The 57,096-nt window shown below is 68.8% G+C and carries 56 protein-coding genes and 1 riboswitch (1 of these 57 only partly in view); of the genes, 30 read left to right on the top strand and 26 right to left on the bottom strand.

The genetic code is table 11. The features are described 5' to 3' along the window. A partial coding sequence (locus tag RJ1_RS28460) for a biotin/lipoyl-containing protein (RefSeq protein WP_305793899.1) occupies window positions 1-670 on the bottom strand: 670 nt, incomplete at its 3' end. A 329-nt stretch (window positions 671-999) separates the two neighbouring features. On the opposite strand from RJ1_RS28460, the gene RJ1_RS28465 reads away from it, so the two are divergent. Continuing rightward, window positions 1,000-1,338 carry an oxidoreductase gene (locus RJ1_RS28465; protein WP_073365872.1) on the top strand — a complete coding sequence of 113 codons (339 nt, stop codon included), beginning with the start codon at window positions 1,000-1,002 and terminating at the stop codon, window positions 1,336-1,338. Window positions 1,339-1,406: 68 nt separating this feature from the next. Here RJ1_RS28465 and RJ1_RS28470 read toward each other — a convergent pair whose 3' ends face one another. Beyond that, entirely contained in the window at window positions 1,407-2,924 is a 1,518-nt protein-coding gene (locus RJ1_RS28470; RefSeq protein ID WP_073365873.1) for a leucyl aminopeptidase, read from the bottom strand. A 122-nt stretch (window positions 2,925-3,046) separates the two neighbouring features. Here RJ1_RS28470 and gcvT point away from each other — a divergent pair, with 122 nt between their 5' ends. After that, entirely contained in the window at window positions 3,047-4,147 is a 1,101-nt protein-coding gene (gcvT, locus tag RJ1_RS28475; RefSeq protein WP_073365874.1) for a glycine cleavage system aminomethyltransferase GcvT, read from the top strand. A gap of 63 nt (window positions 4,148-4,210) precedes the next feature. After that, entirely contained in the window at window positions 4,211-5,314 is a 1,104-nt protein-coding gene (locus RJ1_RS28480) for a branched-chain amino acid aminotransferase (RefSeq protein ID WP_073365875.1), read from the top strand. 19 nt (window positions 5,315-5,333) lie between these two features. Here the strand turns inward: RJ1_RS28480 and RJ1_RS28485 are convergent, their stop codons facing one another. Genes RJ1_RS28485 through cobU form a run of 3 tightly spaced genes read right to left on the bottom strand, consistent with a single transcriptional unit; the run spans window position 5,334 to window position 7,839 of the window. Beyond that, entirely contained in the window at window positions 5,334-6,074 is a 741-nt protein-coding gene (locus RJ1_RS28485) for an adenosylcobinamide-GDP ribazoletransferase (protein ID WP_073365876.1), read from the bottom strand. A gap of 2 nt (window positions 6,075-6,076) precedes the next feature. Further along, window positions 6,077-7,195 carry a nicotinate-nucleotide--dimethylbenzimidazole phosphoribosyltransferase gene (gene cobT, locus RJ1_RS28490; protein WP_073365877.1) on the bottom strand — a complete coding sequence of 373 codons (1,119 nt, stop codon included), beginning with the start codon at window positions 7,193-7,195 and terminating at the stop codon, window positions 6,077-6,079. Further along, complete coding sequence (gene cobU / locus RJ1_RS28495; RefSeq protein WP_073365878.1) at window positions 7,192-7,839, bottom strand: bifunctional adenosylcobinamide kinase/adenosylcobinamide-phosphate guanylyltransferase; 648 nt, start codon at window positions 7,837-7,839, stop codon at window positions 7,192-7,194. The genes cobT and cobU overlap by 4 nt, the downstream gene beginning before the upstream one ends. Before the next feature lie 100 nt (window positions 7,840-7,939). On the opposite strand from cobU, the gene RJ1_RS28500 reads away from it, so the two are divergent. Further along, window positions 7,940-8,155 (top strand): hypothetical protein, encoded by a 216-nt coding sequence (locus tag RJ1_RS28500; protein ID WP_073365879.1) that lies wholly within the window; start codon window positions 7,940-7,942, stop codon window positions 8,153-8,155. A gap of 3 nt (window positions 8,156-8,158) precedes the next feature. On the opposite strand, the gene RJ1_RS28505 is transcribed toward RJ1_RS28500, so the two are convergent. Further along, entirely contained in the window at window positions 8,159-8,815 is a 657-nt protein-coding gene (locus RJ1_RS28505; RefSeq protein ID WP_073365880.1) for a DUF3043 domain-containing protein, read from the bottom strand. Between the two features lie 88 nt (window positions 8,816-8,903). Between RJ1_RS28505 and RJ1_RS28510 the strand changes: the two genes are divergently transcribed. The 3 genes from RJ1_RS28510 (at window position 8,904) to RJ1_RS28520 (ending at window position 11,619) form a co-directional block, all read left to right on the top strand. Further along, window positions 8,904-9,980: a glycerate kinase family protein gene (locus RJ1_RS28510; RefSeq protein ID WP_073365881.1), complete on the top strand. Its 1,077-nt coding sequence runs from the start codon at window positions 8,904-8,906 to the stop codon at window positions 9,978-9,980. 135 nt (window positions 9,981-10,115) lie between these two features. After that, window positions 10,116-10,466: a HesB/IscA family protein gene (locus RJ1_RS28515; RefSeq protein WP_073365882.1), complete on the top strand. Its 351-nt coding sequence runs from the start codon at window positions 10,116-10,118 to the stop codon at window positions 10,464-10,466. Window positions 10,467-10,644: 178 nt separating this feature from the next. Then, window positions 10,645-11,619: a carbohydrate kinase family protein gene (locus tag RJ1_RS28520; RefSeq protein WP_073365883.1), complete on the top strand. Its 975-nt coding sequence runs from the start codon at window positions 10,645-10,647 to the stop codon at window positions 11,617-11,619. Between the two features lie 71 nt (window positions 11,620-11,690). On the opposite strand, the gene asnB is transcribed toward RJ1_RS28520, so the two are convergent. Continuing rightward, window positions 11,691-13,616 (bottom strand): asparagine synthase (glutamine-hydrolyzing), encoded by a 1,926-nt coding sequence (gene asnB / locus RJ1_RS28525; protein ID WP_073365884.1) that lies wholly within the window; start codon window positions 13,614-13,616, stop codon window positions 11,691-11,693. 273 nt (window positions 13,617-13,889) lie between these two features. Here asnB and ctaC point away from each other — a divergent pair, with 273 nt between their 5' ends. Then, a complete protein-coding gene (ctaC, locus tag RJ1_RS28530; RefSeq protein ID WP_073365885.1) occupies window positions 13,890-14,957 on the top strand; it encodes an aa3-type cytochrome oxidase subunit II in 1,068 nt (355 codons plus the stop codon). A gap of 41 nt (window positions 14,958-14,998) precedes the next feature. After that, window positions 14,999-15,415, top strand: coding sequence for a cytochrome c oxidase subunit 4 (locus RJ1_RS28535; RefSeq protein ID WP_012688105.1), 417 nt, complete (start codon window positions 14,999-15,001; stop codon window positions 15,413-15,415). Between the two features lie 74 nt (window positions 15,416-15,489). On the opposite strand, the gene RJ1_RS28540 is transcribed toward RJ1_RS28535, so the two are convergent. After that, window positions 15,490-16,092, bottom strand: a complete 603-nt coding sequence (locus RJ1_RS28540) for a TetR/AcrR family transcriptional regulator (protein ID WP_073365886.1) — start codon at window positions 16,090-16,092, stop codon at window positions 15,490-15,492. A gap of 70 nt (window positions 16,093-16,162) precedes the next feature. Here RJ1_RS28540 and RJ1_RS28545 point away from each other — a divergent pair, with 70 nt between their 5' ends. Further along, complete coding sequence (locus RJ1_RS28545; RefSeq protein ID WP_073365887.1) at window positions 16,163-17,113, top strand: DMT family transporter; 951 nt, start codon at window positions 16,163-16,165, stop codon at window positions 17,111-17,113. 2 nt (window positions 17,114-17,115) lie between these two features. Here RJ1_RS28545 and qcrB read toward each other — a convergent pair whose 3' ends face one another. The 4 genes from qcrB to ctaE form a co-directional block, all read right to left on the bottom strand. Continuing rightward, window positions 17,116-18,765 carry a cytochrome bc1 complex cytochrome b subunit gene (qcrB, locus tag RJ1_RS28550; RefSeq protein ID WP_073365923.1) on the bottom strand — a complete coding sequence of 550 codons (1,650 nt, stop codon included), beginning with the start codon at window positions 18,763-18,765 and terminating at the stop codon, window positions 17,116-17,118. A gap of 29 nt (window positions 18,766-18,794) precedes the next feature. Continuing rightward, entirely contained in the window at window positions 18,795-19,937 is a 1,143-nt protein-coding gene (qcrA, locus tag RJ1_RS28555; protein WP_073365888.1) for a cytochrome bc1 complex Rieske iron-sulfur subunit, read from the bottom strand. Then, complete coding sequence (qcrC, locus tag RJ1_RS28560; protein ID WP_073365889.1) at window positions 19,934-20,785, bottom strand: cytochrome bc1 complex diheme cytochrome c subunit; 852 nt, start codon at window positions 20,783-20,785, stop codon at window positions 19,934-19,936. Before qcrC ends, qcrA begins: the two co-directional genes overlap by 4 nt. A gap of 64 nt (window positions 20,786-20,849) precedes the next feature. Beyond that, window positions 20,850-21,461, bottom strand: coding sequence for an aa3-type cytochrome oxidase subunit III (ctaE, locus tag RJ1_RS28565; protein ID WP_073365890.1), 612 nt, complete (start codon window positions 21,459-21,461; stop codon window positions 20,850-20,852). 126 nt (window positions 21,462-21,587) lie between these two features. On the opposite strand from ctaE, the gene RJ1_RS28570 reads away from it, so the two are divergent. Continuing rightward, window positions 21,588-22,067: a ribonuclease E inhibitor RraB gene (locus RJ1_RS28570; RefSeq protein WP_073365891.1), complete on the top strand. Its 480-nt coding sequence runs from the start codon at window positions 21,588-21,590 to the stop codon at window positions 22,065-22,067. 44 nt (window positions 22,068-22,111) lie between these two features. Next, window positions 22,112-23,200 carry an anthranilate phosphoribosyltransferase gene (gene trpD, locus RJ1_RS28575; protein WP_073365892.1) on the top strand — a complete coding sequence of 363 codons (1,089 nt, stop codon included), beginning with the start codon at window positions 22,112-22,114 and terminating at the stop codon, window positions 23,198-23,200. A 9-nt stretch (window positions 23,201-23,209) separates the two neighbouring features. Here the strand turns inward: trpD and RJ1_RS28580 are convergent, their stop codons facing one another. Together RJ1_RS28580 and RJ1_RS28585 are read right to left on the bottom strand one after the other, a co-directional pair. Continuing rightward, the gene (locus RJ1_RS28580) at window positions 23,210-23,485 is read right to left on the bottom strand and encodes an Lrp/AsnC family transcriptional regulator (RefSeq protein ID WP_005247708.1); all 276 of its coding nucleotides are present in this window, start codon (window positions 23,483-23,485) and stop codon (window positions 23,210-23,212) included. Next, a complete protein-coding gene (locus RJ1_RS28585; protein WP_073365893.1) occupies window positions 23,482-25,248 on the bottom strand; it encodes a DEDD exonuclease domain-containing protein in 1,767 nt (588 codons plus the stop codon). The genes RJ1_RS28580 and RJ1_RS28585 overlap by 4 nt, the downstream gene beginning before the upstream one ends. 455 nt (window positions 25,249-25,703) lie before the next feature. Then, a riboswitch (cyclic di-AMP (ydaO/yuaA leader) is annotated at window positions 25,704-25,868 on the top strand. 14 nt (window positions 25,869-25,882) lie between these two features. Here RJ1_RS28585 and RJ1_RS28590 point away from each other — a divergent pair. The 4 genes from RJ1_RS28590 (at window position 25,883) to RJ1_RS28605 (ending at window position 30,440) form a co-directional block, all read left to right on the top strand. After that, the gene (locus RJ1_RS28590) at window positions 25,883-26,428 is read left to right on the top strand and encodes an NlpC/P60 family protein (protein ID WP_073365894.1); all 546 of its coding nucleotides are present in this window, start codon (window positions 25,883-25,885) and stop codon (window positions 26,426-26,428) included. 380 nt (window positions 26,429-26,808) lie between these two features. Then, window positions 26,809-27,861 carry a C40 family peptidase gene (locus tag RJ1_RS28595; protein ID WP_083400452.1) on the top strand — a complete coding sequence of 351 codons (1,053 nt, stop codon included), beginning with the start codon at window positions 26,809-26,811 and terminating at the stop codon, window positions 27,859-27,861. A 49-nt stretch (window positions 27,862-27,910) separates the two neighbouring features. Further along, complete coding sequence (locus RJ1_RS28600; RefSeq protein ID WP_073365896.1) at window positions 27,911-29,269, top strand: peptidase MA family metallohydrolase; 1,359 nt, start codon at window positions 27,911-27,913, stop codon at window positions 29,267-29,269. Between the two features lie 43 nt (window positions 29,270-29,312). Further along, window positions 29,313-30,440 carry a glycosyltransferase family 4 protein gene (locus tag RJ1_RS28605; protein ID WP_073365897.1) on the top strand — a complete coding sequence of 376 codons (1,128 nt, stop codon included), beginning with the start codon at window positions 29,313-29,315 and terminating at the stop codon, window positions 30,438-30,440. Between the two features lie 62 nt (window positions 30,441-30,502). On the opposite strand, the gene RJ1_RS28610 is transcribed toward RJ1_RS28605, so the two are convergent. Beyond that, entirely contained in the window at window positions 30,503-32,314 is a 1,812-nt protein-coding gene (locus RJ1_RS28610; RefSeq protein ID WP_073365924.1) for an AMP-dependent synthetase/ligase, read from the bottom strand. Window positions 32,315-32,484: 170 nt separating this feature from the next. Here RJ1_RS28610 and RJ1_RS28615 point away from each other — a divergent pair, with 170 nt between their 5' ends. The 6 genes from RJ1_RS28615 to RJ1_RS28640 all read left to right on the top strand — a co-directional run bounded on the left by RJ1_RS28615 (window position 32,485) and on the right by RJ1_RS28640 (window position 37,060). After that, on the top strand, window positions 32,485-32,859 hold the full coding sequence (locus RJ1_RS28615) for a polyketide cyclase / dehydrase and lipid transport (protein ID WP_073365898.1): 375 nt from the start codon (window positions 32,485-32,487) through the stop codon (window positions 32,857-32,859). Between the two features lie 152 nt (window positions 32,860-33,011). Beyond that, on the top strand, window positions 33,012-33,449 hold the full coding sequence (locus RJ1_RS28620) for an SRPBCC family protein (protein WP_073365899.1): 438 nt from the start codon (window positions 33,012-33,014) through the stop codon (window positions 33,447-33,449). Next, the gene (locus RJ1_RS28625; protein WP_073365900.1) at window positions 33,446-34,687 is read left to right on the top strand and encodes an ArsA family ATPase; all 1,242 of its coding nucleotides are present in this window, start codon (window positions 33,446-33,448) and stop codon (window positions 34,685-34,687) included. The genes RJ1_RS28620 and RJ1_RS28625 overlap by 4 nt, the downstream gene beginning before the upstream one ends. Further along, window positions 34,684-35,094 (top strand): hypothetical protein, encoded by a 411-nt coding sequence (locus RJ1_RS28630; RefSeq protein WP_073365925.1) that lies wholly within the window; start codon window positions 34,684-34,686, stop codon window positions 35,092-35,094. The genes RJ1_RS28625 and RJ1_RS28630 overlap by 4 nt, the downstream gene beginning before the upstream one ends. A gap of 52 nt (window positions 35,095-35,146) precedes the next feature. Then, window positions 35,147-36,160 carry an ROK family protein gene (locus RJ1_RS28635; RefSeq protein WP_073365901.1) on the top strand — a complete coding sequence of 338 codons (1,014 nt, stop codon included), beginning with the start codon at window positions 35,147-35,149 and terminating at the stop codon, window positions 36,158-36,160. Between the two features lie 129 nt (window positions 36,161-36,289). After that, entirely contained in the window at window positions 36,290-37,060 is a 771-nt protein-coding gene (locus tag RJ1_RS28640; protein WP_073365902.1) for a lysophospholipid acyltransferase family protein, read from the top strand. A gap of 12 nt (window positions 37,061-37,072) precedes the next feature. Here RJ1_RS28640 and RJ1_RS28645 read toward each other — a convergent pair whose 3' ends face one another. Next, complete coding sequence (locus RJ1_RS28645; RefSeq protein WP_073365926.1) at window positions 37,073-38,395, bottom strand: glycosyltransferase 87 family protein; 1,323 nt, start codon at window positions 38,393-38,395, stop codon at window positions 37,073-37,075. 67 nt (window positions 38,396-38,462) lie between these two features. On the opposite strand from RJ1_RS28645, the gene RJ1_RS28650 reads away from it, so the two are divergent. Continuing rightward, the gene (locus tag RJ1_RS28650; protein WP_073365903.1) at window positions 38,463-38,954 is read left to right on the top strand and encodes a polyadenylate-specific 3'-exoribonuclease AS; all 492 of its coding nucleotides are present in this window, start codon (window positions 38,463-38,465) and stop codon (window positions 38,952-38,954) included. 42 nt (window positions 38,955-38,996) lie between these two features. Continuing rightward, on the top strand, window positions 38,997-40,382 hold the full coding sequence (locus tag RJ1_RS28655) for a class II 3-deoxy-7-phosphoheptulonate synthase (protein ID WP_073365904.1): 1,386 nt from the start codon (window positions 38,997-38,999) through the stop codon (window positions 40,380-40,382). A 46-nt stretch (window positions 40,383-40,428) separates the two neighbouring features. On the opposite strand, the gene pknB is transcribed toward RJ1_RS28655, so the two are convergent. After that, window positions 40,429-42,447, bottom strand: a complete 2,019-nt coding sequence (pknB, locus tag RJ1_RS28660) for a Stk1 family PASTA domain-containing Ser/Thr kinase (RefSeq protein ID WP_240319733.1) — start codon at window positions 42,445-42,447, stop codon at window positions 40,429-40,431. A gap of 111 nt (window positions 42,448-42,558) precedes the next feature. Between pknB and RJ1_RS28665 the strand changes: the two genes are divergently transcribed. Beyond that, window positions 42,559-42,927, top strand: coding sequence for an Rv2175c family DNA-binding protein (locus tag RJ1_RS28665; protein WP_073365906.1), 369 nt, complete (start codon window positions 42,559-42,561; stop codon window positions 42,925-42,927). 6 nt (window positions 42,928-42,933) lie between these two features. On the opposite strand, the gene RJ1_RS28670 is transcribed toward RJ1_RS28665, so the two are convergent. From RJ1_RS28670 to RJ1_RS28685, 4 genes are all read right to left on the bottom strand, one after another. Beyond that, complete coding sequence (locus tag RJ1_RS28670; protein WP_073365928.1) at window positions 42,934-43,875, bottom strand: phytoene/squalene synthase family protein; 942 nt, start codon at window positions 43,873-43,875, stop codon at window positions 42,934-42,936. 7 nt (window positions 43,876-43,882) lie between these two features. Beyond that, window positions 43,883-45,487: an alpha-(1->6)-mannopyranosyltransferase A gene (locus RJ1_RS28675; RefSeq protein ID WP_073365927.1), complete on the bottom strand. Its 1,605-nt coding sequence runs from the start codon at window positions 45,485-45,487 to the stop codon at window positions 43,883-43,885. 121 nt (window positions 45,488-45,608) lie between these two features. Further along, window positions 45,609-47,207 (bottom strand): phytoene desaturase family protein, encoded by a 1,599-nt coding sequence (gene crtI / locus RJ1_RS28680; protein ID WP_073365907.1) that lies wholly within the window; start codon window positions 47,205-47,207, stop codon window positions 45,609-45,611. Between the two features lie 8 nt (window positions 47,208-47,215). After that, window positions 47,216-48,433, bottom strand: a complete 1,218-nt coding sequence (locus RJ1_RS28685; protein WP_205415354.1) for a polyprenyl synthetase family protein — start codon at window positions 48,431-48,433, stop codon at window positions 47,216-47,218. 28 nt (window positions 48,434-48,461) lie between these two features. Here RJ1_RS28685 and metF point away from each other — a divergent pair, with 28 nt between their 5' ends. After that, complete coding sequence (gene metF / locus RJ1_RS28690) at window positions 48,462-49,469, top strand: methylenetetrahydrofolate reductase [NAD(P)H] (RefSeq protein WP_073365908.1); 1,008 nt, start codon at window positions 48,462-48,464, stop codon at window positions 49,467-49,469. On the opposite strand, the gene RJ1_RS28695 is transcribed toward metF, so the two are convergent. From RJ1_RS28695 to RJ1_RS28715, 5 genes are read right to left on the bottom strand one after another with little or no spacing between them, the layout of a single operon-like run. Beyond that, window positions 49,462-50,622 (bottom strand): glycosyltransferase family 2 protein, encoded by a 1,161-nt coding sequence (locus RJ1_RS28695; protein ID WP_073365909.1) that lies wholly within the window; start codon window positions 50,620-50,622, stop codon window positions 49,462-49,464. The genes metF and RJ1_RS28695 overlap by 8 nt on opposite strands. Next, window positions 50,619-51,332, bottom strand: coding sequence for an LppM family (lipo)protein (locus RJ1_RS28700; RefSeq protein WP_073365910.1), 714 nt, complete (start codon window positions 51,330-51,332; stop codon window positions 50,619-50,621). Before RJ1_RS28700 ends, RJ1_RS28695 begins: the two co-directional genes overlap by 4 nt. 31 nt (window positions 51,333-51,363) lie before the next feature. Next, the gene (locus tag RJ1_RS28705; protein WP_073365930.1) at window positions 51,364-52,176 is read right to left on the bottom strand and encodes a carotenoid biosynthesis protein; all 813 of its coding nucleotides are present in this window, start codon (window positions 52,174-52,176) and stop codon (window positions 51,364-51,366) included. Further along, a complete protein-coding gene (locus RJ1_RS28710; protein WP_073365911.1) occupies window positions 52,173-53,747 on the bottom strand; it encodes a phytoene desaturase family protein in 1,575 nt (524 codons plus the stop codon). The genes RJ1_RS28705 and RJ1_RS28710 overlap by 4 nt, the downstream gene beginning before the upstream one ends. After that, window positions 53,744-54,355, bottom strand: a complete 612-nt coding sequence (locus RJ1_RS28715) for a GNAT family N-acetyltransferase (protein WP_073365912.1) — start codon at window positions 54,353-54,355, stop codon at window positions 53,744-53,746. Before RJ1_RS28715 ends, RJ1_RS28710 begins: the two co-directional genes overlap by 4 nt. A gap of 173 nt (window positions 54,356-54,528) precedes the next feature. Between RJ1_RS28715 and RJ1_RS28720 the strand changes: the two genes are divergently transcribed. The 4 genes from RJ1_RS28720 to rsmH all read left to right on the top strand — a co-directional run. Next, window positions 54,529-54,993 (top strand): SAV_6107 family HEPN domain-containing protein, encoded by a 465-nt coding sequence (locus tag RJ1_RS28720; protein ID WP_240319732.1) that lies wholly within the window; start codon window positions 54,529-54,531, stop codon window positions 54,991-54,993. 233 nt (window positions 54,994-55,226) lie between these two features. Next, window positions 55,227-55,655 (top strand): SCO2097 family morphological protein, encoded by a 429-nt coding sequence (locus RJ1_RS28725; RefSeq protein ID WP_073365914.1) that lies wholly within the window; start codon window positions 55,227-55,229, stop codon window positions 55,653-55,655. 494 nt (window positions 55,656-56,149) lie between these two features. Beyond that, window positions 56,150-56,581 carry a division/cell wall cluster transcriptional repressor MraZ gene (gene mraZ / locus RJ1_RS28730; protein WP_005247637.1) on the top strand — a complete coding sequence of 144 codons (432 nt, stop codon included), beginning with the start codon at window positions 56,150-56,152 and terminating at the stop codon, window positions 56,579-56,581. Window positions 56,582-56,780: 199 nt separating this feature from the next. Beyond that, on the top strand, window positions 56,781-57,096 hold the start of the coding sequence (gene rsmH / locus RJ1_RS28735) for a 16S rRNA (cytosine(1402)-N(4))-methyltransferase RsmH (RefSeq protein WP_073365915.1). The gene runs 701 nt beyond the window's last position; 316 of the gene's 1,017 nt are visible here — the first part of the coding sequence; the start codon lies at window positions 56,781-56,783; the stop codon falls past the right edge of the window.

The following is a 57,096-nucleotide window of genomic DNA, read 5'->3' on the forward strand; positions in this document are numbered from 1 at the left end:
TCGCCGGCTCCGGAGCGGGCGCGGGTTTCGCGGGCTCGGGGGTGGGCTCGGGCTTCGGTTCCGCGGCCGGCTTGGCGGCGGGTGCACCGGAGCCGATGACGGCGAGCTGACCGCCGACGGACACGGTGTCGTCTTCCTCGGCGCTGATCTCGAGGAGGGTTCCGGCGACGGGCGACGGGATCTCCGTGTCGACCTTGTCGGTGGACACCTCGACGAGCGGCTCGTCCACGGCGACCTCGTCGCCGACGGCTTTCAGCCAGCGGGTGACGATGCCCTCGGTGACGGACTCGCCGAGTTCCGGCATGTTCACCGCGGTGCCCTCGGCGGAACCGTTGCCGGACGCTGCGGGCGCAGGCTCTGCGGCCGGTGTCTCGGCGGCGGGGGCCGGCTCGGCGGCGGGTGCGGGAGCGGAGTCGGAGGCAGGAGCCTCACCGGCGTCGCCGATCACGGCAAGTTCGCCACCGATTTCCACGGTGTCATCTTCCTGAGCAACGATCTTGCTGAGAACGCCGGCCACGGGAGACGGGATTTCCGTGTCCACCTTGTCCGTGGAGACTTCGAGCAAGGGTTCGTCAACTTCGACCGCGTCTCCTTCCTGCTTGAGCCACCGCGTGACAGTTCCCTCGGTGACACTCTCACCAAGCGCTGGCATCTGGACGGAGAAGGCCATGTCTTTTGACTCCTCGACAGTTGTGTTCGGGTTGTTGAATTTTGTCGACTTGTGGTCGTGAACCATTGTGCTCGAGATGCACGTGTCTTGCGTCTACTTGCAGGTAATTCCGATTCGTCGTCACCCACTCGCTGTGTCGGCGCTCCACATCTTTCCATTGATCCGGTGGGCGTGTCCGCCGAGGGGGCACCCCCCGCGACTTCGGGTGTGTCGGGACGTTATGCCTACCGGCCAGTAGTTTTCGTGTCCGGCGGAGAGACGTCGTTCGCTGGCAAACTTGGAGGACAGTTGCCGGCGCAGTTCGGCGCACGCACTCGAGGAGGCTCGACGTGGGGTTGTTCGACCGTTTCTCGCGGCCTCGGTCCGGCCGATCCCAGGCGTCCCCGGAGGATGCCGCCCATCTCGCGAACTGGACTCGCACACACCTCGGGGTGGAAGCGTACGTGGAACCGCAGACGACGGTGACCGACGTCACCGTCGTGCTCGTCGCGGCGGACGGCGAGTGGACCCGGCGCCGGGTGGGCGGAGAACGCGGCGCCCGCAAACTCGGCGAGGATCTCCGCATCCCGGTGTACGACGTCCGCAAGACCGGCTATCCGCAGCGGATGCGTGACCACGACGCGCGGCGCCGGATCGAACGGAAGCGGGAGCGCGAGCGGGACCTGTAGGCGGCTGCGCCGCCCGTGCGCCTTTCTGGTTGTTCCAGCTACCAGAAAGGCGCACGAGCGCGGAGCGCCTACCCGTTGGCGGCGATGTCCTCGATCACCGAGATCATGGTGCGCACGGGCACGCCGGTGCCGCCGCGGCCGGTGTATCCCCACGGTCCCGACGAGTTGTAGGCCGGGCCGGCGACGTCGATGTGCGCCCACTGGACGCCGTCGGCCACGAATTCCTTCAGGTACAGCGCTGCGGCGAGCATGCCGCCCCAGCGGTGGTTGGTGACGTTGGCGAGGTCGGCGATCTTCGAGTCGAGATCCGAGCGCAGTTCGGCCGGCATGGGCATGGCCCACGCGTTCTCGCCGATCTCCTGGGAGATGGAGGCGACCCGATCGCGGAACTCGTCGGTGCCCATGACGCCGGGTGTGCGGTTGCCGAGCGCCACCATCTGCGCGCCGGTGAGGGTTGCGGTGTCGATGAGGTAGTCGGGGTCGTCCTCGCAGGCACGGACGATGGCGTCGGCGAGGACGAGACGTCCCTCGGCGTCGGTGTTGATGACCTCGACCGTGGTTCCGCCGTACTGGGTGAGGACGTCGCCGGGACGCTGCGCGGTGGACGACGGCATGTTCTCGGCCATCGGGACGGTGGCGGTGACGTCGACGGGCAGTCCGAGCTTGGCGGCGAGGACGACGGTGGCGACAACGGCTGCGGCGCCGCCCATGTCGGATGTCATGTTCTCCATGCCGGCGGCGGGCTTGATGGAGATGCCGCCGGTGTCGAACGTGATGCCCTTGCCGACGAGCGCGACCTTGGGTGCGTTCCGTTTCTTCGCGGTGTAGCTCAGGCGCACCAGCCGCGGCAGGCGGGACGAGCCCTTGCCTACTCCGAGGATGCCGCCGTACCCGTTCTTCTCGAGCGCCTTCTCGTCGAGGACCTCGACCTTCAGGCCGGCGTCGGTACCGAGAGCCTTTGCGCGGTCGGCGAATTCGGCGGGGAATAGGTGGCTCGGGGGGGTGTTGACGAATTCGCGGGCGGTGGCCACGGCCTCGGCGATCGCCGACGAGCGAGCGAGGGTGTCCTTCGACTCCTTCGCACGCGGGGACGACACGAGAAGCTCCACCCGGGCGACGGGCTGCGCGTCGGGGCCGGGTGCGGACTTCGCGGACTTGAACTCGGTGAACCGGTACGCGCCGAGAGCGAAACCTTCCGCTGCCGCACCGAGATCGAGCACGGACAGGGTGGTCGCGACGGTGCCCACGCCACTGAGGGCCCGCGCCGCGGCGCCCGCGGACTTGCGGATCTGCTCGGCGTCCAGTTTCTCCGCGGAACCGAGTCCGACGGCCAGCACACTGTCGACCGGAAGGGTGTCGGGTGCCGGGATGCGCGTGGTCTCCTCGGCCTTGCCGGAGGCGCCCACCGCGACGAACGTGTCGAGCAGATCGGTCAGCACCGATTCGTCGACGATGCCGTCGCCGAGCGCGATTTCGGGGCCGTCCGAGGTCGACGTCAGCCCGATCACCAACACGTCCACGCGCTTGCCGACGGTGCCGGCCAGGGCGAGTTGTGGTCCGAGGGGTCGGGCTGTGCGAGTGCTCACGGTGTCTCTCCTGCAGCGGTTCGGGGTCGGGTGGAAGTCGGCTCGCCGACGTCCGTCCCGATGGTAGTGCTCCTCCGTCGTCGTCTACCCGGTACGCCCGACGGTCCGATAAGTTGAGGCGCATGACCGAGGAGCAGTTGTCGCAGGGCCCCGTCCACGCCGTTCACGTCGAACTCGGAGCCACGTTCGCTCCGTTCGGTGGCTGGGAGATGCCCGTGTCGTACGCCGGCACCGTGGTCGAGCACACCGCGGTACGCGAATCGGTGGGGGTGTTCGACGTCAGCCACCTCGGCAAGGCGCTCGTGCGGGGCAATGGCGCGGCCGCCTTCGTCAACTCGGCACTCACCAACGACCTCGACAAGATCGGTCCCGGCAAGGCGCAGTACACGCTCTGCTGCACGCCGTCGGGTGGGGTCGTCGACGATCTGATCGCCTATTACGTGAGCCCGGACGAGGTGTTCCTCGTCCCCAATGCGGCCAACACCGCGGACGTGGTCGCGGCACTGGCCGCCTCGGCGCCGGAGGGCGTCACGGTGGAGAACCAGCACCGGGACTTCGGTGTGATCGCCGTGCAGGGGCCGAAGTCGGTGGAGGCGCTCACCGCGCTCGGCCTGCCCACCGACATCGACTACATGGCATTCGCGGACACCACCTGGGACGGCGTTCCCGTCCGCGTGTGCCGCAGCGGATACACCGGCGAGGTCGGTTTCGAACTGCTGCCTCGCTGGGAGGACAGCGAGAAGTTGTTCCGGGCGGCGGTCGAGCAGGTTCGCGCCCACGGCGGCCAGGTCGCCGGTCTGGGCGCCCGGGACACCCTGCGCACCGAGATGGGGTACCCGCTGCACGGGCACGAACTGTCGTTGGAGATCTCTCCGCTCGAGGCGCGCTGCGGGTGGGCGATCGGGTGGAAGAAGCCGAAGTTCTGGGGCAAGGAGACGCTCACCGGCGAGAAGGAGTCCGGTCCGGCACGCAAGCTGTGGGGCATCAAGGCGCTGGACCGCGGGGTGCTGCGCGCCGGTCAGAGCGTGCTGCGTGACGGCGAGTCGATCGGCGAGACCACGTCGGGCACGTTCTCGCCCACGCTCAAGGTCGGGATCGCGTTGGCGCTGCTCGATTCCGGCGCCGGGGTGTCGGCCGGCGACGAGATCGCCGTGGACGTCCGGGGACGCTCGCTGCGCGCCGAGGTGGTGTCTCCGCCGTTCGTGGAGATCAACACCAGGTAAGCGCCCGACGAGGACGACCTGTCGGCGGCGGGGCGGCAGAAGGCGTTCGATAGGATCACGGGCATGACAGGTGTCACCGAATTCGTCCGCGTCCCGCATCCCGCCCTCACCTCCGACGAGGTACGGCGAGAGATACTGGCGGCGCCCGGATTCGGTCGGTACTTCACGGACCACATGGTGTCGATCACCTATTCCACGGAGTTCGGCTGGCACGACGCCAAGGTGGAGCCGTACGGCCCGCTCCAGCTCGACCCGGCCGCGATGGTGCTGCACTACGGGCAGGCCATCTTCGAGGGGTTGAAGGCGTACCGGCAACCCGACGGCGGCATCTCGACGTTCCGCCTCGAGGCGAACGCCGAACGCCTTGCGACTTCGGCCCGCCGCCTCGCGATGCCCGAGCTGCCGGAGGAGTTGTTCGTCAAGTCGATCACCGAACTGCTCGAGCTGGATCACGAATGGGTTCCCGCCGCCGGTGGGGAGGACGCGCTGTACCTCCGCCCGTTCATGTTCTCCACCGAGGCCGGTCTGGGTGTGCGTCCGGCCGACGAGTACCGCTACCTGCTGATCGCGTCGCCCGCCGGTGCGTACTTCCCGCGTGGGGTGAAGCCGGTGAGCGTGTGGCTGTCGACGGAATACGTGCGCGCCGCACCCGGCGGCACCGGCGCCGCGAAGTTCGCGGGCAACTACGCGGCTTCGCTGCTCGCGCAGGCGCAGGCCGCCGACGAGGGATGCGACCAGGTGGTCTGGCTCGACGCCATCGAGCGGTCGTACGTCGAGGAGATGGGCGGCATGAACCTCTTCTTCGTGTTCGGCTCCGGGCCCGACGCTCGGCTCGTGACGCCGTCGCTGTCCGGTTCGCTGCTGCCGGGTATCACTCGCAACTCGCTGCTGACCCTCGCGACCGACGCCGGTTTCGCGGTGGAGGAACGCCGCATCAGCACCGAGGAATGGCGCACCAAAACCAAGTCGGGCGAGATCACCGAGGTGTTCGCGTGCGGAACGGCAGCGGTCATCACGCCCGTCGGCCGGGTCAAGTCGGCCGAGGGTGAGTTCACGGTCGCCGACGGGGAGCCCGGCGAGGTCACGATGGCCCTGCGCGACACCCTGACCGGGATTCAGCGTGGCACGTTCGCCGACACCCACGGCTGGATGACGAAACTGCGCTGAGCGCGGTCCCGGCGGTCGCTCAGAACGCGAGCCCGATCGCCGAGACGGTGACGGTGATCTCGAGGGCGGCGCCGAGCACATCGCCGTTCAGGCCGCCGAATCGCCGGACACAGTGGGCCACCAGCAGTGCGGTGAGCGTCAACGCCACCACCGTCACGACCGGCCCCTGCCACCACGGCGAGGTGCACCACGCGGCCGCGGCGAGAAGCGGTACCGCCCACGCGACACCGGTCCACGGCGACTGGGTTCCAGCGACCAACGCGCCGAAGCCTTCCGTCGACGATGCGGAAATTCCGCGCCGGCAGGCGAATACCACCGCCACCCGACCCGCGGCGACGGCGACGGCGACACACGCGAATTGTCCTGCGGCGGCGAGAGATCCGAACGCCATCCCCTGAGCGCCCAGGCAGATCACGAGGGCGCACACCCCGAACGGACCTGCGCCGCCGCTGTGCATCACGGCCCTCGCCCGCTCGGGCGGCCCGTAGCAGCCGAGCCCGTCGACGGTGTCGGACAGTCCGTCGATGTGCATGCCCCGGGTGGCGAGGGCATGGGCGCCCACCGTCAGCAGTCCGGCGAGGGCAGGATCGAGCCCGGCGGACACGAGAACCCACAGCAGTCCCGCCGCCAGGCCGCCCAGCGCGATCCCGGTCAGCGGCGCCGCCCGGATGGCGCGGCCTCCCGCCGTGCGGTCCACCGAATGCGGTCCGCGCAGGGGGAGAACCGTCAGCCAGGAGAACGCGAGCAGCACACCCGACACGGTCAGCCCGCGGTGTGGGCGGCGGAGTCGGTCTCGGTGCTCTCGCCGTCCTCGGCGTCGCGGGTGCTGACGCCCGCCTCCGCGAACGTCGCCATCTCCGCGAGCGTGGCGACGGCGCCCTGCAGGATCGGCAGCGCGGTCACGGCGCCGGACCCCTCGCCGAGTCGCATGTCCAGTTCGAGGAGCGGCTCGAGTTGCAGGTGTTTCAGCGCGATCGTGTGCGCCGGTTCCGTGGAGCGGTGGCCGGCCACCCACCAGGCGCGGGCACCGTGGGCCAGTTCCTCCGCGACCATGGCGGCGGCGGTGACGACGACTCCGTCGAGAATCACCGGGGTCTTGCGTGCGGAGGCCTGGGCGAGGAACCCGGCCATTGCCGCGAGGTCGGCGCCCGACACCGTCCGCAGCAGCGCCACCGTGTCACGGACCACCGGCCGGGCCCGGCGCATCGCGTCGCGGACGGCTGCCGTCTTCCGGATCCAGCCGGCGTCGTCGACCCCGGTGCCCCGGCCGACGGCCGCCACCGGTTCGGTGTCCGTCAGCGCCGCGATGAGGACGGTGGCCGGGGTGGTGTTGCCGATTCCCATGTCGCCGGCGATCAACAGGTCTGCGCCGGAGTCGATTTCGGAATCGGCGATCGACCGGCCTGCCTCGATGGCCTTCAGGGTCTCCTCGTGCGTGAGCGCGTCCTCGCGGTCGATCGCCCCGGAGGAACGCCGAATCTTGAACGTGGACACGGAAGAGTCCGTGTCACCGTCCACCGACAGGTCGACGACGCGCACGCTCGCACCCGCCCGATTCGCGAGAGCGTTGACGGCCGCGCCGCCACCGACGAAGTTGGCGACCATCTGCGCCGTCACCTCCGGCGGGTACGCCGAGACGCCGGTCCGCGCGACGCCGTGGTCGCCGGCGAACACCACCACCCGCGCCCGCTCGAAGGGTGCGGGCGGGCAGACGCCCTGACAGGCCGCTGCCCAGCAGGCGAGCGTTTCGAGCCGGCCGAGTGAGCCGGCCGGTTTGGTGAGCTGCAACTGACGGGCCTCGGCCTGCGCGCGCACCCCCTCGTCGGGCGGGGTGACGGGTTCGAACCGACCCGGGTCGGTGCTCACGGGCTCGCTGGTCACGCTTGGCCTCTCGCTCGAGTGGACACTTCTGCTCCGCGCGATTCTTGTGCGGGAACATCTTTCATGGTCATGGTCAGCCCGGCCACGACGAGGAGCACGCGATCGCAGACCTGTGCGAGTTGTGCGTTGAGCGCGCCGATCTCGTCGCGGAACAGGCGGCCGGACCGGGTCTCCGGGATGACGCCGAGACCCACCTCGGGGGTGACCAGGACGAGTGCGCCGCGGTAGTCGCGGACGGCCGCGACGAGTTCGTCCGTCCGGTCGGTGATCGTGCCCCGGGGCGATTCCCAGGCCGCGGCGCCGTCGAGTTCGACGGTGAGCCAGGTGCCGAGGTCGTCGACGAGGGTGGCCGCCGTGTCGGTGGGGGATCGGAGCTGGTCGGCGAGGTCGAGCCGGTGGGCGGTTTCCACCGTGAGCCAGGTGTCGGGACGCCGATCGCGGTGCTGCGCGACCCGCTGTTCCCAGTCGTGGTCGGTGGGGTCGCGGTGGCTGGTGGCGACATAGCGGACCCGGCCCGCCCCGGCGAGTGCCTGGGTCAGTTCCTCGGCGTGAGCGGATTTTCCGGAGCGTGCACCGCCGAGTACCAGCGTTCGCGAGGTCGGGTTGGGACGACGCGGTCGGTCCGGGGTGTCGGCGGTGGGCACGGAGGGAAACGCTACCAACCCGGCACGATGGCAGTATTTTGACGAAGAACGTCAATTCCGCCACTGTTGGCGGGAAGTGAATGGGCGGAAAATTTCAGCCATGACCGAATTCCTCGTCCTCGTTGCACTACTTCTCGTGCTGCATGCGGCTGTGATGTACGCCGGTCGGCACCTGGGTCCACTCCACCCGCGGCTGCGGAACAGCTACCGCGACAACTTCTTCCGACCGGCTGATCCCATGACCGACCTGTCGTACGACCGCGACGCCGAACTGGGGCGGCTGCTCGCCGAGACGCACCGCGCGCCCCACAACTGACCGTCAGATGGCGTCGCCGGGGCGCACCCGCGGCTTGGGGGCACGCAGCTTGCGGATCTGCGATGCCCGCACGAACGCGTACCACCCGAGCTTGAACCCGCCGTCGGGGGTGTCCGGGAACCGCTCCCGCACCTGGTTGTTGATCTTGCGGCCCAGCCAGACGCCCTCCATGGCCATGAACATCATCATGATGAGCATGGCGAGCGTCACGATGGCCTGCAGAGCCGGGCTGACGAACATCGCCATGATCAGAACCAGGGCGAGCGGCATGAACAGGCCGACCAGGTTGCGACGGGCGTCCACGATGTCGCGGACGTACGCGCGGACCGGGCCCTTGTCGCGGGGCAGGAGGTACTTGTCCTCGCCCGCGAGCATGCGGGCGCGTCGCTCGGCGGCGGTGGCGCGGCGCTCCGCGGCCGCGACCTTGCGCTCTTCCTTGTTGCCACGGTTGGCCTTCTTGCGGGCCCGGGCCTCCTTCGCCGTCAGCGGCGCGGGCGCGACCGGGCCGCGACGCTTCGACTCGGCGTCGCGTCGTTTGGGGGTCGGGCGGCCCTTGCCGGCCTGTTCGGCGGACTCCGCCTCCGGGGCCGTGGACGACTCGGCGACCTCGACGTCCCGCTTGTCTGAATTGTCCGAATCACCGCGGCGTAGCAATTTCACCCTTCCAGAGTATGGGAAGACGCGGTCGGGGGGAAAACCGCCCTCACATCGAAATGCCGGGTCGCGTCCACCGCCATACACTTCGCCGATGCGAGTGATGATCGCACCGGACTCCTTCGGTGAAACGCTGACGGCCGTCGAGGCGACCGCTGCGATAGCGGCGGGATGGTCGGCCGTGCGCCCGGACGATCAGCTGATCCAGGCACCGCAGTCCGACGGCGGCCCCGGATTCGTCGACGTCGTCGCGGCCGCGGGCGGCACCGTCCGGACGGCGGTCGTGGAAGGGCCCGTCGGCGCCGACGTCACAGCCCGCTGGCTCCTCGACGGCACCGACGCCTACCTCGAATCTGCCCAGGCCTGCGGACTCGCACTGCTCGGCGGCCCGCCGACACCACGCACCGCCCGCGAGGCACACAGCCGTGGCGTCGGGCAGCTCGTGGTGGCGGCCCTCGACGCGGGGGCTCGCAGGATCGTCGTGGGTCTCGGCGGCAGCAGCTGCACCGACGGCGGGCGCGGCCTCGTCGAGGCCCTGGCTCAGGGGTTCGGGAGCGCCGACGCCGCCGTCGCGCGCCTGCGTGCGGTGGAACTGGTGGCCGCGACCGACGTCGAGCACCCGTTGCTGGGCGAACACGGCGCCGCTCACGTGTTCGGACCGCAGAAGGGCGCCGACCCCGACACCGTCGCGTTCCTCGAAGACCGGAACACAGCGTGGGCGGGCCAACTGCGCCGGGTGACGGCGCGCGAGGTCGCCGCCGAGGCGGGCGCCGGCGCCGCAGGCGGGATCGGCGCCGCCCTCCTCGCCCTCGGGGCGACCCGCGAATCCGGTGCTCACGTGGTCGCGCAGCGCACCCGCCAGGACCGGCAACTCGCCTCCGCTCAACTCGTCATCACCGGGGAAGGACGTCTCGACCAGCAGTCGCTGCGCGGGAAACTCGTCATCGCGCTCGCCGCCGCCGCCCGCCGGCGGACGATCGCGACACTCGTCCTGGCCGGGCAGGTCCTCCTCGACACCGCGGACCTCGACCGCGCAGGCATCGACCACGCACTGTCCCTCGTGGACCACGCCGGATCGGTCGAACTCGCGATGACGGACGCGTATGCGCAGCTGCGGGACCTCGCGGCGGCCGCCGCCCGGGGGTGGGACGGCGCCGCCGCAGGGCAGTAACCCGACATCGCGACGTCGGATACCATGGACGTGGATCGATCTGCGGACGCCGCAGGGAATGGAACCCGGGAATAAGTCGGGCGCGGAGTACCGTTGAAGCGTTCACGGGTTTGTTACGAACTACAGGGAGAGCCCATGACTGTGCAGAACGAGACGGCCGTCCACGGCGTCAAGATGACCGAAGCCGCGTCCTCCAAGGCGAAGGCGCTGCTCGATCAGGAAGGTCGCGACGACCTTGCGCTGCGCATCGCCGTGCAACCCGGCGGCTGCGCAGGACTGCGTTACCAGCTGTTCTTCGACGACCGCAACCTGGACGGCGACCTCATCGTGGACTTCGGTGGCGTCGCCCTCGCGGTGGACCGGATGAGCGCACCGTACGTCGAGGGTGCGTCGATCGACTTCGTCGACACCATCGAGAAGCAGGGTTTCACCATCGACAACCCCAACGCGACCGGCTCGTGCGCCTGCGGCGACTCCTTCAACTGAGTCCCGGGCCGAAGAACAACTGAATCGACAAGTCTGACGCGGGGCCGACCGGCTGCCGCGTCAGACTTTTTTCGTGCCCGACCTCCTCGTATCCACGTCTTCGAGCTGCCGACCGATCAGGGTGGTACTCCGGGTACGGTGAGAAATCCCGACCGAACTCATCGAAAGGCATCCGCCCGTGACAATTGCGGTAACCGGTTCCATCGCCACCGACCACCTGATGCGGTTTCCGGGCCGGTTCGCCGAGCAGTTGCTCGCCGATCAGCTCAGCCACATCTCGTTGAGCTTCCTGGTCGACGACCTCGTCGTCCGGCGCGGGGGAGTGGGCGGCAACATCGCCTACGCCATGGGCGTCCTCGGCGGTTCTCCGCTGCTGGTCGGGGCTGTCGGGGCCGACTTCGCGGACTACCGCCGGTGGCTCGAGAGCAACGGCGTCGACTGCACCGCCGTCCGCATCTCGACGACGGCGCACACCGCGCGTTTCGTGTGCACCACCGACGAGGACATGGCGCAGATCGCGTCGTTCTATCCCGGTGCGATGAGTGAGGCCCGCGAGATCCAGCTGTCGGGCATCGCGCAGGACGCCGACGCGCTCGAACTCGTCCTGATCGGGGCCAACGACCCCGAGGCGATGATTCGTCACACCGAGGAATGCCGCCGCCTGGGCATCCCGTTCGCCGCCGACCCGTCGCAGCAGCTCGCCCGGCTGAACGGCGAGGAGGCGTCCGCACTCATCCGGGGCGCCAAGTACCTCTTCACCAACGAATACGAGTGGGGTCTGCTGCAGCAGAAGACGGGATTGTCGGAAGAGGAGATCCGCGCCCAGGTCGGTGTCCGCGTCACGACGCTCGGCTCCAAGGGCGTCGAGATCGTCGACTCCGAGGGCAACTGGACCCGTGTCGCCGTCGTCCCCGAGAAGGCGAAGGTCGACCCGACCGGTGTCGGTGACGGATTCCGGGCCGGATTCCTCCTCGCACACAGCGCGGGTCTGAGCTTCGAGCGCTCCGCGCAGCTGGGCTCGCTCGTCGCCGTGCTGGTGCTCGAGACCGTCGGAACCCAGGAATGGACCTTCGACCGCGACGAGGCTGTCAAGCGACTCGCGGACGCATACGGCACCACCGCCGCCGACGAGATCGCCACGGTCCTGCCGTAAGGGGCGGCTTCGCCGCCCGTGAGTGGTGAGCGAGTCCAGGGACTCGTCAACCACTCACGGGCGCGAAGCGCCTACAGGGAGACCGGGTACGCCGGCTCGGAGATCTCCGGAACGATGCGGTTCTCCACGAAGATGCCGTGCCACACCATGAAGATCAGCACGGTCCACAGGCGACGGCTGTGGTCGGACACGCCGTCCCGATGGTCGTTCAACATCTTCGCGACGGCGGCCTTGTCGAGCAGGTGATCGGTGCCGGACGCCTCGATCTGCTCGTGCGCCCAGTCGAACAGTTCGGTGCCGCGCAGCCAGTGCCGCAGCGGCACCGGGAAGCCCAGCTTTGCCCGGTGCAGCACGTGCCCGGGCACGATGCCCTCCAGTGCCTGACGCAACGCGTACTTGGTGGTGCTCTTGGTGATCTTCTGGTCCAGCGGCACCTGCGACGCCACCCTGAAGACCTCGGGATCGAGGAACGGCACCCGCAGCTCGAGCGAGTTGGCCATCGTCATCTTGTCGGCCTTGACGAGGATGTCGCCGCGCAACCACGTGAACAGGTCGAGGTGCTGCATCCGTGCCACCGGATCCCAGCCCTGCGACTGCGCGTAGATCGGGTCGGTGACGTCGCGGTGCGTCCACTCCGGCCGGAAATCGCGCAGGACGGCACGCAGCTGCGCGTCGTTGAAGCTGCGCGCGTTGCCGTAGTAGCGCTCCTCCAGGGTGAGCGATCCGCGATTGAGCAGGCTCTTTCCGCGGGTGCCCTCGGGGATGCGCTCGGACAGCTTCCCGGCCGCCTTCCGCAGCCCCTTCGGCAGGTACTCGAACGGCTTGAGCGAAATCGGCTCGCGGTAGATGGTGTATCCGCCGAACAGCTCGTCGGCGCCCTCACCCGACAGCACGACCTTGACGTGCTTGCGTGCTTCCTTCGCCACGAACCACAGCGGAACCAGTGCGGGGTCGGCGACCGGGTCGTCGAGGTACCAGACGATCTCGGGGATCGCGGCCGCGAACTCGGACGGGCTCACCACCTTCACCACGTGGCGCGCGCCGATCGCTTCGGCAGACTCGGCCGCGACGTCGACCTCCGAATAGCCCTCGCGCTCGAAACCGGTGGTGAACGTGATCAGGTTCGGGTTGTGGCGCATCGCGAGCGCTGCGATGGCCGTCGAGTCGATGCCTCCCGACAGGAAGGAACCGACCGTGACGTCGGCGCGCATATGCTTGGCGACCGAATCCTCGAGCGCCTCCGCGATCTCGCGGTACCGTGCCTGCTCCGTGCCCGCAGCGAACGGACGCACCGGGAACGTGGGGGTGAAATACCGCGTGATCACGGGTTCTTCACCGGGGCGCACCCGGGCGAAGCAGCCGGACTCGAGCCTGCGGATCTGCTTGTGGAGGGTTTCCGGCTCCGGCACGTACTGCAGAACGGTGTAGTGCTCGACGGCCCGCGGATCGAGTTCGGTGCCGATGCCGATCAGACTCGCCAGTTCCAGCAGGCTCTTCTTCTCGCTGCCGAAGGCGGTGCCGCCGGTACCCGTGGCCAGGAAGAGCGGCTTGATGCCGAAGGGGTCGCGGGCGATGAACAACTCCCGCGTCTGCGTGTCCCAGATCGCGAACGCGAACATGCCGCGCAGACGGCGGACGGCGTCCTCGCCCCAGTAGTGGAATGCGGCGACGATGGCCTCGCTGTCGCCCTCGGTGACGAACTGGGCGCCGAACTGTTCGGCGAGTTCGGCGCGCACCTCCAGATAGTTGTAGATCTCACCGTTGAACGTCAGCGCGTACCGCTCCGGATTCTCCTCCGGACCCCACCGCAGAGGCTGGTGGGAGTGTTCGATGTCGATGATCGACAGCCGATTGAACCCGAAGACCACATGGTTGTCGTGCCAGGTCCCGTGCTCGTCCGGCCCACGGTGGCGCAGGCAGTGCATCGCCTGGTCGACCTGTGAGACGGCGTTGTCGCTGGTTTCTCCAGAGGTCAGTAGCCCGAGCAGTCCGCACACAGCGTCCGGTACCTCAATTCAGAATCTTGGAAGGCTCCACGAGGTGGAGGGGTCAGGGATCTCTGCCGGAAAGTATGCCGCAGATTCCCGGCGCGTCCGGTTCGGGCCGTGGGGGAGGGCGCCCGGTCCGGGAAGCGACACCACCTCGGCGCCACGACAGCGACACGTCGCCCGACCCGAGGATGGAGAGCCGCCGCCTTTGGTCTACGCTGCGTAGTAATTGGGCCTTCCCATCGGGTGTGCCCTAGTGGAATTTGCGGCGATCAGGAAGGCGTGAACGTGGCGCAAGGTCGGATCCTTCGGCGGGCAGGGTTGGCAGTATCTTTGGGCATTGCTGCCTTGCTGCTGTCGGGTTGTTCAATCGACAACGAGGTGCTTCGTTTCGGGTGGCCTTCGGGCGTAACCCCGCAGGCGCACCGCATGCGTGAACTGTGGACCTGGTCGGTCATCGCCGCCCTCGTCATGGGTGTGCTGGTGTGGGGACTCACCTTCTGGGCGGTGATCTTCCACCGCAAGAAGAAGGACTCACCGGAGTTCCCGCGGCAGACGGCATACAACGTGCCGCTCGAGCTGGCGTACACCGCAGTTCCGTTCGTCATCATCGCTGTGCTGTTCTACTTCACGGTGATCGTGCAGAACCATGTCCTCGAGAAAAAGGACAACCCCAACGTGGTGGTGGATGTCACTGCGTACCAGTGGAACTGGAAGTTCGGTTACCGCTCGATCGACCTCGGCGAAGGCGGCGGGAAGTACGACGGCGTCGACCAGGAAGCCCAGGCCGCGGTCGAGTCCGCGCCGGCATCCGAGGCGGAGGCCGAGGGTGAGCATGCTCAGCCCGGTCCGATCCACGGCAAGACTCCCCAGGACCTGTCGTACCTGCACTACGACAAGATCGAGACCGTCGGCTCGAGCAACGAGATCCCGATCCTCGTGCTGCCGACCGGCAAGCGGATCCAGTTCGAACTGGCCTCGGCCGATGTCATCCACGCCTTCTGGGTGCCGGAGTTCCTGTTCAAGCGTGACGTGAACCCGAACCCGAAGGAGAACCACTCCGACAACGTCTTCCAGATCAGTGAGATCGAGAAGGAAGGTGCCTTCGTCGGGCGCTGCGCCGAGATGTGCGGCACGTTCCACGCGATGATGAACTTCGAGGTTCGCGCCGTGAGCCCCGACAAGTTCGCGCAGTACATCGAGCTGCGCAAGCCGGCGAGCGAGGGCGGCCGGGATATGACCACGGCGGAGGCTCTGCAGGCCATCGGCGAGTCCCCCGTCGCGACGTCGACGTCTCCCTTCACCACCGATCGCGGCTACAAGCAGGCGAGCGGTGTCGAAGGTAACTGAACCTGCTGCTGATACCTCACTGACCAAGGACAAGTGCTGATATGAAGATCGAAGCCAAGCTCTTCGAGATCCTGACGGTATTCTTCATTCTCGTCGCGATCGTCTACGGCGTCTTCACCGCCGTTTCACGAACCGGTATCGAGTGGGCGGGTCTGACCGGCATCTGCCTGTCGGCGGGGCTGACGCTGATCATCGGAACGTACTTCCGGTTCGTCGCCCGTCGTCTCGACACCCGCCCCGAGGACTACGAGGACGCGGAGATCGCCGACGGCGCAGGCGACCTGGGCTTCTTCAGCCCCGGCAGCTACTGGCCGATCTTGCTCGCCGCCGCCGCTGCGTTCGTGGCAGTCTCGATGGCGTTCTTCCAGCCGTGGATGATCGTGGTCGCCGTGGTGGCCGTGCTCGCGGCTGCGGCAGGTCTGGTCTTCGAGTACTACGTCGGGCCCGAGAAGCACTAGTTCCATACAGTCGGTTGGCGGAGGCGCCGAATCCCCTCGGGGTTCGGCGCCTCCGCTGTGTCGTGGGGCCAGTTTCAGTGTCCTGTATCGGCTGCCGCGTGCAGGAGTGCCCCGGCCTGCTCTGACGCCAAAGTCAGCGGATCCGGAAACACCTGCAATCCGTGCGCCACCAGAGCGCCTTCGTGGAGCAGCATCACCGTGCGCGCGAGCGCTTCCGGTTCGTGCACCGACGCGTCCCGGCACACGCCCGTGAACAGTTCGAGCATCCACTGCTTCTGCCCGATGATCACGGCGTAAGCCGGATGTGACGGGTCACTGATCTCCGCGTGGGCGTTGACCATGCTGCACCCCTTCGCGCTGTTCTCCGCCGTCCACTCCTGCGACGCGTCGAAGATCGCCTGGAGGCGCCGTTCGGGGGAGTCGCCGACGGCATCGAGGTGGTCGGCGAGAAACGCCCGCCACCGCTCGTCCCGGTCGGCGAGGTACTCGACCACGATCTGTTCCTTCGAGCCGAAACGGTCGTACAGCGTCTTCTTCGTGACGCCGGCCTCGGCGGCGATGAGGTCGACGCCGACCGCGTGAATGCCCCGCTCGTAGAACAGGCGGCCGGCGGCGGTCAGCGCCTTGCGCGCGCCCGGTGTGAGTGCGACGCGTCGCGGTGGCGACAGAGAGTCCATGACAAGAGTATACAGATCGGTATAGGTTGGGAAGGTATACTGATCTGTTTACTTTGGGTGGTGGTCAGTCGTGAATGCGGTTCTCGCCGTGCTGTTCGTCCTGTGCTGGAGCTCCGGCTTCATCGGGGCCAAACTCGGTGCCGGGGACGCCGACCCTCTCACCGTCTTGACCTGGCGTTTCCTGCCCCTCGCCGTCGTCCTCGGCCTCGGTGCGGCGCTGTTCGGCCGCGCGCGGTGGCGAGGAGTCGGATACCGTGCCCTCCGCCGCCAGGCCGTCGTCGGCGCGCTGTCGCAGACCGGGTACCTGCTGACGGTCTACCAGGCGATCGGACTCGGGGTGTCGACCGGCACCACCGCGCTGATCGACGGAACCCAACCACTGGTGGTGGCCGTACTGGCCGGACCGTTGCTGGGCCAGTACGTCGCGCCCCGGCAGTGGTGGGGGCTGCTCCTCGGACTGGCGGGCGTCGTGGTCGTCACCGCCAGCGACGCCGTCGCTGCAACGGGAGTGTCCTGGTGGGCCTACCTCGTGCCGTTCGCCGGGATGCTGTCGCTGGTGGCGGCGACGTTCCTGGAGAGTCGCGCACCGACCGCCACGGATCCCGTCGTGTCCATGACCGTGCACTGCGCGACCAGCGCCGTGCTCTTCACCGGGCTCGCCGCATGCGCCGGAGACGTGTCCCCGCCGGCGGCGGCGTCGTTCTGGTGGTCGGTGGCCTGGTTGATCGTCCTGTCCACCTTCGGCGGCTACGGCCTGTACTGGCTCGTGCTGCGCCGGAGCGGCGTCACCCGGGTCAATGCCCTGATGTTCCTGATGGCACCGGTGACGGCGATCTGGGGGACCGCGGTGTTCGGCGAACCGTTCGGACCCCTCACCGCGCTTGGCCTACTCCTGGGGCTCGGGGCGGTGGCGCTCGTGTTCCGCACCCCACCGCGGGGGAGGGGAGCGGAAGCGGTGCCCACAGACGAGCAGAGCCCCGAACCGGAAAGGGTTCGGGGCTCTGCTCGGTTGCGCAGGTGAGGCTAGTGTGCCTCGCCGTTGCCGGACGATCCGTTGCCGGAGGTCGAGGAACCGTTGCCGTGCGCACGGTCCTGGTACTCCCGCAGCATCGTGAGCTGCTCGTGCTCGCCGTGGTGCAGGGCGTGCTCGAGGGCCAGGCTCTCCTCGACCGGGTCGGCCGTGACGAGGCTGCCGGAGCCGGGCTTGCCGGCGGAACCGAGCTTGTTCATCTTCTTCGGGACCGTCGCACCCTGGTACTCGAGCGGGATCGGGTGACCGTGGTCGTCGACCGGGCCGAGCGGCTGGTGGATTTCGATGTACTGACCGTTCGGCATCCGCTTGATGATGCCGGTCTCGATGCCGTGCTCGAGAACCTCACGGTCGCTGCGCTGGAGACCCAGGCAGAACCGGTAGGCCACGAAGAAGGCGATCGGGGGCAGCAGCACCATGCCGATACGACCGATCCAGGTCATCGCGTTGAGCGAGATGCTCAGGTGGTAGGCGATGATGTCGTTGATGCAGGAGATCGTGAGGACGGCGTAGAACGCGATCGCCATCGCACCGATCGCGGTACGCACCGGAACGTCGCGCGGACGCTGCAGCAGGTTGTGGTGAGCATCGTCCTTGGTCAGACGCTTCTCGATCCACGGGTACGCGATCAGGACCGTGAACACCAGACCCATGATCAGCGCGACAGCGAACACCGACGGAATGGTGTAGCGGTCGAACAGGTAGATATCCCATGCCGGCCACAGACGGGCAAGGCCGTCCGTCCACATCATGTAGATGTCGGGCTGAGAACCTGCCGACACCTGCGACGGGTTGTAGGGGCCGATGGTCCAGACCGGGTTGATCTGCAGGACGCCACCCATCACGGCGAGGACACCGAAGGTGATGGCGAAGAACGCACCCGACTTGACGGCGAAGACCGGGAGGATTCGCACGCCCACGACGTTGCTCTCGGTACGGCCGGGGCCCGGGAACTGCGTGTGCTTCTGGTACCAGACGAGCGCGAGGTGACCGGCGATCAGGGCGAGGATGATGCCCGGGAACAGCAGGACGTGCGCCACGTACAGGCGGGGGATGATCAGGTCGCCGGGGAAGTCGCCGCCGAAGATCAGCCAGTGCATCCAGGTGCCCGCGATCGGGATGCTGAGCGTGATGCCGGAGAACGCGGCGCGCAGGCCCGTGCCGGACAGCAGGTCGTCGGGGATCGTGTAGCCGAAGAATCCCTCGAACATCGCGAGGATCAGCAGCAGGCAGCCGATGACCCAGTTGGCCTCACGCGGACGTCGGAACGCGCCGGTGAAAAAGATGCGCAGCAGGTGCACGACGATCGACGCCGCGAACATCAGCGCAGCCCAGTGGTGGATCTGACGGACGAACAGGCCGCCGCGGACCTCGAACGAGATGTTCAGGGTGGTCTCGTACGCGCGGGACATCGTGACGCCGCGGAGGGGCTCGTACGCACCGTTGTAGACGACGTGCGCCATCGACGGATCGAAGAACAGGGTCAGGTAGACACCGGAGATCAGCAGGATGATGAAGCTGTACAGCGCGATCTCGCCGAGCAGGAACGACCAGTGAGTGGGGAAGACCTTGTTGATCTGCCGCCGCATTCCCGCTGCGAGGTGGTAGCGCGAGTCCATCGCCTCTGCCTGGCCTGTGGCCATCGCGCTCAGTTTGGACGGTTTGTTGTCGGTCACGGTCGACGCTCCCAAAATGCCGGGCCGAGAGCTTCGATGTAGTCACCCGTTGTGACTAGGAAACCCTCTTCGTTCACTGTAATAGGCAACTGCGGAAGTGCACGAGCGGCCGGACCGAAAATCGGCTTTCCGTAGGTCAGCGCATCGAACTGCGACTGGTGGCACGGGCAGAGGATTCGGTTGGTCTGCTGTTCGTACAGGGACGTGGGGCAGCCGAGGTGGGTGCAGATCTTCGAGAAGGCGAAGTAGTCGCCGTAGTTGAAGCTCTCCTGGCCCTGACGCTTGGTGACCTTGGCCGTGTCCTCCGTGCGGAGGCGGATGAGCATGGTCGCGTTACGGATGCCACGCAGTGCCTCGAGCAGCGCGTCGTGATCGCCGCGATCGGACTCGCGGAAGGGGAACACGGTTTCCATGGCACCGGCGTCGAGATCTTCCGGGCGGACGAGGACGACGTCCTCGGGGCGTCCGGTGTCGCGGCGCAGGTAGATGGTCTCGCCCTCGTAGCGGGGGGTCCATCCGGACACCCACAGCGGGGAGTCGTCGCGCTTGGCCCAAGGGTTCTTGATCAGGCCGCCGAGGGGCATGACGGACATGATGCCGAGCGCGCCACCACCGAAGATGAGGGTGCGCTTGAGGAGCTTGCGGCGCCCGAGCGTCGATGTGTCGAACGAGTCGCCGAGTTCCGCGACGATCGTCTTGCGATCGACCTCGGACGATCCACCGTCGTGGCGGTCCTGGATGGACACCTCTTCGGGGATGAACTTCTTGGTGAACTGCACCGCTCCGACACCGAGGCCGAGGATGGCCAGACCCATGGTGAGGCCGATCAGCGGCGTGTACAGGCTGTAGGCCGAGTAGTGCTCCTCGCCGGCGCCGGCGTACTCCCAGGGCCAGAAGAGGTAGATCGCGATGAACGCGATGGCGGAGACGCCCGACAGGGCGAACCAGAACGCGACCGACCGCTCGGCGCGCTTCTCGGCCTTCGTTCCCGGAACCGCCCAGCGGTTGCGGCGGAACGCGACATCGACGTGGTCGAGGTTGGTACCGAGCTCGACCAGTTCGTCGCGGCTCAGGTTCTCGAGTTCTGCGTCCGTGTACTTCTTTGGCGTGGCGCCGCCCGGCTGGCCAGCGTCGCTCATGACCTTGCTCCGATCCACAGTGCTGCACCGACGACAGCGATGATTCCGATGACCCACATGGCCAAGCCCTCGGAGGCGGGACCGATGCCGCCGAGTCCGTAGCCACCGGGCTGCTTCGTCTCGCCGGAAGACTTGATGTAGGCGATGACGTCCTTCTTCTCCTCGAGGGTCAGCTGACGGTCCGAGAACTTGGGCATGTTCTGCGGGCCGGTGACCATCGCGGTGTAGATCTGCTGCTCGCTCGCCGGGTCGAGGACCGGGGCGTACTTACCGGACGACAGCGCGCCGCCGCGACCGGTGAAGTTGTGGCAGGAAGCGCAATTGAGGCGGAACAGTTCGCTGCCGCGTCCGATGTCGCCGCCGCGCAGCGAAGACTGGGCGACCTCGCCGTTCTCGTCGCGGATGACCGTGGGGCCGCCGCCGTTGGCCTGGACGTAGGCGCCGATGGCGTCCGTCTGCTCGGCGTCGAACTTGACGGGCTTGCGCTCGACCTGAGCCTCGTTGCGCGATGCGGGCATACGTCCCGACGACACCTGGAAGTACACGGCGGCCTCGCCGACACCGATCAGGCTGGGGCCGCGGTCCTGCACACCCTGCAGGTTCGCGCCGTGGCACGTGATGCACGAGGTGTCGTACAACTGCTTGCCTTCGCGGATCAGTGCTGCCTGATCATCGGTGGCGGTGGCCACCTGCGGGGTCGGCGTCAACGCGGACGCGAGGAAACCGGCGCTGACCAGTCCCATCATCAGGACCAGGGCGCCCGTGACGCGCCTGCGGAGCTTCCGCTGGCGGCGTGCCTTCGCGGCAGACGCTGTGGTATCGGATGCGGGAGGGGGGGATGAACTCATCTGTATCCCTTTGGTATGTCGGGACGGACTGGACGTCAGGGGGCTGCCTGGGGCGTTCAGCTGATCAACGGATGAAATAGATCGTGGCAAACAGGGCGATCCACACGATGTCGACGAAGTGCCAGTAGTACGAGACGACGATGGCGGCGGTGGCCTGGGCGGGCGTGAACTTGCTGACCTTGGTGCGGGCGATCAGGAAGACGAACGCGATGAGGCCGCCGATCACGTGCATGCCGTGGAAGCCGGTGGTCATGTAGAACACCGAGCCGTACACGCTGCTGGAGATGGTGGTGCCCTCTTCGACGAGGTGGATGTACTCGTATCCCTGTCCGAGGACGAAGAAGGTGCCCATCGCCAACGTCAGCAGGTACCACCGGCGGAGGCCGAAGACGTCGCCGCGCTCGGCCGCGAACACGCCCATCTGGCAGGTGAACGACGAGGCGATCAGCACCAGCGTCACCGGTACGGCGAGGAACAGATTCAGCTCGGTCGGCTCCGGCGGCCAGTTTCCATTCGCCTGTGCTCGCGCCACGAAGTACATGGCGAAGAGCCCTGCGAAGAACATGAGCTCACTTGACAACCACACGATGGTGCCAACGCTGACCATGTTAGGTCGGTTCAGCGAGTGCACGCGTTGGGTGATTGCTGATCCTGAAGTCCCTACTGCGCTCGTCACAGACAGAAGTATGACGCTTCGTCGTAAGAGACGACTACCCGGGTCCACCCTCGGCGCGCCGAGGCGTCCTGCTTGTCCGATTCTCCCTGCTGACAGCCTGGTCGCGGACCGTGAAAGGGTGGAGCCATGCGTTCTCGTGACAACAGTACGGGGTGGCTGCGGAGACTGTTCGGCAGTCGGCAACCGGCCCCTCTCGACCAGGATCGGCGCGACCTCGTCGTCGTCGCCTCGAGCTTCGACGACGTGGAGGCGTGTTCCACGGTGCTCGACCGCGCCGCCGCCGAGGACCCACGGTGGGAGGCCGACGCGGAAGCCGTCCTGCGGCACCATCTGCGGCTGCCCGCGGCCGCGGCGGCGGATGCCGCGTCGATCGCCGCCCAGGACGGCTACCGGCCGCAGGACCCGGACGAAACGCCGTCCTCGTCGTCACCCGACGAGGCCGACGCGACGGTCGCACTGGTGCTGCAGCGCGTCCAGATCCTCGACGCGCTGCACTGTTCCCAGGAAAGGTCGAGAATGGCCGGGCTGGCGCAGCGGCTCGGCGGCTCGGTCGACGGCTGGGACGCGATGCAACCGGCGCGCGAGTCCGATCCGGCCGGTGACTAGGCTGCCAGGGATCGGATCCGCCACTAGTACAAGGGGACACGACGATGCAGAGCCCGACTGCTCAGGGAACGAACGACGGTGTGCTGTCGGCGCGCACGTGGCCGTCGATCCTCGGCGCGCTTACCGACGGACGTGACCTCGCGGTGGACGATGCGAAATGGGCGATGGACGAGATCATGTCCGACAACGCCACTTCCGCGCAGATCGCGGCGTTCGGCGTCGCCCTGAAGATGAAGGGTGAGACGCCGGAGGAACTGCGCGGCCTCGCCGACTCGATGCTCGGGCATGCACGCAAGGTCCCCATCGACGACGACGTCGTCGACATCGTCGGCACCGGCGGTGACCGATCCAACACTGTCAACATCTCGACGATGGCGTCGCTGGTGGTCGCGGCGTCCGGCATCCGCGTCGTCAAGCACGGAAACCGGGCAGCGTCGTCCAAGAGTGGTGGGGCGGACGTACTCGAGGCGCTCGGCGTGAAGATCAACCTCGGTCCCGACGAGGTGGCCCGATGCGTCCGGGAGGTCGGCATCGGCTTCTGCTTCGCGCCGGTGTTCCATCCCGCCCTGCGGTTCGCGGGTGCGCCGCGCAAGGAGATCGGCATCCCGACCGTCTTCAACGTGCTCGGACCGCTCACCAATCCGGCGCGGCCGCGGGCGGGCCTCATCGGCTGCGCGTTCCCGGGCCTGATCTCGGTGGTGGCCGGTGTGCTCGCGCAGCGCGGCAACTCGGCCCTCGTGGTCCGGGGTGACGACGGTCTGGACGAGTTGACGACGTCGACCACGTCGACCGTGCACATCGTGTCGGACCGGTCGGTGACCACCCGTCAGCTCGACCCCCGCGACATCGGGATCGCTCGGGTGCCGCTCGACGCACTGCGCGGCGGCGACGCCGACGTGAACGCTGCGGTGGCGCGGCGACTCCTCGCGGGCGAGACCGGACCGGTGCGCGACGCGGTGCTGCTCAACGCGGCGGCGGCGATCGCGGCGTTCCGCGGGCTCGGCGGCCGCACCCTCGAAGACGGGCTGTCGGAGGGGCTCTCGACGGCGGCGCAGTCCATCGACAGTGGCGCGGCGGCGACCCTGCTCGAACAGTGGGCCGATCTCACGTCGGGTCTGGCGACCAGTAAGTAGCCGGCGGAGCTATTCGCCGATCGAGAAGCCCGCTTCGACGTCGGCGCTGGAGTAGGACTGGAACGCGATGTGCGTCGCCGTCCTGGAGACGCCGTCCACCTTGTTGATTCCCTCGGTGACGACCTCCGCGATCTTCGCGTGGTCGCGCACCCGCACGATCGCGATCAGGTCGACGTCGCCCGCGCAGGAATAGACCTTGTCGACGCCCTCGATGTCGGCGACGGCCTGAGCGGTCTCCGGGATGCGGTGGGCTTCGGCGTGGATCAGGACGATGGCGTTGATCATGATCGCCAGCCTAAGCGGTGGTCGACGGAATCCGGCGCGGGAGGTCGGGTCTCGTCGTCCCGTGTCGACGCACCGCCGGCTCGTGCGAGCGCACACCACTCGGACCACGATCCGGCGCCCCGTGCGGGTTCGCACCAGCCGGACGAGGCGCTGACGATGCGGGTGTCCTCCTGCTCGAGCCAGCGCGCCAGCAGTCCGGCCTCTTCGACGGACGCACCCCGGAGGGGAGTCGCGTCGGGAACCACGGTTTCGGCAGTCAGGACCAGCGCATCGACCACCGGCATCGGGTGGATGCCGCGCCGAGCGCGGCCCGCGGACGCGAGTCGCCCCGAACGGATCACCGCGAACTCCCAGCCGCCGGTCGCGGCCGGGCGGGCGGCCACCAGCTGATCGAGGGCGGTGAGGGACGCCAGGCGCTGCATTCTCCGCAACGCGAGGACGACCTCCGCGGTGCGGTCGCGCAGGCGCGCCGCGTTCTCGAACAACTCGGCGGCGGCGAGTTCCTCCACCCGTGCGCGCATGCCGTGCAGTGGGGCGTCGCCCTCACCGCGCAGGAATCGGCGGAACAGTTCCGGTCCGGGGCGGTACGCGTCTTCGGTGTCACGGCCGTGGACGGACGCGGGGCACTGTCCGAGCTCGCGGGGTGGACACTGCGCGCCGTGCTCACGGCCCTTCGGTATGCGACTCGTGCAGGTACGGAGAATGCAGTACTCGGCGAGGACGTCGGCGACGTCGACGGCGGTCGAGCGGGACCGGAACGGGCCGAGGGAGTCGGGGGCCGGGGTCCGCACCACCGACAGGCGGGGGAAGGCCTCCGCGGTGAGCGTGATCCACCAGCCGCGTCTGGGGTACTTGGATCTCCGGTTGTACGGCGGCGTGTGCGCGGCCAGAAGCCGGAGTTCACGCACGCCTGCCTCGAGCGCGTGCGCGCATTCGACGTGATCGATCCGGGTGGTCAGTGCCACCATCTCCTTCATCCGGCCGCGGGTCTCGGAACCGGTGAAGTAGTTGCGCACCCGCCGGCGCAGATCGGTGGCGGTGCCGACGTAGACGACCTCGTCGGAGGGCCCGCGGAACAGGTAGACGCCGGGAGCGTGCGGGAGGTGGCTTGCGAGAGTCCGTTTCGCCCGCTGGTGCGAGGAGACGTCGGGAAGGTAGTCGACCAGCTCGGTGAGACTGTGCACTCCCTGATTGCCGACCCGGTCGATGAGGGCGTGCAGGACGTCGACGGTGGCGCGGGCGTCGTCGAGTGCCCGGTGTGTCGGAGTGGTCCCGACATCGAACAGCCGGGCCAGCGACGACAGCTTGACCGACGGCGCCTCGTCGCGGGTGAGGACGCGCCGGGCCAGCTTGACGGTGCACAGCACCGTGAACTTGGGCCAGGGGGTGTCGGTGGCCGACGCGGCGGCCTTGAGGAAGCCGGTGTCGAAGGGGGCGTTGTGGGCGACGAGCACCGTTCCGCGCGCGAATTCGAGGAACGCGGGCAGCACCCGCTCGATCCGGGGGGCGTCGATCACCATGGCGGTGGTGATGCCCGTGATCTCGACGATGTGTGGGGGGATGGACCGGCCGGGGTCGACGAGCGTGGCCATCTCGCCGATCACCTCGCCACCACGGATCTTCACGGCGCCGATCTCGGTGATGGCGTCCTCGCCGGGCCGCGCGCCGGTGGTCTCGAGGTCGACCACCACGAAGGTGGTGTCCCGCAGTGGGGTGTCGAGCTCGTCGAATCTCAGCTGTTCGGGTACACCAGGGACGCTCACGGCTCAGAGAGTATGGACGGGCACCGACAGAACCGCCCGGAGCGCCGGGAGAGACGAGGATCACACTGCCTTTCGCGGACGTCGGCCGGGGGGCGCGCGGCGAGTGAGTGTGCAGCCCCGGGAGTGTGGTCCCGATGGCGTGGGGAGGCCGGCGGCGGATGAAGTGGTCACGTCGGGCGGCTTCCGCGGAACCCCTGTTGAACAGCGGGAATGCGTCGGGAGAAGAAATCGGGGAGTCGTGGATCGCTGCGAAATGCCCACTCCCGCTATCGAACCGAGATCGGAAACATACCGCCTGTTATCTAGTCGTTATCGAATGCGGGTACCGCGCGACCGCAAACCTCGAACCGGCTCAAACGGACACTTTCCGCGTGTTCCGGTCGACATCGGGGTATTCCATTTCGTAACCTTCCTGAGACCTAGCGGAGTCTCGCAGCCCCACACCGGGGCAGCATCGCTAGTCACCGCCTAATCGGCCACTCGCGAGAGCGGTCGTACCGGGAACCCAAGTTTCTACTGGGGTGAATCCCGCCGGGACGTCCTCACGGACCGGTGGGTAGGGCTGATCTTCCCAGCCCGAACCCGTCAGCTAACTCGGTCGGCGGATGAATGGAAGAAACGGAGTACCCCTTTCGTGGCGTCACAAGTTTCCAAGCGGAATGTGCGACGGGCAGTCGTCGCCGGCGCGCTCGCAGTCGGAGCGCTCACCGCTACCGCGGCCCCCGCGGCCGCAGACCCCGTCACCATCCCCGGCGTCGGAACCTTCGAGATCCCGGGTGTCGTCATCCCGCAGATCCCCGGTGTCCCGAACCTGCCCGCGCCCCCCGCACCAGCCAACACCGCAGGTGACAAGGCCGTCCAGGCCGCTCAGACCAAGCTCGGCTCGCCGTATGTCTACGGCGCCGCAGGTCCCAACTCGTTCGACTGCTCCGGCCTGGTGCAGTGGGCGTTCAAGCAGGCCGGACTGAACCTGCCACGTACCAGCTACGCGCAGGCGGCTGCCGGTACTCCCGTGTCGCAGTCCGATCTCCGCCCCGGCGACGTGATCTCCTTCTACGGCGGCTCGCACTCGGGCATCTACGCCGGTAACGGCAACGTGATCCACGCTTCCACCGAGGGCCAGCCCGTGAAGTTGGCGCCCATCGCGTCGATGCCGTTCGACGGCGCACGCCGCTACTGATCCACTCGCGAAGCGATGCATCCACCGAGTCGAGGGCGGGGATGCACGGGGTAACTTCATACGATCCCGCACGACCACCGAGGGTGGGTTCGAATCACGATTCGAACCCACCCTCGATGTCGTTGCGCCCCAGGTAGACACGGTTGTCCACCCGCCGGGTGGTCCCTACCACGCGGACCGTGACATGGGTGGACACGAACGTATGCCATTCCGTAACCTATCCGAGACCTTGCGAAGTCTTGTCGCGCCATCCGGGCGGCAACGCGGGTCACCACCTCTTCGGCACTCCACGGTCGCGCCGACCGGGAGGACCTTCTGAGCCGCACCTCGGACAGCCGGGTCCGGCTGGTGGAGATCGACGATCGGAGAACTGCATTTCCGTGGCCTCATACAAGATGAAGCGCTCCCTGGGCAGCGTGCTGACAGCGGCCGCGCTGTCGGTGGCACTCGTGTCGCTGCCCTCGATCCAGGCGGGTGCAGACCCGGTCACCACCAACCCCACGGACGCGCTGACGAAGCTCGGTGATCTTTCCCGGCAGTCCGAGCAGACGTCCGAGGCACTCCACAACGCGCAGGGCGATCTCGAGGCCAAGCAGGCGACGCAACGCGACGCCGACGCGAAACTCGCCGCGGACCAGGGCGTGCTCGACGCCGCGAACGCACGCGTCGCCGTCTTCCAACCGGTCGTGAACAAGCTGGCCACCGCCAACTACCAGGGCGCCCGGACCAATCGCCTGTTCGCCGTGATGGTCAGCGATTCCCCGCAGCAACTCCTGGACCAGATGTCCGCGCTCGACGTCATCTCCCAAGACACCCGCAATCAGGTCGCGCAATTCCAGTCGGCCACCTCGGAGGCCACCAAGGCGGCCGACGCGTCGAAGCAGTCCGCGGATGCCGCGCGGTCCGCGACGGAGCAGGCCAAGGCCGTCAGCGACGAACTGCAACGCAAGCAGAGCGACCTGCAGGCGCAGATCGCCGACGTGATCAAGGCGTTCGGGGATCTCACCGGCGCGGAGCGCGACCAGCTGGTGGGGACGCCGTTCCCGCCCGGCTTCGATCCGAACACGATCCTCGCGCACCTCACGCCCGGCTCGGGCACGAGCGCACTGCAGGCGGGCATGACCCGCATCGGCGACCCGTACGTGTGGGGCGCCACCGGTCCCGACGAATTCGACTGCTCCGGGCTCGTCGTGTGGGCCTACAAGCAGATCGGCAAGACGCTGCCGAGGTCGAGTCAGGCGCAGGCCAGTGGCGGTACCCCGGTGTCCCGCGACGACCTCCAGCCCGGCGACGTCGTCCTCTTCTACAACGACGCGTCCCACGTCGGTCTGTACGCCGGAAACGGCAACATCCTGCACGCCTCGACGTTCGGTGTTCCGGTGAGAATCGAATCGATGGCGAAGTTCCCGTTCTACGGGGCGCGCCGCTACTGACGGCGACCGTCCGACAGCGGCGCGGCGGTGTGCTCATACACTCACCGGCGTGCCCGCATCAGACCCGTCTCCCGCAACGGATCCGACCCCTCGCCGTCAGGCGCGCCCGTGGGAACTGGCCGCACTGGCCGGACTCGTCCTTGCCGTGGTCGTCGCCCTCGCGCTGACCGGGTTCTCGCACACCGACCACGGTGACGACGGCGCCGCGCGGGCCGACGCGACGTCGCGTGCCACGGCGGTCCGGGCCCTCCTCGACACCTGGGCGTCGGCGGTGCGGACGAACGACGCGGCCGAGCTGTCCGGTCTGATGGATCCGGCGGCGGCACCGGGTTTCCTGGCCGCGGAGACGCGGCGCGCCGGCAATGTAGCCGGGGTGGAATTCTCGGACTGGGGTTACGAGATCGCCGAGGGACCCGAGACGGTGGTGCCGTCCAGCCTCGTGGACGCGCTCGGCGCCGACGACGTGTGGGCGCCCGCCGTGCAGCTGCGCTACGCGATCGCAGGGGCGGACGAGAGTCCCACCCGTAAACCGGTGGCTCTCGTCGTCGCCCGCCGCGGTGACCGCTGGACACTCGTCAGCGACAGCGCCACGGTGGACGGCGAGCAACGGACCTGGCGCGGACCGTGGGATTTCGGACCCGTCGTGTCGCGTCGCGTCGACATCGGCGACGGGCGGACGTCGGTGGTGCTCGGACATCCGGAGAACGCCGCGATGGTCGATCGGCTGGCCGAGGAACTCCCCGCCGCCGTCGTCAACGCCACCCAGCTGTGGGGTTCGGGCTGGGCGGGCCGCGCGCTCGTGTGGGTCGCGGGATCCCAGGACGAGTTCACGGCGCTCGTCGGCCCGAACCACGATGGGCGCGACATCGCCGCCGTCGCGATCTCCGACGCCGTCGACCCGGACGCCGCCGCGGTCTCCGGGCAGCGGATCGTGTTCAGTCCGGCGTCGGCGCAACGGCTGACCGACGTCACCCGGCGGGCGATCCTGCGGCACGAACTGATCCACGTGGCGGCACGTGCCGACACGGTGGACCGTTCACCGATGTGGATTCTGGAAGGGTATGCCGAGTACGCGGCGTACCGGGGTACCGGCGAGCCCGAACGGCAGATCGCGCCCGCGCTGACCGCGCAGGTGGGGGCCGAGGGTGCGCCGGCCGCGTTCCCCGACGACACCGACTTCTCCGGATACGGCGAACGCGGTTCGGTCGCCTACGAGACGGCGTGGTCGATCAACGCGTTCGTCGCCGAGGAGTACGGCGAATCGAGGTTGACGCAGCTGTACCGGACGCTGGCGGTGGGGGAGTCCGACCCGGACACCGTGGACGGACGCCTCTCCGACGTCCTGGGCGTCGACGCCGAGCAGTTCCGCGACCGCTGGACCGACTGGGTGGGCGCCCACCTGGGGTGACCCTGCGTCCGAGACGGCACGGTGAACCGCCTACGGTGATCACATGCGCCGAACCCTGTTGGTGACGAACGATTTTCCACCGCGACCCGGCGGAATTCAGTCGTACCTGCACACCTTCGCCAAGCACCTGCCCGCCGACGACCTGGTCGTCTATGCTCCGCGCTGGCGCGGCGACTCGCACATCAAGTTCGATGCGCGGCAACCGTTTCAGGTCGTCCGCCACCCCACCACGCTGATGGTGCCCACACCGTTCGTCGCCCGCCGCGCAGCCAAACTACTGGCCGAACACGACTGCACGGGCGTCTGGTTCGGCGCAGCCGCCCCGCTCGCGCTGCTCAGTCCCACGCTCCGGCGCGCCGGAGCGGAGCGGGTGGTCGCCAGTACCCACGGGCACGAGGTCGGCTGGTCGATGCTGCCCGCCGCCCGCCAGGCCCTCGGGCGGATCGGCGCCCGGACCGACGTCGTCACGTACGTGAGCCGCTACACCCGCGGCCGGTTCGCGTCCGCCTTCGGCGCGAGTGCGGCGCTCGAACACCTCCCCCCGGGAGTCGACACCGACCGGTTCACTCCGGACAGCGGGGCGCGGGCGGAACTACGGGCCCGGTACGGGCTGGGGGAGCGGCCGACCGTCCTGTGCCTGTCGCGTCTCGTGCCGCGCAAGGGCCAGGACATCCTGATCCGGGCGCTCCCGGGCATTCGCGAACACATCGACGGGGCCGTGCTGGTGATCGTCGGCGGCGGACCCTACGAGGACCGCCTGCGTTCGCTCGCGCGGTCGGTCGGGGTGGAGGACCACGTAGTGTTCACCGGCACGGTGCCGTCGGCCGAACTGGCGGCCCACCACACGATCGCCGACGTGTTCGCGATGCCCTGCCGCACGAGAGGTGCGGGACTCGACGTGGAGGGCCTCGGCATCGTCTTCCTCGAGGCGTCGGCCACCGGTGTCCCCGTCATCGCCGGACAGTCCGGTGGCGCTCCGGAAACGGTGCGGCAGAACGAGACCGGGATGGTCGTGGACGGCACCTCGGTGGCGGAGGTGGCGCGTTCGGTGATCTCGGTGCTGTCGGATCGTGATCGCGCGGCCGCGATGGGCGCCGCCGGCCGGGAATGGGTCAAGGCGGAGTGGCGATGGGACGTGCTCGCCGCCAAACTCCAGAATCTGCTTGCGTGACCGCTCGTGAGTACTTGTCAACCGCGGGCGGTTGACAAGTACTCACGAGCGCCGGAGGCGCACTACTTCGCGTAGATGGCCGCGATGTCGTCGGCGAAGCTGTCGTGCACCACGTTGCGCTTGAGCTTCATCGTCGGCGTGAGCTCGCCGGTCTCCTCGGTGAAGTCGACGGGCAGGACACGGAACTTCTTGATGGCTTCCGCGTGCGACACGAGTTTGTTGGCCTCCGCGACGGCCTCGTCGATCTCGGCGGTGAGGTCGGCATCGGCGAGCAGATCCGCGACCGTCGTGCCGGCGGGCTTGCCGTTGCGCTCGTTCCACGCGGGCAGGGCGTCGGCGTCGATGGTGATGAGCGCGCCGATGAACGGCTGCTGATCGCCGACGACGATGGCCTGGCTGATCAGCGGGTGTGCGCGAAGGTGATCCTCGAGCTGAGCGGGGGAGACGTTCTTGCCGCCCGCTGTGACGATGATCTCCTTTTTGCGGCCGGTGATGGTGATGTACCCGTCGGCGTCGACCGATCCGAGGTCGCCGGTGTGGAACCAGCCGTTCTCGATCGCGTCGGCGGTGGCGTTCTCGTTGCGCCAGTAGCCGCTGAAGACCACCGGCCCCGACAGCAGGATCTCGCCGTCGTCGGCGATGCGAACGGAGTTGCCCGCCAGGGGCTTGCCGACGGACCCGACCTTCTGCTCGCCGATCGTGTTGACCGCGAATGCCGCGGACGTCTCGGTGAGGCCGTAGCCCTCGTAGATGGTGATGCCGATGCCGCGGAAGAAGTGGCCGAGGCGGGCGCCGAGCGGGGCGCCGCCGGAGATCGCCAGCTGGCATTTGCCGCCGAGAGCGGCCCGCAGCTTGGAGAACACGAGCTTGTCGAACAGTGCGTGCTTAGCCTTGAGGACGAGGCCGGGGCCGCCCTTGTCCTGGGCCTCGCTCCACGTGATGGCCGTCTCGGCGGCGGCGTCGAAGATCTTGCCTTTGCCCTCGCCGTGTGCCTTGGCGCGGGCGCTGTTGTAGACCTTCTCGAACACGCGCGGCACGGACAGGATGAAGTCGGGGCGGAACTCGCCGAACGTGGGGACGAGGTTCGGGATGTCGCTGGTGTGGCCGAGTGCGGCGCCGGCGTCGAACGACGCGATGCTGACGGCGCGGGCGAGGACGTGCGCCATCGGCAGGAACATGAGGGTACTGACGCCCGGTGTCTTCAGCAGGGTGCCGAGACTGGAATCGAGGATGCCCTTGGACTCGGCGATGAGGTTCGAATGGGTGAGCTGGCAGCCCTTGGGCCGGCCGGTGGTGCCGGAGGTGTAGATGAGCGTGGCCGGATCGCTCGACTTCAGCGCGGCGACGCGGGCCTCGACTTCGGAGTCGGGAACGTCGGCGCCCAGCTCGGTCAGTTCGTCGACGACGCCGCGGCCGCTGTCGGACGCCTCGATCTGGTAGACGCCGCGCAGCGCGGTCGCCTCGGCGGCCACGGCCTTCACGGTGGCCGCGTGGGTCGCGTTCTCGACGACGAGATCGATCGCGGCGGAGTCTTCGAGGATCCAGCGGACCTGCTCGGCGGAGGACGTCTCGTAGATCGGGACGGTGACGCCGCCGGCCGCCCAGATGGCGAAGTCGACGAGGGGCCACTCGTACCGCGTGGCCGACATCAGCGCCACCCGGTCGCCCTGCTGCACGCCGAGCGCGATGAGTCCCTTGGCGACGGCGGTGACCTGTGCGGCGAAGTCGGCGGCCGTGACATCGGTCCACCGTCCACCGATCTTGCGCTTGTACACGACCAGCGTCGGGTCGGCCGCGGCGTGGGCGAACACCGAGTCGACCGCGGACGCGTCCTCCGCGATCGTGAACGACTGTGGCGCGCTGAACTCGGGCACGAAAACCTCCGACACTGAAGATACTGACGAGTAGGATTGTCGGACTCGACTTTAGACCTTCTGTCGTGGGGTCGGTGCCCAGGCCGAAGGAGCGTGGTCAGGGCCAGGTCCGGACGGGTGCCGCCGAACCCCGCAACGACCGTGGTTGCCGGTATGTGAAGCTAGTCGCCGTGAGCAGCATTCAGGTCGCAGACCAGACGTTCATCGCGGCCCCGCCGCAGCAGGTCGCGGCGGCGATCGCCGCCCCGGCCCGCTGGCGCCGGTGGTGGCCCGACCTCACCCTCGCCGTCCGCGAGGACCGGGCCGAGAAGGGCATCCGCTGGACCGTGGCCGGCCCCCTCACCGGAACGATGGAAGTGTGGCTCGAGCCGGTGCTGGACGGGGCGATCGTCCACTACTTCCTGCACGCCGAACCAGCCCGCAGTGACGCCGCTCCGGACCTGGCCGCACTGAACCGTCGCCGGCGCGTCGAGGGCAAGGTCATGTCGTTCGAGGTGAAGAAGGAACTCGAGGCGGGTCGCGCCGCGGGGGAACCCCCGTCCTGACGCTGTTCGGGCCGCCGCAGTGGGGTCGGCATTGTGTCCGGGCGCCGAGATCGTGTGTGATAGTCGGGCACAACACAGACATACGGAACCGGTAACGGCGTGGCCCCGCGATCGATGGGCGGGTCGGCCAGGCGAAAGGAAGCGTTCACTCCATGCCCGAGAGGACCAAGAGGTCGATCAGTATCGAGGCGCCGCCCGCCCGGGTGATGGATGTGATCGCCGACTTCGACGCCTACCCCGCATGGGTGGCAGCCGCGAAGTCCGTCGAGGTCATGGAACCCGGGCAGAACGGCCGGGCCGACCGGGTCCGGTTCGTGCTCGACGCGGGCATGGTCAAGGACACCTACGTACTCCGCTACGACTGGGCGCCCGACGGCAAATCCGTCAGCTGGGAACTCGAGTCGGGTGAGATCCAGAAATCGCAATTCGGTTCGTACGTGCTCGAGGACGAGCCGGACGGCGGCACCACCGTCACGTACGAGCTCACCGTCGACCTCACCATTCCGATGATCGGCCTGTTCAAGCGCAAGGCGGAGAAGGCCATCACCGACACCGCGCTCAAGGAACTCAAGAAGCGGGTGGAAGGCTGAGCAGCGAGGGCCGCGCCGGACCTGCGAGGGTCCAGTTCTTCGTAGGGAAGGGGGGCGTCGGGAAGACGACGCTCGCGGCCGCGACGGCACAGGCGGCAGCACAGGCGGGCAACCGGACCCTCCTCGTCTCGCTGGACCAGGCCCACTCCCTCGCCGACGTGCTCGGTATCGGCGCCGCCCGGGACGTGGTGTCCGTCACCGACACCCTCGACGTGCTCGAGCTCGACACCCTCTCGTTGCTCGAAGACAGATTCCGGAGTCTGGCAGCGGTTCTCGCGGCCGCAGGCACGCACGACCACGGCGCCCAGCTGTCCGCCCTCGAACCGGAGGAACTGACCGGGCTTCCGGGGGTGCAGGACGTGCTGGGGCTGCGTGAGATCGTGCGATTCGCCACCGAGGGCCGGTACGACGCCGTGGTGGTCGACTGCCCGCCCACCGCGGACAGTCTGCGTACACTCGCCGCTCCCGCGATGGCCCTCGACTACGTCGAGCGGGTGTGGCCGCAGCACCGCCGGATCGCCGCGCTCCTGGGTTCCGATCCCCGCCTCGTCATGTTGGTGACGATGATCGAACAGGTGGTCGCCGGGGTCGGTGAGGTCCGGGACTTGCTCGCGGACCGCGCGAAAACCACTGTGCGACTGGTGACGACACCCGAGAGGGTGGTGCTGACGGAGACCCGGCGGATCGTGGCGGCGGCTGCGCTGTCGGGCCTGCGCATCGATGCGATCCTCGTGAACAACCTACTGCCACAATTCGATTCGCCGACAGGACACGACGACCCCGGTGTGGCATGGTTGATCAGGCGGCGAGCCCTGCAACAGCGGGTGCTCGCCGAGCTGACCGCCTCCGCGGGCGCAACGGTGATCCTCTCGGTGACCCGGTCGGTGACGGAGCCGGTAGGGTGGGCCGATCTCGGCGGTATCGCCCGGGAGTTGTATGCCGACGACACGGACGCGGTGGCGGTGTTGGGGAAGAACCCACCTGCGGTGCGGGTGGGGCTGGAATCGGGGGCCGGTGTGGATTCTGTGTACACGATGCGGATGTATCTGCCGCTCGTGAACCCGTCGACCCTCACCTTGGGTCGAGTGGAGGACGACTTGGTGGTGGGAGCCGAAGGGGTGCGCCGTCGCGTCCGCCTCGCGTCGGTCCTGCGCCGGTGCGTCGTCGCGGGCGCAGAACTCGACGGAAGCGATCTGGTCGTGCGGTTCACGCCCGACCCGCAGGTGTGGCCGGTATGAACGACGACCACGCGCAGTTGCTCGCGGAACTGCGGGCGCTGGCCGAGAGCGCCCTGGACCGTCTCGAGCCGATATTGCAGCGCGCCGCGGCGCCGCACGCCCAGGCGGAGGCGGCAGATGCCCCGCCCGGTGCCGGACAGTGGTCGGGATGCACGTGGTGCCCGGTGTGCGCGCTCGCGGCGCTGATCCGCGGCGAGCAGCACGATCTCGTGACCCTCGTCGCCGGTCAGGCATCCGTCCTGATCGCGGTGCTGCGGCAGATCCTCGACGAGCACCGTGTGCACGACACCCCGGGCCCGGACGGGCCCGAGTCCCCGGAATCCGGCCCGGACGGCGGGGGCGGTACGCCACCCGAACCCGACGGCGGTTCGGCGTTCGAACCGATCTCGGTCACCATCAAGCATTGAGCGTGCCCGGCGAGGGCCGGATCGTCCGTCTCGTGCACGGCAGCGATCCTGCATGGGCACAATCATCTCCATGAGTACAGGCGCGGGCAGCGAACGGAACGGCAGCTCGGCACTGACCATCGGCATCGACGTGGGTGGAACAAGCATCCGTGCGTCGGTCGTCGATTCGGCCGGTGAAGTGCTCGACTCGCTGCAGTCGCCGACACCGGCGTCGGCGAAGGCCCTCGAGAACGGTCTGGATCGCGCGGTCCGGGAGTTGTCGGCGCGGCACGATGTCGCCGCGGTGGGGCTGGCCGTCGCCGGGTTCATCACCCCCGACCGCACCACGGTGCGATTCGCGCCGCACCTGCCGTGGGTGGGTGCGCCGGTCGGCAGGGACCTCGGGGAGCGCCTCGGCCTGCCCGTCATCCTCGAACACGATGTGAACGCGGCCGCCTGGGCCGAGCACCGGTTCGGTGCGGCGGCGGGCGGGCGGAACGTGGTGATGCTCGCGATCGGCACGGGCATCGGCGCGGCGCTCCTCGCGGACGGCCGGTTGTACCGCGGCAGCCACGGCGTCGCACCCGAGCTCGGGCACATCCAGGTGGTCCCCGACGGACGCCCGTGCGCGTGCGGCAAGCACGGATGCTGGGAGCGGTACTGCAGCGGGACGGCCCTCGTCGACACCGCGATCGAACTCCTGGCGGCGGATCCAGCGACTTCGACCGTCCTCGCGCGGGAGGTCGCCGTCGATCCTGGTGTCCTGACGGGTCGGCGCATCGCGGGCGCCGCCCAGGACGGAGATCCGCTGGCGCTGGAGACCATGCGGGACTTCGCCCGGTGGCTGGGGGTCGGACTGGCGCTGATCGGCGACGTGTACGACCCGGATCTCGTCGTGATCGCGGGCGGCGTCGCGAGTTCCTCGCCGCTGTTCATCGACGAGGCCCGCGAGTACTACGCCGCGCTGACGACGGGTGCCGGGCACCGGCCGCTGGCCCGTATCCGCCCGACCCAGCTGGGGGAGGCGGCGGGCATGATCGGGGCGGCGGAACTCGCCAGAGCGGTCCTGCCCGATCGGGTAGGTTGACGCCAGACCTGCCGCTGTAAACCCGCAGATGTGATGCTGTGCGGAGCGCCCGGCCGTGTGTAGCGGCCCTCACCCACCCGAAGTAGAGTCGACCCGAACGAAGCTTGGGTTGTGAACGGGAGGGACGCCATGTGGTACTGGCTCTTCAAGTACGTGTTTTTGGGGCCGGTTCTCTGGGGGCTGGGTAGGCCGACCGTGGAGGGTACGGAGAACATTCCGGCCGAGGGCGGAGCCATTTTGGCGAGTAATCATCAGGCGGTGCTGGATTCGTTCTTCCTGCCGTTGCGGGTGCCGCGGAGAATTACGTTCCTCGCCAAGAGTGAGTACTTCACCGGTACGGGACTCAAGGGCGCTTTCCAGCGCTGGTTCTTCTCGGTGGTCGGACAGGTGCCGATCGACCGGACGGGCGCCGACGCCGCACAGGACGCACTGAACGCCGGACTGCGCGTGCTCTCACAGGGCAAGCTGCTCGGCATCTACCCGGAGGGCACCCGGTCGCCCGACGGTCGCCTCTACAAGGGGAAGACCGGCCTCGCGCGGATGGCGCTCGAATCCGGTGTGAAGGTCATCCCCGTCGCGATGATCGGAACGGAGAAGGTCAACCCGATCGGCTCCCGCGTGTGGCGTCCCGCGAAGGTCACCATCCGCGTCGGCGAGCCGATCGACTTCTCGCGCTTCGAGGGGATGGGAGGCAACCGGTTCGTCGAGCGGGCCGTCACCGACGAGGTGATGTACAAGCTCATGAAGCTGTCGGGGCAGGAATACGTCGACATCTACGCGGCCACGCTGAAGAAGAAGGCACCCGCCGCCGACGCCTCCGCACCGACTGCGGTGGCCGACGTGGCAGCGGAGAGCGACGCCACCAACGTCACGCGACTGCCCGACACGCGGGCGAGCTGACGCAGCGACCACTCAGCCGACGGGGACGGTGAGATCGTCGGAGGTCTCCGACCGATCGTCCTCGTCGGACCGAGCGGGGCCGGTGCGGAACGCGGCGATCGCGACCAGCACCACGGCGAGTCCCCACCACACGTACGACGACGCGAGGAACTGGTCCCACAGATTCCAGTGGGTGCCACTCCAGCGGCCCACTCCGAGTTTCCAGTGTGCGGCGAGTCTGATGACGACGACGCCGGCCACGGCGGTGACCGCCAGCGCGATGCTCCGGCGCCGGTAGGCGAGGATCCCGAGCACGAGGACGACCGGTACCGCCCACACCCAGTGGTGCGACCAGGACACGGGGGAGACGAGCAGTCCGAGAACGGCATTGAGGCCCAGCGCGAGCGCGGTCTCGCCGGAGCGCAGTGCCCGGACCATCGCGAGAACCACGAGTCCGAGCACCACGACGCTCAGCAGCAACCAGATCGGGGTGCGTGCCGCGTCGCTCACGCCGAGCCGGGCCAGCACACCGGTGATGCTCTGGTTGGCGGGATAGGCGGGAGTGCCGATCCGATCGGAGTCGAAGAGGGTCTGCGTCCAGTACGTGAGGGAGTCCTTCCACGTCGCGATCGCGCCCACCGCGCTGAAGGCCACGAAGCTGACCGCGGTCACGACTGCGGAGCGGAAGTCCTTGCGCACCAGGAAGAACAGAATGAACACTGCCGGCGTCAGCTTGATCGCCGCCGCGAGGCCGATCAGCACGCCGCGGGGCCACGGCGTCTTCTTCGGAAGGCAGTCCGCCGCGACCAGCAGCATCAGCAGGATGTTGATCTGCCCGTAGTCCAGAGTCGACGACACGGGTTCGAGGGCCAGAGCCACCGCGAGCGCACCGAGTGCGGTCCACACCAACGTGGTGCGGGGGGCGATACCCAGCGAGTCGAGGGTGACGACGAGCACCCCGAACAGGGCGATCAACGACAACACCGTCACGACGATCCCGGCCGTCGCCAGCGACACCGTCGACAACGGGCTGAAGACGACGGCGGCGAGCGGCGGGTACGTGAACGGCAGGAAGTTGCCCATCTGGGTGGCCGGCATCGACCCGTACAGGGTCGGACCGTGCAAAAACACCGCACCGCCCAGGCGATAGACGTCCAGATCCAGCCGGTAGTAGCTGCCGAAGGCTCGCAGACCGGGCAGTCCGAGCAGGTTGTACGCGAATCCGACGGCGAGACCGGCGAGCACGAGGACGCGGAGCACGAGACCTCCGGCGCGCAGATGCAGGGGCACCTGCGGGGGGTCGAACGGGTCCGCGTCTGCGGCGGCGGACTGTCGACCGTCGGAGGTTGCGCTCACCAAGGCCTCCTTCACGAGGTAGGGGTGGATCAGGTCGACGCCGACGGGTGAGGCATAGTTTGCGGGCGTGCGTTACTTCTACGACTGCGAGTTCATCGAGGATGGTCGCACGATCGACCTGGTGTCGATCGGGGTGGTCGCGGAGGACGGACGTGAATTCTACGCGGTGTCCACCGAGTTCGACCGCGAGCGCGCGGGCAAGTGGGTGCGCCGGAACGTGCTGCCGAAGCTGCCGCAGCCGTCGTCGCCACTCTGGAAGAGTCGAGCCCGCATCCGCGACGACCTCTACGCGTTCCTGATTCCCCGGCCCGGCATCGTCCCCGAGCTGTGGGCCTGGGTGGCCGCCTACGATCACGTCGCCCTCTGCCAGCTGTGGGGCGACATGACGGAGCTCCCGCAGTCGCTGCCCCGGTACACGCGCGAACTGCGCCAGTACTGGGAGGAACACGGCAGCCCGGCGCTCCCACCTGCACCGGACGACGCTCACGACGCCCTCGCGGACGCCCGGCACAACCTGGCGAAATTCGAGGCAGTTCGGGCGGCGCGGTCACTCCGGTGACCTGACTCGCCATCGCTCGTGTCGAGCGAATATCCTGTATGAGTGAACTGGACTGTCGACGTGCCGATCGACCGCTTGCCCGAACTCCCGCCGCTGCCCACCGAGATGCGCGAGCAACTCGACGCAGCGCTGGCCAAGCCCGCTGCGCAGCAGCCGCAGTGGCCCGAGGGGCAGGCCGCCGCCATGCGGACCGTCCTCGAGAGCGTGCCACCGATCACGGTGGCCAGCGAGGTCGTGGCCCTGCAGGCGAAGCTGGCCCAGGTGGCGCGGGGCGAGGCGTTCCTGCTCCAGGGCGGTGACTGCGCCGAGACGTTCGCCGACAACACCGAGCCGCACATCAAGGGCAACATCCGCACGCTGCTGCAGATGGCCGTCGTCCTGACCTACGGTGCGAGCCTGCCCGTCGTCAAGGTCGCCCGTATCGCCGGTCAGTACGCCAAGCCGCGGTCGTCGAACGTCGACGCCCTCGGGTTGCAGTCGTACCGCGGCGACATGATCAACTCCCTCGTCGCCGACGAGGCCGTGCGCGCCCACGACCCGTCGCGGCTCGTCCGGGCCTACGCCAACGCCAGCGCGGCGATGAACCTGGTCCGCGCGCTCACCGGTGCGGGCATGGCCGACCTGCACAAGGTGCACGACTGGAACCGCGAGTTCGTGTCGTCGTCGCCGGCCGGTGCCCGGTACGAGGCGCTTGCCGCGGAAATCGACCGTGGCCTGCAGTTCATGAACGCCTGCGGAGTCACCGACCCGAGCCTGCAGCAGGCGCAGATCTTCGCCAGCCACGAGGCACTCGTCCTCGACTACGAGCGCGCGATGCTGCGCCTCGACAACGACGACGATCACCCCAAGCTGTACGACCTGTCGGCGCACTTCCTGTGGATCGGCGACCGCACCCGTCAGCTCGACGGCGCGCACATCGCGTTCGCCGAACTCGTGTCGAACCCGATCGGTCTGAAGATCGGACCCAGCACCACGCCGGAGATGGCCGTCGAGTACGTCGAACGTCTCGACCCCACCAACAAGCCGGGCCGACTCACCCTGATCTCGCGGATGGGCAACAACAAGGTGCGCGACATGCTGCCGCCCATCATCGAGAAGGTCCAGGCCACCGGACACCAGGTCATCTGGCAGTGCGACCCGATGCACGGCAACACGCACGAGGCGTCCACCGGCTACAAGACCCGCCACTTCGACCGCATCGTCGACGAGGTCCAGGGATTCTTCGAGGTCCACAACGGTCTGGGCACCTACCCGGGCGGCATCCACGTCGAACTCACCGGTGAGAACGTCACCGAATGCCTCGGCGGCGCACAGGACATCTCCGACCTCGACCTGTCCGGCCGGTACGAGACCGCCTGCGACCCGCGTCTGAACACCCAGCAGTCGCTGGAACTGGCGTTCCTCGTCGCGGAGATGCTGCGCGGCTGATCGGGCGTACATTCAGGGGAAGGCTCACTGCCCTGCACCTGCGGGGTCAGGGCAGTGAGACCAGGGTGACTGTGCTCCCGGGCTTCACGAGGTCGCCGCTCCCCGGATTCTGACCGATCACGAACGAGCGGTCCGTGTCGGTGACCTGACGCACCTTCACGTCGAGCCCGAGTCGGCTCAATTCGTCTCGCGCCGATCCGACCGTCCGGCCCAGCATGGACGGCAACCGCACCGCATTCGACACACTCAGCGTCACGCTGGTGCCGGCGTTGACCCGGGTGCCCGACTTCGGGTCGGTGGCGATCGCGTCACCGGCCACCACGGTGCGGTCGAAATCGGTGGTGATGTCCTGCACCACGATGCCCACCGCCTCGAGGGACGCGCGCGCCTCGGCCTCCGACATCCCCTTCACGTCGGGAACGTCCACCGGCGGTGCACCTTTGCTGACGATCAACTTGACCGCGGATCCCGTCGCGAGCTCCGTGCCCGGGGCCGGGTCGAGCGCAGCCACCGCACCGATCGGGACCTTCGCGCTGAACGCCTGACCGCCGTCGACCGGTGTGAACGTGCGGTTCCGCAGCTCCTGCTCGATCCCTGCGCGCTCGCCGCCCGCGGGCAGGGGCGGGACGGTCGGTCGGCCCAGGGAGACGAGAAGAGCCACCGTGCCGTCACGGGCAATCCGGGAACCGCCGGTGGGATCGGTGCCCAGCACCGTGTCGAGCGCCGCGGTGTCGGAGTACTGCCCGCGGATCTCCGTCGACAGTCCGGCGGCTTCGAGAGCCGTCACCGCGGCACCGCGATCGAGGCCGTCGGTGGTCGGGACGGCGGTGTACCGGCCCGAACCCATCCACCAGCCGCCGACCCCCACCGCCACGGCGAGCATCAGGATCACGAGCAGCCACACGATGGTGGTCCGGCGCGACCGCTGCCGTTCGGCGGCGAAATCGGGGTAGCGGTAGCCGTCGTCGGGCCCGTCCTCCACGGCGAAGGGCGGTTCGTTCATCGGCGGGCGCGGCGTCTGGGTGGTGACGACCCGGGTGTGCTGGACACCGGGCTGTGCGGGCAGCGGGCTGGGAGGCGACAGCGGCGCGGCCGGGTGCAGGTGCACCGTGGGCGGTGCGACCGGGCTCGCCGGCGCGCCCAGGGGAGGTGCGCTCGCGGCGGCCGCGGCACTCAGATGCTGCGCCGAGCGCCTCGGGGCAGGCACCCGGTAGGTAGGTAGGTCGAGCGCCGCCGCGATGCCACGCAACGCCGAGCCCATCTGCTCGGCGTTGGCGAAGCGGTGCGACGGTTCCCGGTGGGTGGCCTCGGCGACGAGTTCGTCGAACTCGGGCGGGACGCCGGCAATGAACGAACCCGGCCTCGGAACGTCCTGGTTGATCCGCTGATACGCGACGGACAGCGAGGTGTCACCGGTGAACGGGGTCCGCCCGGTGAGGAGCTCGAACAGCAGGACACCGGTGGAGTAGACGTCGCTGCGGGTGTCCGCGACCCCGGACGTCACCTGCTCCGGTGACAGGTACGCCGCCGTGCCCAGAATCACACTGTTCGAGGTGGTGGTCGACGCCGCAGCGGCCCGCACCAGACCGAAGTCGGCGATCTTCACCTCGCCGCCATCGGAGATCAGAATGTTCTCGGGTTTGACGTCGCGGTGCACGAGACCCGCCCGGTGGGCGACGGCGAGAGCGTCGAGAACCGGGCCCGCGACCGCGGCCACCGCATGCGGGGGCATCGGCCCGCGCTCCCGCAGGAGTTCGCGAAGCGTTCCACCGTCGACGAGTTCCATGACCAGGAACGCATGGTCGCCGTCGTGCCCCTGGTCGTAGACGGCGACGAGCGAGGGATGCTTGAGTCGCGCCACCGAGCGGGCCTCGAACTCGAACCGCGAGACGAACGCGGGATCGGCCGCGAACTGCGGATCCATCACCTTGATGGCCACCGGACGGTCGAGACGCGTGTCGAGCCCCCGGTAGACGGTGGACATGCCGCCACGCGCGATCGTGGCATCCACCCGATAGCGCCGGTCGAGCAGCTCGCCGATCAAACGTTGACCTCCATCGTGCACAGTGTCCGTTCCCCCGTCAGTGCGCGCAGCCCGGCCACGCGCCCCCTCAATCGTAGCCAGCGACACCGACCGGTAGCGCCACGCCGGAGGCGACCAGATAACGTTAGGGGAGTGAGTGCCATCCCTTACTGTGACGATGTCCTGGACCCTTCCGTCTCCCTCCTCCAGCTGGTGGACGTCGCGAAGAACCTCGGTATGGCCGTCACCCGTGTGCAGCAGCTTCTGCGTGATCAGCAGTTGATCGCCGTGCGACGCGACGGCGTCCTCGGTGTCCCCGAACTCTTCTTCGGCGAGACCGGTGAGACGGTCAAATGGCTGCCCGGCCTCATCGCCGTGCTGCACGACGGCGGGTTCGACGACGAGGAAATCCTGCTGTGGCTGTTCCGTGAGGACGACAGCCTGCCCGGCACCCCCGTGCAGGCCCTGCACGGCGACCTCGCCCGCGAGGTGATCCGCCGGGCTCAGGCGATGGGATTCTGACCACCCTCACCGTGAGCGGCCACCGGCCGGCACCGCGAGCCGGGCGAACTGGGGTAGCGCCGTCGCCCACCGGTTCCTCCGGGGAACGGTGGCGCGGCGGTCGAGGACCCGGTAACCCCCGCGCTCGATCTCGTCGAGAATGCGCGAGTACAGCACGAACGCGGTCCGGATACCGGGTTGCACCCGCCGGTCCAGCATCGCGATGCCCGGTTCCGCGTCCCGGTACACCGACCGCGTGACCGAGATCAGGTGGGCGAGAGCCCGCACGATCCGCTGGTCCGTCGCCCCGCTGCGACGGCTGTGCACGAGGAGTTCGCTGTCGACCCCGAACGCCGCCAGTTCGTCGGCCGGGAGATAGACGCGACCCCGATCCAGATCCTCGCCGACGTCACGGAGGAAATTGGTCAGCTGGAACGCCTCACCGAGCGCCGCGGCGTGCGGTGCGGCGTCCTCGACGTGCCCGGTGGTTCCGAGGACGGGCAGCATCTGCAACCCGATCACACCGGCCGACCCGTACATGTACGTCCGGAGTTCGGTCATGCTGCGGTATTCGGCACGATGCGCCGGCGTCCCGGGAACGTCCATCCGCATCGAATCGAGGAACGCGAAGAAGTAGTCGCGGGAGATGTCGAAATCCGCCACGGTGTCGAGAAACGCGGGGAGAACCTGCAGCATCTCGGGTGTGCAGGACTTCGGCCCGACCGCAGTCCGATCGCGGAAACCGAGCCGCAGCACGGCCTCGATCCGATCGAGTTCGACGGCGCAGTTCTCGGCCGTCCGGTCCGGATCGACGTCCACGATGTCGTCGACCGTGCGGGCGAAGCCGTACAGCGCGTGCACCGCGCCCCGGCGGCGTTCGGGAAGCAGTCGCGTCGCGAGGTGGTAGGTGCGTCCGTGCTTCGCCGTCACCGCGCCGCAATACCGATAACTGGCCGCCAGCTCGGTCATCGACAGGTCACTCGACGCCGGGCGACGACGCAGCACCTGCCAGGTCGGAGGTGCGCACGTCCTCGGGAGGCCGGGGTGTGCGCAGACGCAGCGGGTCGACCGTGCGCAGCGACACCGCCGCGACGACCGCGGCGAACGTCGCGAGCGCCACGTGCGCCACCGTGTAGAGACCGATCGACCCGTCGGGCTGGAAGACCAGCATCAACCAGGTCGACAACCCGACGAGGACCATCAGAGTCCGCGTCGACAGTGCGAAGCCGGCGGCAATGGCGATGGGCCAGGAGTAGTACCAGGGCAGCGCCGCGGGCGAGAGGATCACGATCGCGACCAGGACGATGAGGATCCCGAGGATCGCGTCACGCTCGGTCTTCCGGTACCGCCACCAGACCGTTAGCACGATCGCGACCAGGGCCACCGCACAGATCGGGCGGGTGACCGCCAGCACTTCACCCAGCCGCAGGTCCGCGAACCACGACGTTCCGACCGTCACGATGTGGGCAAGGATCGTGGGCAGCGACAACCAGTTGATGATCTTGTTCGAACCGGACAGCGCGGTCATCCAGCCCAGCCCGACACCGGCGACGGCGGACGCGGCCGCGAAGACGGCCACGAACACAGCGAAGCCCGCGCCGGCGGTCTTCGCGAACGACGCCGGCGGTGACGCGGGGGTGCGCCCTTCCGCCTCGGCCTTCTCCTTCTCGTGGAGCATCCAGATCCACACCATGAAGGGGAGGGCGGCGCCGGCCGTCGCCTTGATCGCGACCGCCACCGCGACGAGGGCGATGCCGGCGAGATGGCGACGCTCGAGGACGAGCGCGATGCCGGCGATCATCAGGCCGACCATCAGCAGCTCGTTGTGGACACCGCCGATGAGGTGGACGAGAACCAAAGGATTGAGCACCGCGAGCCACAGGGCGATGGCGGGGTTCCCGCCGAGGTGGCGTGCGAGGTGGGGGACGCCCCAGACCATCAGCGCGAGTCCCGGCAGCATCGTCAGGCGCAGCAGCATCGTCCCGGCGATCACGTTGTCGCCGGTCAGCGCCGTGATTCCCTGGCTGAGGAGCAGGAACAGCGGGCCATAGGGCGCCGTCGTGGTGGTCCACACGTTGCTGACGTTGTCGAGGAGGACTCCAGGGTTGACCACCGGTCCCACGGCGTACGGGTCGAACCCGTCCCGCAGAAGCGCGCCCTGCGCCAGGTAGGAGTAGGCGTCCCGGCTGAACATCGGCACGGCGAGCAGCAGCGGCGCCGTCCACACCGGGACGATCATCCGCAACTGCCGCAGGCTCACGTTGCCGCCGAGGGTGGCGCGGCCCAACCGCACCCACGCCGCGATCATCGCGACGACACCCACCCAGACGATGACGGTCGACAGGATCTGGCCGTGACCGAACCGCAGCCACGACAGGTGCATCGCCTCGAGGAGCGGGTCCTCGCGGCGAACGCTGCCCGCACCGAAACCACCGAACGTGATCATCACGGCGCCCGCGAAACCGAGGATCGCAGCGTGCCCCTCCGGGTTGCGGAGGAAGTCCGCCGTGGTCTGTGGCCACGATCGCTGCGGCGTGGTCGTCGCAGGGGCGACGGTCGCCTGCCGGGCAGAGGACGTCATGAGTGCAGATTCCTCCCCCGAGGTGAGTTCGGTTGCGGTCGGTGCGCTCGTCGTCGCGCGCATCGCATGGTCGAGGAACCAGTTTAATTGCTGCCGGCACCAGTTCTCGCCACGCCTCGCCCTATCCTCTCGCACTTCGTGCTTTCGGGAGCATTTCCGCACTTCGTGCTGTGGGGAGCCCCGTGATGCGTGCTGCCGCGAGTTTCCCCGACAGCAGGACGGTCGGAACTCCGACGCCCGGAACGGTGCCGGAACCGGCGAGAACCACGTTGTCCAGACCCTTGACCAGATTCGGACGCCGGAACGGTCCGGTCTGCCGGAACACGTGCGCCGCCGCGAAGGGACTGCCCGCGGCCATGCCCTTGCCGAGCCAGGTGAGGGGCGTGTCGACGTGGTCGATCGTGAAATGCTCCGCGATTCCGCCGTAGCCGCGGGCCTCGAGTTCGCGCAGCAATTCGTTCACGTACGGGCCGGTCAGCGAGGACCAGTCGAGCGGCGCGCTGTGCAGGTTCGGGCAGGGCGCCAGAACCGACACCGGCTCCGAGGCGGTGCCCGCGCGGTCGATGACGAGGCCCGGATCGGAGACGGCGGGCCGGGTGATCAGCAGGGACGGGTCCGTCATCAGGCGTCCGCGCCCCGCGCGCGCCGTGATCTCCGCGAACGTGCGGGTCCACGCGTGACCGAAGTCGATGGTGTGGTGCCGCCGGGCAGCCCATCGGTTCGTCACCGCCGTGGGGACGGTCCCGTGCAGGACGACGGCGGACGGCGACACCCGCACCCGGCGGGGGGTGCGGCGGGTCACCGGGCGGAGGAGTTCGTCGACGACGGCGGTGTCCGGGGTGAGGACCACGGCGTCGCAGTCGACCCGGTCACCCGCCGCGGTGACGACGGCGGTGACGCGATCACCGGTCGTCTCGACGGCCGCGACCTCGGTGCCGAGTCGGATCTCGCCGCCCGCGGTGGTGAGGGCGTCGGCGAGGGCGAGCGCGATCGAGCGCATCCCGCCCCTGGGGAAGTAGACGCCGAGCGAGGTGTCCATGTGGGCGATCGCGCCGTACACGGCGAGGGCGTCGGCGGGCGCGACCCCGGCGTACAGGGCCTGGAACGTGAAGATCCGGCGGAGCCGCGGATCGGTGATCGTGCGGTCGACCCGGGCGCCGAGCCGGCCGAACCCACCCAGCACGGTCAGCTTCAGCAGATCCTTCGCGGCCGCGCGGGACGCGACGAGATCCAGCGGTGAATCGAAATTCGCGTCCATGAAGCGGTGGTACTCGGCGTCGAAGATCCGGCCCAGCCAGCGCCGCAGCGTCAGGTACCGGGCCGCTTCGGCGGGTCCGCACACCCGGCTGATCTCGTCGACCATCCGGTCCGGGTCGGAGTGGACGTCGAGTGAGGAGCCGTCCGCGAACCGCGCGTGATACGCCGGGGCCAGTCGCTCGAGGACCAGGGCGGGGCGGGTGGAGTCGAAGTCCGCGCCCACGGCGGCGAGCGCCTCGCGGACCAGTTCGGGCATCGTCAGCACGGTGGCGCCGTTGTCGATGTCGTAGCCGGGGCCCCGGTACGTTCCCACCCGGCCGCCCGGTGAGGATTCCCGCTCGAGGACGGTGACGCGCCGGCCCGACCCGGTGAGGTGCAGCGCGGCCGACAGTCCGGCGAGACCGGCACCGACGACCACGACGTGATCGGTGCGGCCGGGAACCGTCCGTAGCGCGCGCGCCATCGGGGACCTCAGTAGTCGCGGCGCGTCGCAGCGACGGCCATCTCGGTGAGCTGCTGCTTCGCGTCGGTGGTGGCGGTACTCGCCGTCAGCGTCGACAGCGCGTTTCCGACGAGTTCCTCGATCTGCTTCTCCACGTCCGCCACCGCTCCGAGCGAGGTGATCGTGTTCCGGAGAGTGTCCACTTCCGCGTCGGACAGGTCGGTGCCGACACCCTTGCGGAGGAGTTCGGCGGCCGCGGGGTCTTCGGCGTCGGCGCGTTGCAGCGACATCGCGAACAGGACGGTGCGCTTACCGGCCCGCAGGTCGTCGCCCGAGGGCTTGCCCGTCACGGCCGGATCGCCGAACACGCCGAGCAGGTCGTCGCGGAGTTGGAAGGCGATACCGATGTCGGTGCCGAATCGGCGGTAGGCCGAGACGAGTGCGTCGTCGGCGCCTGCGAGTGCGGCACCGAGGTGCAGGGGCCGTTCGATGGTGTACGCCGCGGTCTTGTACCGATTCACCTTCATGGCCGCCTCGATCGACTCGTCCGCCCGGGCCTCGTTGCTGATGTCGAGGAACTGACCGCCGAGTACCTCGGTGCGCATCGCGGACCAGACGGGGGAGATCCGGGCCGACGCCTCCGGGGTGATGCCCGATTCGCGGATCATGTCGTCGGCCCAGGCCAAGGCGAGATCGCCGAGGAGAATCGCGACGCCCTCGCCGAAGTGAGCGGAATCACCGCTCCACGACCCGGCGCGGTGCCGGTCCTCGAACTCGACGTGGACGGTGGGGAACCCCCGGCGCGTGGTGGAGGCGTCGATGATGTCGTCGTGGACCAGCGCGCAGGCCTGAACCAGCTCGAGCGCCGAGCAGGCCCGGAGCACGGGTGCGGCCTCCGGGCCCCGGGCGTCGCCGCCCGCCCCGAGCCAGCCGGTCCACGCGAAGGCCGGGCGCACCCGCTTGCCGCCGCGCAGGACGAAGTCTTCGAGGGTGGTCACGGCGTCGCGGTAGCCGCCGCCCACGGAGTCGACCAGGTCCTGCCGGCTGGTGAAGAAGTCGCGAAGCGCATTTTCGACGTCGGCCGCGAGGGCGGCCGGGCGCGTTCCAACGGACAGTGTGGCCTCCAGGATCGAGTTCTCGCGTGCGCGCCGAGAGCGGCGACAGGCGTCGACACCACCATAGTGGGCGTCCTCCGGGGAGGGCGGATTCCGGGATCCCGGCCGCTCGCGGAGACGCAGTGGGTGCATTGCCCCGGGCAATACCTATGCTGGACGGGTGACATTCGATTCCGTCAGGGGGCGGGCCAGCGAAGGCTGGGTAACCCGCACCCCGTCCATCGTCGACCGGATCCGGTCGTCCGGCGACGGTCGGGTGCCCTTTTCCGTCGAGTTCTCGCCGCCTCGTGACGAGGCCGCCGAGGCCCGCCTGTGGCGTGCCGTCCGCGAGTTCGAGCGCATGGGTCCGGCCTTCGTGTCCATGACCTACGGCGCGGGCGGGTCGACGCGCGACCGCACGGTCCGCGTCACCGGTCAGCTCGCGGAGGAGACCACGCTGCTGCCGGTCGCGCACCTCACCGCCGTGTCGCACAGCGTCGACGAACTGCGTTCCATGGTCGGCGCGTACGCCGACCGCGGAATCAGCAACATCCTGGTCCTGCGCGGCGACCCGCCCGGCGACCCGCTCGGCGAATGGCAGAAGCATCCGGAGGGTGTCGAGTACGCGGAGGATCTCGTCCGGCTCGTCCGCGATCTGGGCGACTTCCACGTGGGTGTGGCGTCGTTCCCGGAAGGCCACTACCGCGCTCCCGACCTCGCACACGACACCCGGTACCTGGTGTCGAAGCTGCGGGCCGGCGCCGAATACTCCATCACGCAGATGTTCTTCGACGTCGACGACTACCTGCGCTTGCGCGACCGGGTGTCGGCGTACGACCCCGAGCAGGGCGCCAAGCCGATCATTCCCGAGATCATGCCGATCACGTCGCTGCGGTCGGTCCGCCGGATGCTCGAACTGTCGGGATCGAGTCTCCCCGCGCAACTCGAGAAGCGGCTCGCCGCGGCCGCCGGGGACGGTCCCGAGGAGAACCGCGCCGCCGTGCGCGAGATCGGCATCGACCTCGCCACCGAGATGAGTGAACGGCTCATCGCGGAGGGCGCCCCGGGTCTGCACTTCATCACCCTGAACTTCGCCCGCGCCACCAGCGAGGTGCTGGCCCGGCTCGGCGACAAGGTCGGTTCGGGTGTGGCGGATCCGGCTCCGGTCACCCCGACCCCGGTCAGCTGAGACTCCGGCCCTTCCACCGAGTACGCCCGCGACGGTGATTGCGGTGCGACGAGACCGTCAGCGCCGCCGCCGCGGCAACGGACAGCGGGTGCGCGCACGCGCCGGCCACGTCGGCGACGGTGAGGCGGTCACCGCGTTCGAGGGCACGTGCACAGAGCCGGGACGCCGTCGCCGCCAGATACCCCACCGCGCCCCACCGGCGCACGCGTCCCCGCCCCGCCACGAGCGCGACCGGGGGCGCAACGAACGCCAAAACCGCCAGGCCGAGCACCGCGGCGGCGCCGATGCGGGAGCCGAACGCCGTCCACAGCCAGCGGTCGTATCCGCTGCGTAGTGCGCGCCCGTCCTCGTACATGCGGCACGATGCGGACGGGCCTGCCAGGAACAGTTCCGTCGGCAGGCCCCGCCGGCGGATCAGGCGCGCGAGGTCCAGATCCTCGGTCAGGCTGTCCGCGACCGCCCGATGGCCCCCGACCTTCCGGTACGCGGCGGTGTCGAAGACCATGAACTGCCCGCAGGCCACGGCCGTCGACGGTCGTCCCGACCGGTTGGCCACGCCGACGGGCAGCGTCGCCGCCCACGACCACGCGAGCAGCGGCTGCACCAGCGTCTCGGTGACCGACCCGGCCTGCTGGAACGGCCAGGGACAGACCAGCGCGGCACCCGACGTGCGCAGCGCGGCGCACGCGACGGCCAGGGCGTCCGGGCGCAACCGCACGTCGGCGTCGAGGAAGACGAGGATTCCGGGTCCACCCCGGCCCTGCGCAGCGGCCTGCTCGCTCACCCGATGACAGGCCGCCGGTTTGCCCACCCAGCCGGGCGGCGGGACCAGGGTGCCCCGCACGACGGAGAACCGGGGATCTGCCCCGCACGCGGCCTCCGCGACCGCGGCCGTCCCGTCCGTGGAGGCGTCGTCGTAGACGAACACCCGGAGGTCCGGTACGCCGTTCTGATGCCGCAGGTCGCCGATCAGGTCCGGCAATCGGTCACGTTCGTCACGGGCCGGAATGCAGACGGTGACGGGTTCGGCGATCGGGCGGTCCGCGGAGGGGAGACGCGGGGCGCAACGCAGGTTTGCCACCGCCGTGGCGAGCCCGAGAACCGAGATCAGGGAACAGGTCCGGACGAGGCGCTCGATCGACGGGGAGGTCACACCTCCGAATGATCCTTCTTGCGACCGCTGCCGATCACCGGTTCCCTGTTGCGGGCCAGCCAGGCCAGCGCCCCGACGATCACGGCGACACCCAGCGTCACACCGGCCATGATGCCCGCCCAGCCCGCGAAACTCCGGGTGCTGGGATCGGAGTAGCGCACCTCGGCCCGGATCGTCGAGGTGTCGCCGGCGGGAAGCTTCCACGACACGATGGAATCGCCTTCGCGGGTGCCGTTCGTGGTGGCGATGCGGGCCGGGAAGGCGATGGTGAATTGCACGTCGGTGCCCGTCGCGGGCACCGAACTGAGATCGGCCTTCCCGTCGAGGGTCACGAGGTCGCCGGTGCGCTGGAGCGAGATCTGGAAGCTTCCGGTGGCCTGCTCCGACATGGTGCCGAGCTGTTGCACGTCGCCGAAGGTGAGGTCGCTGAAGAACGCCTGACTGCCGACGTAGCCGTCCTTCTTGTACTCCTGGATGCGCACTTTGTCCGACAGTGAGTCGGGGGGAGTGAGCTGGGGGCCCTTGTCCTGGTCGTTCGCCGGTACGGCGGCGGCCACGATCTGGCCGGAGACCCGGTCGTCGGCGGACACACCCATCGACACCTGAACCCGCAGGCATCCCGCGAGGAACGGTACGAGGAGGAGACCGAGGACGGCGAGGAACACGGCCCTCCGCGAGCGGGTCGAGGTCGGAACCGAAGGCAGCTGCACAGTCGTATCGTGCCAGGGGAGTGGTTCGGTGTCAGGCGTGAGGGTGCGTGTCGTGGGCACCGGGTCGCCGGGCGAGCGGCCGCAGCAGCGACACGAGCAGGGGAATTCCCAGGATTCCCATCGCGAACCACCCGTAGACCGCGGAGTACCGCAACTCGGGGGCGTCCAGGAAGACCGAATGGGCCAGCGCCGAACCCAGCCACGTCCACAGGAACAACGCGATCGGGACGCCGTCACGGTGCCGGGTGCCGCTGTCGAAGCGCCGGTCGATCCGGTCGACGGCGACCGCCATCACCGCCGCGACGAAGAACCACCCCGCGTAGTTCGTCAGCGGAATGTGCTCGATACCGGGCAGGCCGGCGTCGGTGACGCACCAGCGCCACTGGCCGTCCGCGACCATCTGCGGGTCCAGATACAGATCCCAGCCGACCACACCGACGGTCGTCAGTGCGACGCGGACCGCCCGCCGGTGCGGGCCGCGAGCGAGCACGGACGCCGCACACCACACCGGGTAGAAGCCGGCCGTCCAGGCGAACGGCACGACCAGGGGTACCCCGGCGAGCGCGGGCCCGAGCCGGTCGACGCTGTAGTCGTAGCAGCCGTACGGGAAGCCGGTGGCCGTTCCGAGGACCTCGGAGGCCAGGCCCAGCCCCGCCGTCACGGCCACCAGCCCGAGCGCCCAGCGTCCGCTCCGGGTCGCGGCGGCATGGGTGACGGACGCCGCGGCGAGCAGTGCGACGACGAACACGGTGACGGCGTCGCGGATCCCGCCGTGCACCAGCGGGTAGAGGATCTGCGCCGCGATCGCCGCCCCCGCGAGGACGGCGGGAACGCGGGTAGTCATCGCCGGCGCCACACGCGTGCCAGGCCCCGCCGGTCGTCGTGGAGTGCGATGCGTGCGGCGCTGCGACCGCTCGCGCCGGACACCCCGCCGCCCGGGTGCGTCGACGCCCCCGTGAGGTACAGGCGTTCGGCGCCGGGAACCCGGTGCCCCGACAGCTCGGGGAGGGGACGCCACATCATCATCTGGTCCAGCGACATCTCGACGTGCATGACGTTGCCGCCGAGCAGCCCCATCTCGTCTTCGAGGTCCTGCGGTGACTGCACGTGCCGGTCGAGGACGGACTCGCCGAAACCGGGTGCGAGCGCGTCGATCTCCGCGATGATCCGGTCGGCCTCCGGCCGGGCGACGTCGCTCCACCGCCGCCCGCCACTCAGGCGGTACGGCTGCCACTGCGACCACAGCGTCACCTGGTGCCTGCCCTCGGGTGCGATGGTGGGGTCGAGTCCGCTGAAGCTCATTCCCAGGACCGCGGGACGCGGCGGAAGCTCCCCGGCGAGGGCGGCGCCGTGCGCGAGCCGCAGGTGTGCGCGATCCGACACCAGGAGCTGGAGCCCGTGGGTGACCGAGTCGTCGGGTGCACTCGGATAGGCGGGGAGGGCGTCGGTGGCCAGCCGCACCACCATCCCGATACCCGGGCCGACGCGGATCCGGCGACGCCACCGGCCGAGGGTCTGCGGGTCGTACCCGCCGCGTTCGAGAAGTTCGAGGGTGGTCAGCACGTGGCAGCCCGCCACCACCGCGCGGGAGCGGATCTCGCGGCCCGACGACGTCCGCGTCGTCCAGGTGTCGCCGTCGCGGCTCAGCGACGTGACCGGGTCGCCGAGCGTGACCGTCCCGGCGTCCGACCGCAGTCGGGACGCGAGAGCCGCGGTCAGGGCTCCGCTGCCGCCGACGGCGCGGCCGGGCGGAATGGTGTGCATCAGGGCGGCGAACCCGACCATCGGCGCCGTCCCCGGCTCCGACATCGGGGGACCGGACTGGGCGCCGAACCAGGCGAGGGCGGCCTTGAGTCGTTCGTCGTCGAAGTACTCGTCGAGCAACGCGTCGCCGGAGCCGAGGAACTGGCGGGAGAGGTCGCTGCCGCCGTTCCCGGTGTCGAGCCCCCAGAACGACGAGAGCAGCGCGGGCGCGGTCGGCGGTTTCGAGAACGCACGCATGACGCGCGCACTGCGCGGACCCCACACCTCCACGAACCGGCGGTACGCGTCGGCGTCGGCCGCTCCGCAGGACACCTCGATCGACCGGCACGTCTGTTCGAGGCTGCGGCGGAAGACGATCCCGGGCCGATCCGTACCGGCGGGCGCCGGGGCGAACGCCCACGGATCGCAGTCGAGGTACCGCAGGCCGTGCGCGCCGAGGTCGAGTTCCTCGACGATCCCGGTGTGGCGGACCATGATGTGCGCGGACGACCCGCGGTCGACGCGGTACCCGGGAAAGCGTTCCACCGTCGACACCGCGCCGCCGAGGACGGTGTCGCGTTCGATCACCTCGACCGACCACCCGGACCGCGCGAGATAACACGCCGACACCAGCGCGTTGTGTCCCGAACCCACCACCACCGCGTCGATCACAGGGGAAGCCCGCGTCCCAGCACGGCGAAGGGCCGGTTGTCGCCCGCGAACCGGAAGTGGCGCAGGACATCTCTGAAGCCGAGACGCCGGTAGAGCCGCCAGGCGCGGTTGTCCTCGTCCGCCACTTCCGGGGTGGAGAGCAGCACCCCCCGTTCCGGTCTGCGGTCGAGGAGGCGGACGAGGAGGGTCTCGCCGAGCCGATGTCCCTGGGCGTCGGGGTGGACGTGCAGTTCGGTGAGTTCGAAGTAGTTGCCGAGGATCACGTCGATCTGGTCCCGGGACCACCCCGTGTGGCGCAGCCCGGAGCGGACCTGCTGGTGCCACCACTGTTCGGGCGCCCCGCGGTAGCCGTAGGCGACGGCCACGAGGCGGGCGGCCGCGCCGTCGGCGGAACCGTCTCCGGCCGGGACGAGCGCGCCGACGCCACGCCACCCCGATCGCTGCACGTGCTCGTTCCACATCGGCGCCCGGTGGTATTCGGTGCCGTGGGGATAGCCCATGGCGGCGACGTAGATCGACAGCGCCTCGTGCAGGCGTTCGCGGAACTCGGCGGCCGTGAGTTCGACCACGAGCGGAGTCTGGTCAGCGTTCGTGTCGACCGGTCTCACCTTTCTCTTGACGACGTGTCGGTGGGTCCAGCTATATTGAATAGGTCGAACGGATGTTCGATAGCGGGGATCCGGCGATGCTCGAGGGAAGCGAGCATCGCCGGCCCCCGAACTCACGACCTGACTACGCCCGGCGGGGTGGTTGCACCGGGGTTTTGGAGGTGTTCGAAGTGATGACGAACCCGGTCACGGGACCGACCTCTGGGAACTCGCGCAGGCCGGGCGATGTGCGCCACCCGGCCTCCAGGCGCGGTTCGGTGCTGCTCGATCGCGCCGACGCCCTCCTGGCGCAGTCGGTGGGAGCCGGCGCGGCGGCGGACCGATTCCACAGTGCGTATCTGGCCGCGCTCCGGGGTGCGGGCGCAGTGCTGGCCGCCGCGGAGGGCCCGTCGGCGGGCGGCAGGAGGACACGAACGCGTAACGCCTGGGTTCTCATGGCCGACGCAGCGCCGGAGTTCGTGAACTGGGCCGACTACTTCGCGGGTCATTCGGCCACCCGGGCCGCGATCGAGGCGGGTATGTCGCGAACCCTCACCGATCTCGAGGCCGACGAGTTCTTCGTCGAGGTCGGACGTTTTCTGCAGGCAGTCGAAGATCACATCGGACGTGGCGCAGGTCTCGATCTGCGGGCGTCGTAGCCGGGTCGGCGACCGGAATCGGCCGGAAAACGGTGAGGCGTGCACGACATTGCGGTGCCCCGAACGGGGTTCGGTGCGCGAGTCCGTAAGGTTGGTGGCGAACTCGTACGCGGAGTAGGTGGTACGGGGGTCGAACTGCTCGTATTATTAAATCTAGGTAGCCGCCAAAGTCGGTTACCCACCGTCTCGCACCGCGAGGCGGTGGCCAACACTCCAGTGCCGGGGGAGGTACCGTGCCACTCTCCGAGCACGAGCAGCGCATGCTCGATCAGATCGAGAGCGCTCTCTACGCCGAGGATCCCAAATTCGCCTCCACTGTGCGAGGCGGTCGCATGCGTGCGGCATCGAGTCGTCGTCGATTGCAGGCGGTGGCCCTGTTCGTTCTGGGGCTGGTTCTGCTCATCGCCGGCGTCGCCCTTCCGATCAAGCCGGGCGGGTTTCCCGTCATCAGCCTGATCGGCTTCATCGTCATGTTCGGTGCCGGAGTCCTCCTCCTGTGGGGTGGGGGAAAGAGCAAGTCCGGACAGTCCTCGCGTGGTGGCTCGACCGCGCAAGGCGAGACCGGTCGTGCCGATCGCGGTAAGCCCCGAAGCGGGCGCAAGAGTGGCGGATTCTCGTCGCGAATGGAAGACCGCTTCAAGAAGAGATTCGAGCAGGAGTAGTAATAACCCGCTCGGCACTTCGGCGGCGTGGCATGTAAATGCCACGCCGCCGAAGCCATTCTTGGAGAGCGCCTGGCCCGAATGCTCGCGGGGCCATCGCCGGAAGTTATTCGGTGGGGCCAGTGAACGCTCCCGGCCACGAATCCCCACCGCCACCCACCTCGTTTCCCCACTTTCCCCCATCGGCTCCGCCACGGGCCGTAGCGCCGGGGCGTCGTAGCCCCCCTTCGCGCCCTCACCTGGGCTTTTGCCGTGTTCGACTCCGTTGTGGGGTGAAATCGGATTGACCCCGCGCGTGTCGGTGATCACGTCGGGAATTTTCCCCCACCTTCCTCAATCTGCGTTGACCAGCAAGTATTGGGCAAATTGGGTGACAACACGCCGTTATCCACCTTGTGGGTGGGGGAAAGTGGGGTACTGTGGTGCGCAGCGGGGAGCGAAGGTGAACCGCCCGGGCATACGGCGTTCGATATGAACGCGGTGGGAGGTGTCGAGTGTTTCTCGGTACCTACACGCCGAAGCTCGACGACAAGGGGCGGCTCACGTTGCCCGCAAAGTTCCGGGATGCGCTGGCGGGAGGGTTGATGGTCACCAAGGGTCAGGATCACAGCCTCGCGGTGTATCCCCGAGAAGAGTTCACAGCTCTTGCACGCAAGGCCGCGGCCGCGTCGAGAAGCGATCCGGAGGCGCGAGCCTTCGTTCGTGGGCTGGCGGCGGGTACCGACGAGCAGCACGCAGATGCCCAGGGGCGCATCACCCTCTCGGCAGATCACCGTCGTTACGCGGGTCTCTCCAAGGACTGCGTAGTGATCGGTTCGGTCGATTTCCTCGAAATCTGGGATGCGCAAGCATGGCAGACCTACGTCGAGGCGAACGAGGAGAACTACTCGCAGGCAACAGGAGTCGCGCTCGGCGAGATCGTCTGAGCGCGACCGTGCCCCCGGCGAATGCCGCGAGGCCTCTGTCCGACGGAACCCTGACGCACTTCCCCAGCGCCAGGTTTCCATTTCGGGCAGGGACCTCGAAGCATTCGTCACGGCAGCGTGCCGACACGAGAAGTTCCAGAAGTGGACCCCCGGATTCGGGTGCGTCCACCCGCACCGCAGAGCAGGAGCCGGAGGGATCATGGTGGATCACGAGGGGGAAGATTCCTCGCCCGCCGATGGTTTCGGTCACATCCCGGTACTGCTTCACCGCGCAGACGAACTCCTGGGTCCTGCCCTCACCGTGAACGACCCGCAGGGCGGGGGCGCCGTCATGATCGACGCGACCCTCGGCCTCGGCGGGCACTCCGAGCACTTCCTGCGGACCTACCCCCAGCTGAGGCTCATCGCGCTCGACCGTGATCCGCACGCACTCGAGATCGCCGGTGGCCGGCTGGCCCCGTTCGCCGACCGCGTCACCTTCGTGCACACCCGGTACGACGGCATCGAGGATGCGC

The sequence above is a fragment of the Rhodococcus jostii NBRC 16295 genome (assembly GCF_001894825.1).
Lineage (GTDB): Bacteria > Actinomycetota > Actinomycetes > Mycobacteriales > Mycobacteriaceae > Rhodococcus_F > Rhodococcus_F jostii.

What these genes read in the sequence shown, in the direction of transcription:
- RJ1_RS28685 (WP_205415354.1), bottom strand. Translation starts at nt 48,433, where the DNA reads ATGCACCCACTGCGTCTCCGCGAGCGGCCGGGATCCCGGAATCCGCCC.
- RJ1_RS28670 (WP_073365928.1), bottom strand. Translation starts at nt 43,875, where the DNA reads ATGACCGAGCTGGCGGCCAGTTATCGGTATTGCGGCGCGGTGACGGCG.
- qcrB (WP_073365923.1), bottom strand. Translation starts at nt 18,765, where the DNA reads ATGGCCACAGGCCAGGCAGAGGCGATGGACTCGCGCTACCACCTCGCA.
- RJ1_RS28630 (WP_073365925.1), top strand. Translation starts at nt 34,684, where the DNA reads ATGAACGACGACCACGCGCAGTTGCTCGCGGAACTGCGGGCGCTGGCC.
- crtI (WP_073365907.1), bottom strand. Translation starts at nt 47,207, where the DNA reads ATGGCGCGCGCGCTACGGACGGTTCCCGGCCGCACCGATCACGTCGTG.
- RJ1_RS28705 (WP_073365930.1), bottom strand. Translation starts at nt 52,176, where the DNA reads ATGACTACCCGCGTTCCCGCCGTCCTCGCGGGGGCGGCGATCGCGGCG.
- qcrC (WP_073365889.1), bottom strand. Translation starts at nt 20,785, where the DNA reads ATGAGTTCATCCCCCCCTCCCGCATCCGATACCACAGCGTCTGCCGCG.
- RJ1_RS28640 (WP_073365902.1), top strand. Translation starts at nt 36,290, where the DNA reads ATGTGGTACTGGCTCTTCAAGTACGTGTTTTTGGGGCCGGTTCTCTGG.
- RJ1_RS28540 (WP_073365886.1), bottom strand. Translation starts at nt 16,092, where the DNA reads ATGGACTCTCTGTCGCCACCGCGACGCGTCGCACTCACACCGGGCGCG.
- gcvT (WP_073365874.1), top strand. Translation starts at nt 3,047, where the DNA reads ATGACCGAGGAGCAGTTGTCGCAGGGCCCCGTCCACGCCGTTCACGTC.
- qcrA (WP_073365888.1), bottom strand. Translation starts at nt 19,937, where the DNA reads ATGAGCGACGCTGGCCAGCCGGGCGGCGCCACGCCAAAGAAGTACACG.
- trpD (WP_073365892.1), top strand. Translation starts at nt 22,112, where the DNA reads ATGCAGAGCCCGACTGCTCAGGGAACGAACGACGGTGTGCTGTCGGCG.
- RJ1_RS28635 (WP_073365901.1), top strand. Translation starts at nt 35,147, where the DNA reads ATGGGCACAATCATCTCCATGAGTACAGGCGCGGGCAGCGAACGGAAC.
- RJ1_RS28570 (WP_073365891.1), top strand. Translation starts at nt 21,588, where the DNA reads ATGCGTTCTCGTGACAACAGTACGGGGTGGCTGCGGAGACTGTTCGGC.
- RJ1_RS28605 (WP_073365897.1), top strand. Translation starts at nt 29,313, where the DNA reads ATGCGCCGAACCCTGTTGGTGACGAACGATTTTCCACCGCGACCCGGC.
- RJ1_RS28515 (WP_073365882.1), top strand. Translation starts at nt 10,116, where the DNA reads ATGACTGTGCAGAACGAGACGGCCGTCCACGGCGTCAAGATGACCGAA.
- RJ1_RS28510 (WP_073365881.1), top strand. Translation starts at nt 8,904, where the DNA reads ATGCGAGTGATGATCGCACCGGACTCCTTCGGTGAAACGCTGACGGCC.
- RJ1_RS28535 (WP_012688105.1), top strand. Translation starts at nt 14,999, where the DNA reads ATGAAGATCGAAGCCAAGCTCTTCGAGATCCTGACGGTATTCTTCATT.
- RJ1_RS28720 (WP_240319732.1), top strand. Translation starts at nt 54,529, where the DNA reads ATGACGAACCCGGTCACGGGACCGACCTCTGGGAACTCGCGCAGGCCG.
- RJ1_RS28500 (WP_073365879.1), top strand. Translation starts at nt 7,940, where the DNA reads ATGACCGAATTCCTCGTCCTCGTTGCACTACTTCTCGTGCTGCATGCG.
- RJ1_RS28620 (WP_073365899.1), top strand. Translation starts at nt 33,012, where the DNA reads ATGCCCGAGAGGACCAAGAGGTCGATCAGTATCGAGGCGCCGCCCGCC.
- RJ1_RS28480 (WP_073365875.1), top strand. Translation starts at nt 4,211, where the DNA reads ATGACAGGTGTCACCGAATTCGTCCGCGTCCCGCATCCCGCCCTCACC.
- RJ1_RS28580 (WP_005247708.1), bottom strand. Translation starts at nt 23,485, where the DNA reads ATGATCAACGCCATCGTCCTGATCCACGCCGAAGCCCACCGCATCCCG.
- RJ1_RS28675 (WP_073365927.1), bottom strand. Translation starts at nt 45,487, where the DNA reads ATGACGTCCTCTGCCCGGCAGGCGACCGTCGCCCCTGCGACGACCACG.